At 63.9% G+C, this 57,671-nt stretch carries 47 protein-coding genes (2 of these 47 running past the window's edge); 15 read left to right on the top strand and 32 right to left on the bottom strand.

Annotation, left to right across the window (positions count from 1 at the left end; translation table 11 throughout):
- The 5 genes in view from IAG25_RS14620 to IAG25_RS14600 are tightly spaced (at most 46 nt apart) and all read right to left on the bottom strand, a layout consistent with a single transcriptional unit that may run on beyond the window.
- On the bottom strand, positions 1–24 hold the 5' end (the start) of the coding sequence (locus IAG25_RS14620; protein WP_187605474.1) for a sugar phosphate isomerase/epimerase family protein. It extends 1,062 nt beyond the left edge of the window; 24 of the gene's 1,086 nt are visible here — the first part of the coding sequence; its start codon is at positions 22–24; the stop codon falls past the left edge of the window.
- A gap of 46 nt (positions 25–70) precedes the next feature.
- Positions 71–1,036 carry a substrate-binding domain-containing protein gene (locus tag IAG25_RS14615; protein WP_187605473.1) on the bottom strand — a complete coding sequence of 322 codons (966 nt, stop codon included), beginning with the start codon at positions 1,034–1,036 and terminating at the stop codon, positions 71–73.
- Between the two features lie 25 nt (positions 1,037–1,061).
- Positions 1,062–2,078 carry an ABC transporter permease gene (locus IAG25_RS14610; RefSeq protein WP_035506926.1) on the bottom strand — a complete coding sequence of 339 codons (1,017 nt, stop codon included), beginning with the start codon at positions 2,076–2,078 and terminating at the stop codon, positions 1,062–1,064.
- Positions 2,059–3,546: a sugar ABC transporter ATP-binding protein gene (locus IAG25_RS14605; RefSeq protein ID WP_187605472.1), complete on the bottom strand. Its 1,488-nt coding sequence runs from the start codon at positions 3,544–3,546 to the stop codon at positions 2,059–2,061. The genes IAG25_RS14610 and IAG25_RS14605 overlap by 20 nt, the downstream gene beginning before the upstream one ends.
- Positions 3,547–3,548: 2 nt before the next feature.
- Complete coding sequence (locus tag IAG25_RS14600) at positions 3,549–4,568, bottom strand: LacI family DNA-binding transcriptional regulator (protein WP_035506932.1); 1,020 nt, start codon at positions 4,566–4,568, stop codon at positions 3,549–3,551.
- A 205-nt stretch (positions 4,569–4,773) separates the two neighbouring features.
- On the opposite strand from IAG25_RS14600, the gene IAG25_RS14595 reads away from it, so the two are divergent.
- Positions 4,774–5,190: a YciI family protein gene (locus IAG25_RS14595; RefSeq protein ID WP_187605471.1), complete on the top strand. Its 417-nt coding sequence runs from the start codon at positions 4,774–4,776 to the stop codon at positions 5,188–5,190.
- Positions 5,191–5,196: 6 nt separating this feature from the next.
- Here IAG25_RS14595 and IAG25_RS14590 read toward each other — a convergent pair whose 3' ends face one another.
- The 3 genes from IAG25_RS14590 to IAG25_RS14580 all read right to left on the bottom strand — a co-directional run bounded on the left by IAG25_RS14590 (position 5,197) and on the right by IAG25_RS14580 (position 7,620).
- On the bottom strand, positions 5,197–6,390 hold the full coding sequence (locus tag IAG25_RS14590; protein ID WP_187605470.1) for a thiolase family protein: 1,194 nt from the start codon (positions 6,388–6,390) through the stop codon (positions 5,197–5,199).
- A gap of 13 nt (positions 6,391–6,403) precedes the next feature.
- Positions 6,404–7,111, bottom strand: coding sequence for an SDR family oxidoreductase (locus IAG25_RS14585; RefSeq protein WP_187605469.1), 708 nt, complete (start codon positions 7,109–7,111; stop codon positions 6,404–6,406).
- 80 nt (positions 7,112–7,191) lie between these two features.
- On the bottom strand, positions 7,192–7,620 hold the full coding sequence (locus tag IAG25_RS14580; RefSeq protein ID WP_187605468.1) for a MarR family winged helix-turn-helix transcriptional regulator: 429 nt from the start codon (positions 7,618–7,620) through the stop codon (positions 7,192–7,194).
- Positions 7,621–7,987: 367 nt separating this feature from the next.
- On the opposite strand from IAG25_RS14580, the gene IAG25_RS14575 reads away from it, so the two are divergent.
- Complete coding sequence (locus IAG25_RS14575) at positions 7,988–9,142, top strand: branched-chain amino acid ABC transporter substrate-binding protein (RefSeq protein WP_187605467.1); 1,155 nt, start codon at positions 7,988–7,990, stop codon at positions 9,140–9,142.
- A gap of 7 nt (positions 9,143–9,149) precedes the next feature.
- Here the strand turns inward: IAG25_RS14575 and IAG25_RS14570 are convergent, their stop codons facing one another.
- Entirely contained in the window at positions 9,150–10,076 is a 927-nt protein-coding gene (locus IAG25_RS14570; protein ID WP_187605466.1) for a LysR substrate-binding domain-containing protein, read from the bottom strand.
- A gap of 138 nt (positions 10,077–10,214) precedes the next feature.
- Here IAG25_RS14570 and IAG25_RS14565 point away from each other — a divergent pair, with 138 nt between their 5' ends.
- Together IAG25_RS14565 and IAG25_RS14560 are read left to right on the top strand one after the other, a co-directional pair.
- The gene (locus tag IAG25_RS14565) at positions 10,215–11,369 is read left to right on the top strand and encodes a methionine aminotransferase (protein ID WP_187605465.1); all 1,155 of its coding nucleotides are present in this window, start codon (positions 10,215–10,217) and stop codon (positions 11,367–11,369) included.
- A gap of 23 nt (positions 11,370–11,392) precedes the next feature.
- The gene (locus tag IAG25_RS14560) at positions 11,393–12,175 is read left to right on the top strand and encodes an ABC transporter substrate-binding protein (RefSeq protein ID WP_035506999.1); all 783 of its coding nucleotides are present in this window, start codon (positions 11,393–11,395) and stop codon (positions 12,173–12,175) included.
- A 41-nt stretch (positions 12,176–12,216) separates the two neighbouring features.
- On the opposite strand, the gene IAG25_RS14555 is transcribed toward IAG25_RS14560, so the two are convergent.
- Positions 12,217–12,555 carry a type II toxin-antitoxin system PemK/MazF family toxin gene (locus IAG25_RS14555; RefSeq protein WP_187605464.1) on the bottom strand — a complete coding sequence of 113 codons (339 nt, stop codon included), beginning with the start codon at positions 12,553–12,555 and terminating at the stop codon, positions 12,217–12,219.
- Entirely contained in the window at positions 12,552–12,839 is a 288-nt protein-coding gene (locus IAG25_RS14550; RefSeq protein ID WP_187605463.1) for an AbrB/MazE/SpoVT family DNA-binding domain-containing protein, read from the bottom strand. The genes IAG25_RS14555 and IAG25_RS14550 overlap by 4 nt, the downstream gene beginning before the upstream one ends.
- 181 nt (positions 12,840–13,020) lie before the next feature.
- On the opposite strand from IAG25_RS14550, the gene IAG25_RS14545 reads away from it, so the two are divergent.
- Positions 13,021–14,589, top strand: coding sequence for a DHA2 family efflux MFS transporter permease subunit (locus tag IAG25_RS14545; RefSeq protein WP_187605462.1), 1,569 nt, complete (start codon positions 13,021–13,023; stop codon positions 14,587–14,589).
- A gap of 21 nt (positions 14,590–14,610) precedes the next feature.
- Here the strand turns inward: IAG25_RS14545 and IAG25_RS14540 are convergent, their stop codons facing one another.
- The 3 genes from IAG25_RS14540 to IAG25_RS14530 form a co-directional block, all read right to left on the bottom strand.
- Entirely contained in the window at positions 14,611–15,048 is a 438-nt protein-coding gene (locus tag IAG25_RS14540; protein ID WP_187605630.1) for a DUF29 domain-containing protein, read from the bottom strand.
- Between the two features lie 93 nt (positions 15,049–15,141).
- The gene (locus tag IAG25_RS14535) at positions 15,142–18,867 is read right to left on the bottom strand and encodes a DUF748 domain-containing protein (RefSeq protein ID WP_187605461.1); all 3,726 of its coding nucleotides are present in this window, start codon (positions 18,865–18,867) and stop codon (positions 15,142–15,144) included.
- 182 nt (positions 18,868–19,049) lie between these two features.
- Positions 19,050–20,522 (bottom strand): DUF1254 domain-containing protein, encoded by a 1,473-nt coding sequence (locus IAG25_RS14530; RefSeq protein ID WP_187605460.1) that lies wholly within the window; start codon positions 20,520–20,522, stop codon positions 19,050–19,052.
- 390 nt (positions 20,523–20,912) lie between these two features.
- Between IAG25_RS14530 and IAG25_RS14525 the strand changes: the two genes are divergently transcribed.
- Positions 20,913–23,156, top strand: coding sequence for a heavy metal translocating P-type ATPase (locus tag IAG25_RS14525; protein WP_255503696.1), 2,244 nt, complete (start codon positions 20,913–20,915; stop codon positions 23,154–23,156).
- Here the strand turns inward: IAG25_RS14525 and IAG25_RS14520 are convergent.
- The 4 genes from IAG25_RS14520 to IAG25_RS14505 form a co-directional block, all read right to left on the bottom strand.
- The gene (locus IAG25_RS14520) at positions 23,096–23,578 is read right to left on the bottom strand and encodes a thioesterase family protein (RefSeq protein ID WP_187605459.1); all 483 of its coding nucleotides are present in this window, start codon (positions 23,576–23,578) and stop codon (positions 23,096–23,098) included. The genes IAG25_RS14525 and IAG25_RS14520 overlap by 61 nt on opposite strands.
- Before the next feature lie 10 nt (positions 23,579–23,588).
- On the bottom strand, positions 23,589–24,536 hold the full coding sequence (locus IAG25_RS14515) for an L-carnitine dehydrogenase (RefSeq protein ID WP_187605458.1): 948 nt from the start codon (positions 24,534–24,536) through the stop codon (positions 23,589–23,591).
- A gap of 29 nt (positions 24,537–24,565) precedes the next feature.
- Positions 24,566–25,495 carry a 3-keto-5-aminohexanoate cleavage protein gene (locus IAG25_RS14510; protein ID WP_187605457.1) on the bottom strand — a complete coding sequence of 310 codons (930 nt, stop codon included), beginning with the start codon at positions 25,493–25,495 and terminating at the stop codon, positions 24,566–24,568.
- 701 nt (positions 25,496–26,196) lie between these two features.
- Complete coding sequence (locus tag IAG25_RS14505) at positions 26,197–27,147, bottom strand: choline ABC transporter substrate-binding protein (protein WP_187605456.1); 951 nt, start codon at positions 27,145–27,147, stop codon at positions 26,197–26,199.
- Between the two features lie 480 nt (positions 27,148–27,627).
- Between IAG25_RS14505 and IAG25_RS14500 the strand changes: the two genes are divergently transcribed.
- On the top strand, positions 27,628–30,696 hold the full coding sequence (locus tag IAG25_RS14500; protein ID WP_187605455.1) for an acetoacetate--CoA ligase: 3,069 nt from the start codon (positions 27,628–27,630) through the stop codon (positions 30,694–30,696).
- Between the two features lie 120 nt (positions 30,697–30,816).
- Positions 30,817–31,794, top strand: a complete 978-nt coding sequence (locus tag IAG25_RS14495; RefSeq protein ID WP_187605454.1) for a GlxA family transcriptional regulator — start codon at positions 30,817–30,819, stop codon at positions 31,792–31,794.
- On the opposite strand, the gene IAG25_RS14490 is transcribed toward IAG25_RS14495, so the two are convergent.
- Entirely contained in the window at positions 31,791–32,939 is a 1,149-nt protein-coding gene (locus IAG25_RS14490) for a porin (protein WP_187605453.1), read from the bottom strand. The genes IAG25_RS14495 and IAG25_RS14490 overlap by 4 nt on opposite strands.
- A 346-nt stretch (positions 32,940–33,285) precedes the next feature.
- Between IAG25_RS14490 and IAG25_RS14485 the strand changes: the two genes are divergently transcribed.
- Entirely contained in the window at positions 33,286–34,392 is a 1,107-nt protein-coding gene (locus IAG25_RS14485; protein ID WP_304502662.1) for a glycosyltransferase family 2 protein, read from the top strand.
- 15 nt (positions 34,393–34,407) lie between these two features.
- On the opposite strand, the gene IAG25_RS14480 is transcribed toward IAG25_RS14485, so the two are convergent.
- Positions 34,408–35,355 (bottom strand): choline ABC transporter substrate-binding protein, encoded by a 948-nt coding sequence (locus IAG25_RS14480; protein ID WP_187605452.1) that lies wholly within the window; start codon positions 35,353–35,355, stop codon positions 34,408–34,410.
- Positions 35,356–35,410: 55 nt separating this feature from the next.
- The gene (gene betC / locus IAG25_RS14475; protein WP_187605451.1) at positions 35,411–36,946 is read right to left on the bottom strand and encodes a choline-sulfatase; all 1,536 of its coding nucleotides are present in this window, start codon (positions 36,944–36,946) and stop codon (positions 35,411–35,413) included.
- Between the two features lie 108 nt (positions 36,947–37,054).
- On the opposite strand from betC, the gene IAG25_RS14470 reads away from it, so the two are divergent.
- Both IAG25_RS14470 and purU read left to right on the top strand, forming a co-directional pair.
- On the top strand, positions 37,055–37,966 hold the full coding sequence (locus IAG25_RS14470) for a choline sulfate utilization transcriptional regulator (protein WP_187605450.1): 912 nt from the start codon (positions 37,055–37,057) through the stop codon (positions 37,964–37,966).
- A gap of 119 nt (positions 37,967–38,085) precedes the next feature.
- Positions 38,086–38,961, top strand: a complete 876-nt coding sequence (gene purU / locus IAG25_RS14465; protein ID WP_187605449.1) for a formyltetrahydrofolate deformylase — start codon at positions 38,086–38,088, stop codon at positions 38,959–38,961.
- Positions 38,962–39,670: 709 nt separating this feature from the next.
- Here the strand turns inward: purU and IAG25_RS14460 are convergent.
- From IAG25_RS14460 to IAG25_RS14420, 9 genes are all read right to left on the bottom strand, one after another.
- Positions 39,671–40,525, bottom strand: coding sequence for a glycine betaine ABC transporter substrate-binding protein (locus IAG25_RS14460; RefSeq protein ID WP_187605448.1), 855 nt, complete (start codon positions 40,523–40,525; stop codon positions 39,671–39,673).
- A 128-nt stretch (positions 40,526–40,653) separates the two neighbouring features.
- On the bottom strand, positions 40,654–41,892 hold the full coding sequence (locus tag IAG25_RS14455; RefSeq protein WP_375336518.1) for an FAD-binding oxidoreductase: 1,239 nt from the start codon (positions 41,890–41,892) through the stop codon (positions 40,654–40,656).
- Positions 41,893–41,915: 23 nt separating this feature from the next.
- Positions 41,916–43,214: an aromatic ring-hydroxylating oxygenase subunit alpha gene (locus IAG25_RS14450; protein ID WP_187605447.1), complete on the bottom strand. Its 1,299-nt coding sequence runs from the start codon at positions 43,212–43,214 to the stop codon at positions 41,916–41,918.
- 96 nt (positions 43,215–43,310) lie between these two features.
- Complete coding sequence (locus IAG25_RS14445; protein ID WP_187605446.1) at positions 43,311–44,069, bottom strand: electron transfer flavoprotein subunit beta/FixA family protein; 759 nt, start codon at positions 44,067–44,069, stop codon at positions 43,311–43,313.
- Positions 44,066–45,226 (bottom strand): electron transfer flavoprotein subunit alpha/FixB family protein, encoded by a 1,161-nt coding sequence (locus IAG25_RS14440; RefSeq protein ID WP_187605445.1) that lies wholly within the window; start codon positions 45,224–45,226, stop codon positions 44,066–44,068. The genes IAG25_RS14445 and IAG25_RS14440 overlap by 4 nt, the downstream gene beginning before the upstream one ends.
- Before the next feature lie 4 nt (positions 45,227–45,230).
- Positions 45,231–47,141, bottom strand: a complete 1,911-nt coding sequence (locus IAG25_RS14435) for a (Fe-S)-binding protein (RefSeq protein ID WP_187605444.1) — start codon at positions 47,139–47,141, stop codon at positions 45,231–45,233.
- Between the two features lie 14 nt (positions 47,142–47,155).
- Entirely contained in the window at positions 47,156–49,219 is a 2,064-nt protein-coding gene (locus IAG25_RS14430) for an NADH:flavin oxidoreductase (RefSeq protein WP_187605443.1), read from the bottom strand.
- A gap of 41 nt (positions 49,220–49,260) precedes the next feature.
- Entirely contained in the window at positions 49,261–49,791 is a 531-nt protein-coding gene (locus IAG25_RS14425; protein WP_035502857.1) for a DUF5943 domain-containing protein, read from the bottom strand.
- Between the two features lie 33 nt (positions 49,792–49,824).
- Positions 49,825–50,796: a dipeptidase gene (locus IAG25_RS14420; protein ID WP_035502855.1), complete on the bottom strand. Its 972-nt coding sequence runs from the start codon at positions 50,794–50,796 to the stop codon at positions 49,825–49,827.
- A 439-nt stretch (positions 50,797–51,235) separates the two neighbouring features.
- On the opposite strand from IAG25_RS14420, the gene IAG25_RS14415 reads away from it, so the two are divergent.
- On the top strand, positions 51,236–52,231 hold the full coding sequence (locus IAG25_RS14415; protein ID WP_187605442.1) for a GlxA family transcriptional regulator: 996 nt from the start codon (positions 51,236–51,238) through the stop codon (positions 52,229–52,231).
- 4 nt (positions 52,232–52,235) lie between these two features.
- Here the strand turns inward: IAG25_RS14415 and IAG25_RS14410 are convergent, their stop codons facing one another.
- Positions 52,236–52,766 (bottom strand): GNAT family N-acetyltransferase, encoded by a 531-nt coding sequence (locus IAG25_RS14410; protein WP_187605441.1) that lies wholly within the window; start codon positions 52,764–52,766, stop codon positions 52,236–52,238.
- Between the two features lie 779 nt (positions 52,767–53,545).
- Between IAG25_RS14410 and IAG25_RS14405 the strand changes: the two genes are divergently transcribed.
- The 3 genes from IAG25_RS14405 to IAG25_RS14395 all read left to right on the top strand — a co-directional run bounded on the left by IAG25_RS14405 (position 53,546) and on the right by IAG25_RS14395 (position 56,353).
- On the top strand, positions 53,546–54,340 hold the full coding sequence (locus tag IAG25_RS14405) for a 3-hydroxybutyrate dehydrogenase (RefSeq protein WP_187605440.1): 795 nt from the start codon (positions 53,546–53,548) through the stop codon (positions 54,338–54,340).
- A gap of 152 nt (positions 54,341–54,492) precedes the next feature.
- Positions 54,493–56,052: a methyl-accepting chemotaxis protein gene (locus IAG25_RS14400; protein WP_187605439.1), complete on the top strand. Its 1,560-nt coding sequence runs from the start codon at positions 54,493–54,495 to the stop codon at positions 56,050–56,052.
- Between the two features lie 67 nt (positions 56,053–56,119).
- Positions 56,120–56,353 carry a hypothetical protein gene (locus IAG25_RS14395; RefSeq protein WP_035502848.1) on the top strand — a complete coding sequence of 78 codons (234 nt, stop codon included), beginning with the start codon at positions 56,120–56,122 and terminating at the stop codon, positions 56,351–56,353.
- A gap of 14 nt (positions 56,354–56,367) precedes the next feature.
- Here IAG25_RS14395 and IAG25_RS14390 read toward each other — a convergent pair whose 3' ends face one another.
- Positions 56,368–57,671: the 3' portion of an AI-2E family transporter gene (locus IAG25_RS14390; RefSeq protein ID WP_187605438.1), read on the bottom strand. Its footprint extends 700 nt past the window's final position; 1,304 of the gene's 2,004 nt are visible here — the last part of the coding sequence; its start codon lies beyond the right edge, outside the window; the stop codon is at positions 56,368–56,370.

The following is a 57,671-nucleotide window of genomic DNA, read 5'->3' as shown; positions in this document are numbered from 1 at the left end:
CGCCGGCCCCTTGATGGTCTTCATCGTTCGCCTCCAAGAGAAAGAAGGCCGGGTGAACGGCCTTCGCGCATCAGAACGGCGAGTTCGGGAAGTAGAACTGCTTGGCGTTGTCCTTCGTGATGAGCACCGACGGGATGATCGTCGTCGGCGGCAGCTTGTCGCCCTTCAGGCGCGCCTCGGCGGTGAGCTTGATCGCGTCGTAGATGAATTTCGGCGAGTACGACACGTCGGCCTGCACGCGCTTGTCGCCATCCATGATGCGCTTCACGGCTTCCTTCGATCCCGCGCCGCCGAAGACGATCTTGACGTCCGTGCGCTTCGCCTGATCGATCGCCTTCAGCACGCCGACCATCATGTCGTCGTCGGCGGCCCAGACGGCGTCGATATGCTTGAAGCGCGTGAGATAGTCCTGCATCACCTTGAAGGCGTCGTCGCGGTTCCAGTTCGCGTATTTCGCATCGAGAATCTTCATGTCCGGATGCTGCTTGATCACGCCTTCGAACGCGGTCCAGCGCTCGTTGTCGAGGGTCGTCGGAATGCCGCGCAGCGCGACGATATCGCCCTTGCCGTTCATCGTCTTCGCGAGATACTCGGCGGGAATCTTGCCGAACGCGGTGTTGTCGCCGGCGACATAGGCATCCTGCGCGCTGGTATCGGTGAGACCGCGATCGACCACCGTCACATACACGCCCTTCTTCTTCATCTGCGCGACAGGCTGCGTGAGCGACGCCGATTCCTGCGGGAAGATCACGAGCGCGTTGATCTTGTTGACCGTCACGAGGTCCTGCAACTGGTTCGCCTGCTCGGGCGCGGTGCCGGCCGTCTTCACGATCACCTTCAGGTCCGGATGCGCCTTCTCCAGCTCCTTTTTCGCCTCGTTGGCCCACCACACGATGCCGCCCGTGAAGCCGTGATCCGCGGTCGGAATGGCGACGCCGAGCACGACCTTCTCGTCGGCATGAGCGGACGACGATGCAGCGGCGAACGCGCTTGCCGCAAGCGTGAGCGCGCCGAGCGCGCGAAGCATTTTATTCATGACGATGTCTCCGGATTTGTAGGCATTAACGACGACCGCGCTGCAAAACTGCTACGAGGATGATCACGGCGCCCTGCACCGCCGCATTCAGATACACGCTGATGATGCTCGTCAGGTTCAGGATGTTGTTGATGACCGAAAGCAGAATCGCGCCGATGACCGTGCCGATCACGCGCCCTTCGCCGCCTTTCAGCGCGGTGCCGCCGACCACGACGGACGCGATCGCTTCGAGTTCCCACAGGAGGCCCGTCGTCGGTGTGGCCGACCCTAAGCGCGGCACGTACAGAATCGTCGCGACGGCCACGCACAAGCCCAACAGCACGTAGGTGACGATCTTCACGCGATCCACGCGAATGGCCGCATAACGCGCGACCTGCTCGCTCGAACCGATCGCCTGTACATGACGTCCGTACACCGTGCGATTGAGCACGAGCGCGCCGCCCGCCGCCACGATCAGAAAGATCCAGATCGGCACCGGCACGCCGAACAGGCTCGCGTAATAGACCGGCCCGTAAAGATCGACGAGCGAGTTGTCGAGCGTGAGCGCGCCGCCGTCCGCGAGCCACGTGAGCAGCGCGCGAAAGATGCCGAGCGTGCCCAGCGTGACGATGAACGGCTCGATGCGCCCTTTCGTCACGAGCACGCCGTGCGCGAAGCCGAACAGCGCGCCGAGCACGAGCGCGAGCACGACGCCCAGCGCGATGATCAGAAGCGGCGGCACCGCGTGCCCATGAAAGCCCTGCATGAGCGCGTTCATCATGTAGATCATGCTGCCCGCGATCAGCGCGGCCATCGAACCGACCGACAGATCGATGCCGCCCGAGATGATCACGAAGGTCATGCCCACCGCGATGATGCCGATGAACGACGTGCGCGTAAGCACGTTCATCGCGTTGTCGAGGGTGGCGAAGTCGCCGTTGAGCAGCGTGCCGCCGATGCACAACGCGATCAGCCCGATCAGCGGCCCGACGCCGAACAGAAAGCGTGCAGCGGCGGAAAGGCGGCTCTCGCTTCCGATGTCTTCAGTGTGTGCCGGTCGCATGCGCGATCAACCTCTCTTCGGTCAAAAGATCCATGCCGAGCGTCGTGACGAGTTCGCCCGCGCGCATCACCGCGACGCGATGACACAAGCCGATCAGTTCGATCAGCTCGGATGAAATCACGATCACCGCGCGGCCCTCGGCGGCCAGCCGGTGAATCAGAAAATAGATGTCGCGTTTCGCGCCGACATCGACGCCGCGTGTCGGTTCGTCGAGCACGATCACGCGCGGATCGGGATTCAGGAACTTCGCGAGCGCGAGCTTCTGCTGATTGCCGCCCGACAGCATGCGCGCGCGAATCGATGTGTTGCCCGTGCGAATGCCGAAATCGTTCACCGCCTTTTTCAATGCGTCGCGTTCGGCGTGCATGTCGATGAACGGATGCGCATAGCGCTCCAGCGTCATCATCGTCAGGTTGTCTTTCAGCGCCATGTCGACGTGTAGCCCGCGTCCTTTTCTATCCTCGCTCAGGTACGTGAGGCCCTGTCTCATCGCTTCGCGCGGATTCTTCAGGCTGACGGTTTTTCCATCGATCACGACGCGGCCCGCGCTCAACGGCCGCAAACCGACGAGCGCCTCGAACAATTCCGTGCGTCCCGCGCCGACGAGGCCCGCGAAGCCGAACACTTCGCCCTTCTTCACCGAGAAGCCGATGCCCTCCGCCCAGCCGGGCACCGACGCACCTTCGACCTCGAATGCGACCGGCGCATCCGCGGCAAGCGAAGGCTTGTCGGGAAACATGTCGGAGACTTCGCGGCCGACCATCAGGTTCGCCATCTGCTGGCGCGTGAGTTCGTCGGTCGGCGCGCGCGCGACGAAACGGCCATCGCGCATCACGATCACTTCGTCGGTTACGCGCTCCACTTCGTCGAGCTTGTGCGAGATATAGACGATGGTCGTGCCCGCCTCTTTGAGACGCGCCATCAGGCCGAACAGACGCTGTGTTTCCGATGGCGTCAGCGTCGCGGTCGGCTCGTCCATGATGAGCAGCCGCGCCTCGCGCAGCATCGCCTTCGCGATCTCGACCAGTTGCTTCTCCGCGACGATCAGGTCGCGCACCTTCGTATCCGGATTCTTGTGCAGGCCGACGTCGCTCAGTCGTGCACGCGCGGCTTCGCGCATCGCGGGTTCGTCGAGGAAGAAGCCTTTCTTCAGCTCGTGCCCGAGGAACATGTTCTGCGTGATGCTCAAATGGTCCGCGAGATTCAGTTCCTGGTGAATCAGCACGATGCCCGCATGCTCGGCATCGCGTGAACTCGCGAAGTCGCGCTGGCGCTCATCGATATAAAGCTCGCCCGCGTTCGCGCGCTCGTAGCCCGCGAGGATCTTCATCAACGTGGATTTGCCCGCGCCGTTCTCGCCGAGCAATCCGTAGATGCGGCCCGGCGCGATATCGAAGGTGACGCCGTGCAGCACGCGCACCGGCCCGAACTGCTTTTCGATGCCCTGAAAGCGCACGGCGAGGCTCATCGTCACGCGCTCCTTCGGCGAATCAGCCGATGCGGCAGCAGCACGCCCGGCACCACGGCGCGCGGATCGCGCAGGCGCTGGAGCAGGAGATCGGCGGCGGTTTCGCCGAGCAGTTGCATCGGCTGCGAGACGGTGGTCAAAGGCGGATCGACATGCGCGGCGACGGCGATATCGTCGAAGCCGACGACGGCGACATCGTCCGGCACCGCCAGGCCCGCGCCGCGAAAGCCGTTCATCACGCCGATGGCGAGCGTGTCGGAGACGGCGAAGGCGGCGGTCGGTCTCGCATCGCCGAGTGCCGCGAGTTGCGCGGCCGCGCGTTCGCCGGCGTCGTAGTCGAGACTGTCGAGCTCGATCAACCACTCGGCGCGCGGCTCGATGCCCGCGTCGATCAGCGCATCGCGATAGCCCGCGAGCCGCTGACGCCCGTACAGATAACCCTGTCCCGAGTTGATGAGCGCGATGCGCCGATGACCCTTGGCGGTCAGATAGCGCACGACATCGCCCGCAGCCAGATGATTGTCGATGCCGACATACGGCACGCCCGCGGCAGGATCGAACTCGCAGCACGCGACCCACGGCAGCGCCGACGCTTCTTCGGCGAGCGCCTTTTGCACGGCGGCGGGATCGAGGCAGATGGCGCCATCGGCGCGGCGGCCGCGCAGGAGATCGAAATAGCTTCGCTCGCGCAGCGGGTCCGCGCCGGTGTCGCACAACAGCATGAAGTAGCCGTTCTGGCGCGCGACGCTGTCGATGCCGCGGACGATCGCCGCGTAGAACGGATTGCCGAAGTCGGGGACCATCGTGAGCAGCAGGCGGCTTTCCGCCGTGCGCAGATTGCGCGCGAGTTCGTTGATGCGATAGCCGCTCGCCGCGACCGCCTCGCGGACTTTTTCGCGCGTTGCCTCGCGAACGTTCGTATGCCCGTTGAGCACGCGCGATACCGTGGCGACCGACACGCCCGCGCGCTCGGCGACGTCGGCAATCGATACTTCCTCACGTGGACGAACCGTATCTGACATTGCGGCGTCGCTCGCGGCGATCGAGATGTAATGGATTACATTATTTGATCGGACGAGCGCGATGGCAACAGCAATCGACTAGGGACAAACGCTTAAGACAGAAATTCACACGCATGTGTCGATCCCGTGCGATGTTGCTCGTCGTTATGTGCGAGCGGGCCGATGACGCCCGACACCAATACACTCTTTTGAAGGAGCGATCCACATGCGATTCATGATGCTGATGATCCCGCGCGGCTACGAAAGCGCGCAACCGGGCACGATGCCGAGCGCGGACGCCGTCGCCGCCATGATGAAGTACAACGAGGAATTGCAGAAGGCCGGCGTGCTGCTCGCGCTCGACGGACTGCATCCGCCGTCGATGGGCGCGCGCGTCACGTTCGAAGGCGGCAAGCCGCGCGTCACCGACGGACCGTTCGCCGAAGCGAAGGAAGTGCTCGGCGGCTACTGGATGCTTCAGGTGAAGTCGCGCGAGGAAGCGATCGAATGGGCGAAGCGTTGTCCGGGATCGGACACGGAGATGATCGAAGTGCGCCAGGTGATGGAGATGGACGACTTCCCGCCGGACGTGCAGCAGGCCGCGGCGGGATTCGATGAGATGCACAAGGCGGCGAAGCCCTGATGCACGTTACGCGATCCTCTCCAGCGCGAGCGCGATGCCCTGCCCGCCGCCGATGCACAGCGTGACGATCGCGCGCTTCACGCCGTCGCGACGCATCGCGTGGGCGAGACGCGTGGTGAGCACCGCGCCGGTCGCGCCGATCGGATGCCCGTGCGCGATCGCGCCGCCCTCCACGTTGACGATGTCTTCCGGCACGCCGAGCGTCCTCGCCACCGCGATCGGCACCGCCGCGAAGGCTTCGTTGATCTCGAAGCGCTCGACATCGCCGAGCGTCCAGCCCGCGCGCTGCAATGCCTGCTGCACGGCGGGCACCGGCCCGAGCCCGAACATGCCCGGCTCGACGGCCGCCACACCGAACGCCGCGAGCCGCACGAACGGTTCGATGCCGCGCGCCTCGGCTTCCCTGCGGCTCGTCACAATCATCGCGGATGCGCCGCTGTTCAGGCCCGGCGCATTGCCCGCCGTGATCGTGCCGTCGGGACGAAACGCCGGGCGCAGCTTTGCAAGCGTCGCGAGCGTCGTGTCCGGGCGCGGCTGCTCGTCGCGCGCGAACGCGACCGTTTCGCGGCCCGCCTTCACATCTACGCCGACGATTTCCGCATCGAACAAGCCGTCCCTCTGCGCGGCCGCGAAGGACTGCTGCGAACGTTCGGCCCAGCGATCCTGCGCTTCACGCGTGATATCCAGCTTCGTCACGAGGTCTTCGGTGTGCCAGCCCGAATGCTCGCCCGAGAACGCATCGACGAGACCGTCTCGCAGCATGCTGTCGTAAATCTGCGCATTGCCCATGCGATAGCCGCGCCGCCCGCCGTCGAGCAGATACGGCGCGCGATCCATGTTCTCCATGCCGCCCGCGATCGCGAGCGTGGCGGCGCCCGCCGCGATTTCGGTCGCGGCTGTCGCGATGGCCTGCGCGCCCGAGCCGCACACGCGATTCACGGCGAGCGCGGGCACCGAAACCGGCACGCCGCCGCCGACCGACGCCTGCCGCGCCGGATTCATGCGGTTGCCAGCCTGGATCACATTGCCGAACACGACCGAATCGATCGACGTGGGATCGAGCGCCTTGCCTGCGCGCCGCAGCGTTTCAGCGATGGCCGCCGCGCCGAGATCGACGGCGGGCGTGTCCTTCAACGCGCCGTTGAACGCGCCGATCGCCGTACGCACCGGATGACACAAAACGATGTCTTGCACGAACATGTCGTTGCCTCGCTTAGCGGGGAATGCCGGTGAGATAGATGGGCGTGTCGGTCGAGAGCGATTGCTTGACCTGGCGGCCGGTTTCATCGACGAGCACTTCTTCCTGATTCTTTTCCAGCGCGGCGAGCACTTCGTTCACCACATGCTCCGGCGTGGACTTCGGCGCGGTGACCTGCGCGGTCATGTCGGTATCGATATAGCCCGGATGCGCCGCCACGACGAGCGTGCCCTGCTCGCGCAGCTCCTCGCGCAATGCGTTCGTGGCTGCCCACGCCGCCGCCTTCGAGATGTGATACGCGCCGCCCGCCGGCAACGAGACCCAGCTCAGCACCGAAAGAACGTTGACGACCGCGCCGCCGCCGTTCTTCTTCAGCGCGGGCGCGAACGCCTGCGTGAGCGCGATCGGGCCGAACGTGTTGATCTCCAGAAGATCGCGGATGCCCTGCGTCGATGCCGGATCGACGAGCAGGCCGCGCGTCGTCACGCCCGCGTTGTTGACGATCACCTGCACGTCGGTATAGGTCGCGGCCGCTTCCGCGATATCGGCGGCGTTGGTTACGTCGAGGCGGATCGCCTGGACGCCGGGAATATCGACGCTCTTCGGATCGCGTGCGGCGGCATAGACCTTCGCCGCGCCCGCTTCGACGAGCGACTTCGCGAATTGCTCGCCGAGGCCGCGATTGGCGCCGGTGACGAGAACGACTTTTCCTTTGATCTGCATGGTGTGCTCCATCAAGCTGTGCATATGCACTGATATCGATACGAAAAAGGCTCGCGCACGGCGAGCCTGCTCTATGCCACTCACTCCATCGTCGTCAGTTCGAACAGCGACTGGCGCAGCGCCTTTGCGCGCTTCTCGCCGAACTTCGCTTCGAATTCCGCCTGCGCGGCGCGCCATTGCGCCGACGCCTTCACGAGCGTATCGCGGCCCGTTGCCGTCAGTCGCAAGCCGACCGCGCGCGAACTGGCCGATTCCTGCGCCGCCTCGACGAGACCGTCACGCTGCAACGGCTTGAGCGCGCGCACGAGCGTGGTACGGTCCATCACCATCGAGTCGGCGAGCTCGGCCATCTGCACGCCGGGCCTGCGCCCGATCGCCGCGAGAATCGTGAACTGCGCCGCCGTGATGCCTACCGCGGTCAGATGCCGCTCGTACATCTGCGACACATAACGCGCCGCCTGACGGATCGCGAAGCAGTTGCAGTCGAGAGGAGAAGAGTTGGAAGTCATGTCCCGCAGAATATGAGTGCATATGCACTTTGTCAAGCGAGGGATTCTCAATCGGCGCGATAGACGCGGCTCGGAGATCGTCGGGAATCGTCGCGCGCCGCGCGGCGGCGAAACGCGCCAAGCCGCTCCGGGCGTGCGATCGGGGCGAATCGGGCCTGTGCCGAAATCCGCATCGGACGCGCGACTTAACACCAAGACGCGGCCAAATTGGTTTTCTACATTGCGCATGTCCGCTGCCTGTGCCGGGCCGCGCGCGAAGCGGCTGCTTTCATCGCCGGATTGCCGGCCTTTGAGGGCAAGTCCGTCTTGCCGGCACTGAACCGGTCGTGTTCCATTCGATTGCCAAATCAAAAAGGAGAGCAAAACCATGCGCATCCGTACCAAACCTCTGGCGTGGCTCGTGGCATGCGCCACGGCTGCATTCGCCGCCGCGCCCTTCGCCGCGAGCGCAGACGAACTGACGGTGAAAGTGGGTTTTGCCGCGCCGCTGACGGGCGCGAACGCGGGTTACGGGAAGGACCTCCAGAACGGCGTGCAGCTCGCGCTCGACGAAGCCAACGCGAAGAAGATCACGATCGGCGGCAAGACGGCGAAGTTCGAGATCCGCGCGGAAGACGATCAGGCCGACCCGCGCGTGGGCGTGCAGGCGGCGCAGAAGCTCGTCGATGACGGCGTGGTGGTCGTCGTCGGACACTTCAATTCGGGCACGACGCTGCCCGCCTCGCCGATCTACAACAGCGCCGGCATCCCGACCATCGATCCTGCCGCGACCAATCCGACCATCACGACGCGCGGCCTCGAGAACATGTTCACGGTGATTTCGAGCGACGCGCAGAACGCGGGCAACGCCGGCGTCTATGCGGTGACGACGACGAAGGCGAAGCGCATCGCGATCATCGACGACCGCACGGCCTTCGGTCAGGGCGAGGCCGACGAGTTCGAGAAGGCGGTGAAGGCGAAGGGCGGCACGATCGTCACGCGCGAGTACAGCGACAACCAGACCGTCGACTTCAGCGCGCAGCTCACGCGCATCAAGGCGGCCAACGCGGATCTGATTTTCTTCGGCGGCCTCGACCGGCAGGCGGCGGCGGTCGTCAAGCGGATGAAGCAGCTCGGCATGAACGCGCAGTTCGTGGGCGGCGGCGGCGTGATGGACGCCGATTTCCTCAAGCTCGCGGGCGATGCCGCCGAGGGCGCGCAGGCGTGGGAATACGGCAGCCCGCTCGACAAGCTGCCCGAAGGCAAGGCGTTCGCCGACAAGTTCCAGAAGCGCTTCGGCGTCGCGATTCTTTCGTATGCGCCGTTCGGCTACGACGCCGCGTGGGCCGCGATCAACGCGATGCAAAAGGCCAATTCCATCGATCCGAACGTGTACCGGCCGGTGCTGAAGTCGAACTCGTTCGAAGGCATCACCGGGCCGATCGCCTTCGACAGCAACGGCGCGCTGAAGAACGCTTCGTCGACGCTGTATCAGGTGAAGAACGGACAGTGGGCGTCGGTCGTCACCAAGCACGGCATGTGATGACGCTTCAGGCCTGGGCCGCGTGCGTCCGGGCCTCCAGCCTTTTGCGCGTGTGCGCCGCCTCGTCGCCCAGCCATTGCACGAATTGCTGCAATGCGGGCGACGGCGCGGGCCGCTCCGGATACGCGAGGTAATAGGCCGCGCCGCTCGTCACGCATAGCGGGAATGGCGCGATCACGCGCTTCGCGCGCAAGTCTTCCTCGATCAGCGAGAGATCGCCGATCGTCACGCCCAGACCCTGCATCGCCGAGGACATCGCCAGATCGAGCGTGTCGAAATGCTGCGCTTTCGTCGACGGCAGGCCCGTGTAGCCGTAAGCGCCGAGCCACAGAAGCCAGTCGCGGCGATCGCGCGTGGGATGCAGCAGCGTCTTGCCGGCGAGATCGCCGGGCGTGGGCGCGGCGTGCTTCTTCGGCTTCCACAATTCGGGCGCGCAAACCGGCGTCAGCACTTCATCGAACAGATGATCCGCCGTCACGCCCTTGAGCGACGGCGCGGCGCCGAAGACGATCGCCGCATCGAACGGCTCCGCGGCGAACTCGACGCCGTGCGACACCGATGCCGTCACCTCCACCACCAGCTCCGGCCGCTCGTTCTGCAAGCGGATGACGCGCGGCAGAATCCAGCGCATCGCGCAGGTCGGGCACTTCACGCGCAGAATGCCGGATTGCGCGCCGCCTTTCGCCAGCGCATCGTCGATATGCGTGAACGCCTGCTGGAGCGGCGCGACGAGCAGCGCGCCGTGATGCGTCAGCGCGAGCCCGCGCGCCTGCCGCGTGAAAAGCGCGTAACCGAGATGCGCCTCCAGTCCGGCGATCTGCCGGCTGACCGCGCCCTGCGTCACGTTCAGCACCTCGGCGGCGCGCGTGAAATTCAGCTTCTGGGCGACGACCAGAAAGGTTTTGAGCACGTCGAGCGAGGGCAGCGGTTTCATCGGAGGCATCGGGTTTTTGGCATGTAGCCATGATCTGCAAGCATGGCTAGTATGACAAAGTTTCGATTGTCCGCGCTTTATTGCTGCGGTTGAATCGACGGCAATCATCGCCGAACCGCAATTCCGGAGACACCTGCCGTGCATAGCGCCTGCATTCCCGAGTCGAAGCTGCCGAATGTCGGCACGACCATTTTCACCGTCATCGGCCAGTTGGCCGAGGAGCATCACGCGCTCAACCTGTCGCAGGGTGCGCCGAACTTCGCCTGCGACCCGAAGCTGATCGAAGGCGTCGAGCGAGCCATGCGGGCAGGACATAACCAGTACTCGCCGATGTCCGGCGTGCTCGCGCTGCGCGAAGCGATCGCCGTGAAGACGCACAAGCTGTATGGCGCGCAATACGATCCGGGCACGGAAGTCACCGTGGTGGCGAGCGCGAGCGAAGGCCTGTACGCGACGATCAGCGCGCTCGTGCATCCCGGCGACGAGGTCATCTACTTCGAGCCTTCCTTCGACAGCTATGCGCCGATCGTGCAGTTGCAGGGCGCCACGCCCGTCGCGATCAAGCTCTCGGCCGAGAATTTCCACATCGACTGGGACGAAGTTGCCGCTGCGATCACGCCGCGCACGCGCATGATTCTCGTCAATACGCCGCACAATCCGACGGGCAGCGCGTTCACGGACGTCGACATCGCACGGCTGACCGCACTCACGCGCGACACGAAGATCATCGTGCTGTCGGATGAAGTCTATGAACACGTCGTGTTCGATGGCGCGCCGCATCACGGCATGGCGCGCTATCCCGAGCTGGCTGAACGCAGCGTGATCGTGTCGTCGTTCGGCAAGTCGTATCACGTGACGGGCTGGCGCGTCGGCTACTGTCTCGCGCCCGCCGCGTTGACGTCCGAGATTCGCAAGATCCACCAGTTCATGACCTTTTCCGCCGATACGCCGATGCAGATGGCGTTCGCCGAAGCGCTCGCGGACGAATCGAGCTATCTGAATCTCGGGCCGTTCTACCAGCACAAGCGCGATCTGCTTGCCGAGTCGCTCAAGGGCTCGCGCTTCGAACTGTTGCCGAGCGCCGGCAGTTTCTTCATGCTGGCGCGGTACGACGCGATCTCGAACGAATCCGACAGCGACTTCGTGCTGCGCCTGATCCGCGAGGCGCGCGTCGCGACGATTCCGCTGTCCGCGTTCTACACCGACGGCACCGACCACCACCTGATCCGTCTTTCGTTCGCGAAGGACGACGACACGCTCGTCGAAGGCGCGCGCCGCCTTTGTTCGATCTGACGACTTTTCTGGAGACCAACACGATGAAACTCAAACACATCGCCAGCGCCTTGTTCTTCGCATGCACGTTCGCGAGCGGTGCGGCGCTCGCCGCCGATACGCTGCGCTTCGGACTGGAGGCGCAATATCCGCCGTTCGAATCGAAATCGTCGACGGGCGAGTTGCAAGGGCTCGACATCGACGTCGGCAACGCGGTCTGCGCCGCCGCGAAGATGCAGTGCAAGTGGGTCGAGACGTCGTTCGACGGCCTGATTCCCGCGCTGCAGGGCCGCAAGTTCGACGCGATCAACTCCGCGATGAACGCGACCGAGCAACGTCGCCAGGCGATCGATTTCACGACGGTCGTGTATCGCGTGCCGACGCAACTGATCGCGAAGAAGGGCAGCGGTCTGGAACCGACGTCGGCATCGCTGAAGGGCAAGAGCGTGGGCGTGTTGCAGGGCTCGATTCAGGAGACGTTCGCGAAGGCGCACTGGGAGAACGAAGGCGTGAAGGTCGTGCCGTATCAGGACCAGAATCAGGTGTATGCGGATCTGAAGTCCGGCCGTCTCGACGGGACCCTCGTGCTCGCGCCAGCGGGACAGAGCGGGTTCCTGTCGAAGCCGGATGGCGAAGGCTTCGCGTTCGTCGGCGCACCGGTTCGCGACGACAAGATTCTCGGCAGCGGCATCGCCTACGGCGTGCGCAAGGGCGACGATGCGCTGAAGACGAAGCTCAACGCGGCGATCGAGAAGGTCAAGGCGGACGGGACGATCGACAAGTACGCGAAGAAGTATCTGGGGAATATCGATATTTCGACGAAGTGAGGCGGCGGGCGCGCGGCGGTTTATTCGTCGCGCGCCTGCATTCATAGCTGCAGAAAGGCGCGAATCGCGTATTTCGCCGCGTCGAATTCTTCTTCGGTGACCGTCTCGCCACGGAACGCGAGTTCCCTGTGGAGATGGCTCCAACTGCGAAGCTGATCGACGAGCGCGACGCCCGGGCGCTTGAGACTCGCGATGGGCACTTCGGTTTCCCAGCCGCGAATCGTCGACGTGATCGGCAGTCCCGTGAAGCGGCCCGTGATATCGTTCATCACGATATCGGAGATCACGAGCACCGCGCGGTAGCCGTCCTGCTTATGGCCTCTCGCCGGGCCGACGTGCAATCTCACCACGTCGCCCGCATCCGGAATTCCATCTTTCATTCGAGACCCTCGCGCGTCGGGTCTCCCGGACCACCCCACTCGTCGCCGACGGGATCGCCGAAGTCGATCTCCTCGTGCCGCTCGAGCGTGCCCTCGCGAAATTGCTGAATCAGCCGTTCGCGCGAAAAACGCCGAATCGCCCGATGCGGCCGCACCGCAACGTATCCATCCTCAACGTCCACATGCACTTCCTGTCCCTCCTCCAATGAAAGTTCGCTGGCAATGTTGGCAGGAATGCGCACCGCAAGACTATTGCCCCAACGTTTTAGGATCTGCTTTGGCATGACGTCCTCAAGAGACGTAGATACTTGTCGATACATTCATGCTATTCGGACGGTGCATAAGGTGTCAACACGTCGATACACGTTTCGGAACGATCCATTTGCCGGGCATCGGCCATTCGGATAAGCAGCCTTTTTGCAACGCAGGCACACTGGCGTCTCGAACCCATCGATCACGAGCTGCATGAGCACACCGCCGACGTCCACTGCGCCAGCACCGCCTCCGCCGCTCCAGGGCGGCAAGCTCGTCCTCGCCACCTTCGCGGTGGCGCTCGCGACCTTCATGAACGTGCTGGATTCGTCGATCGCCAACGTCGCGATCCCGACGATCTCCGGCAATCTCGGCGTGTCCGTCAACGAGGGCACGTGGGTCATCACCGTGTTCGCGGCGTCGAACGCCGTCTCCATTCCGCTGACCGGCTGGCTCACGCAGCGGCTCGGCCAGGTGCATCTGTTCGTCGGCGCGATTCTGATGTTCGTGCTGTCGTCGTGGCTGTGCGGCCTCGCGCCGAATCTGCCGGTGCTGCTGTTCGCGCGCGTGTTGCAGGGCGCGGTCGCCGGGCCGCTGATTCCGCTGTCGCAGGCGATCCTGCTCGGCTCGTATCCGAAAGAGAAGTCGTCGATGGCGCTCTCGCTCTGGGCGATGACCGCGACCGTCGGCCCGATCGCCGGTCCCGCGCTCGGCGGCTGGATCACCGACAGCTATTCGTGGTCGTGGATCTTCTACATCAACATTCCGGTGGGCATCTTCGCGGCGGGCGTGACGTGGCTCATCTACCGCGATCGCGAATCGCCGACGCGCAAGGCGCCGATCGACGTGATCGGCCTTCTGCTGCTCGTCTCGTGGGTCGCGTCGCTGCAGATCATGCTCGACAAGGGACGCGATCTCGACTGGTTCTCGTCGCCGCTGATCGTCGTGCTGGCGATCGTCGCCGTTATCGCGTTCGCGTTCTTCGTCGTGTGGGAGCTGACGGACCCGAATCCGGTCGTTGATCTGCGGCTTTTCGCCGGGCGCAATTTCTTCGGCGGGACGGTGGCGATATCCGTCGCGTACGGCGTGTTCTTCGGCAATCTCGTGCTGCTGCCGCAATGGATGCAGCAGTATCTGAACTACCGCTCCGTCGATGCGGGGCTGGTCACCGCGCCGCTCGGCATCTTCGCCGTGATCCTCGCGCCGGTGATGGGCAAGGTCTTGCCGCGCAGCGACGCGCGCATCATCGCGACGATGGCGTTCGTCGGCTTCGCGTTCGTGTTCTGGCTGCGCTCGAAGTACGTGATCGAGATCGACACGTGGCACCTCGTGCTACCAACGCTCCTGCAAGGCATCCCGATGGCGATGTTCTTCGTGCCGCTCACGGCGATCGTGCTGTCGGGATTGCCGCCGTCGAAGATTCCGGCGGCGGCGGGGCTATCGAATTTCGCGCGGGTGTTTTGCGGCGCGGTGGGCACATCGCTCGCGGGCAACGAGTGGGATAACCGCATCGCGCTGCATCACGAGCGGCTCACCGAGCAGGCGAATGTCTACAATCCGGCGTTCCTGCAATCGCTCGGGCTATCGCGATCGACACTCGATGTCAGTGAGGCGCAAGCACGCGGCATGTTCAATTTCACCGTCAACACGCAAGCCGCGATGATGGGGCTCAACGATATCTTTCTGATCTCGGCGTTGATCTTCATTCTGATCATTCCGCTGATCTGGATTACGAAGGTGGCGAAGGGGGGTGGCGGCGGGGCGGCTTCGGGGGCGCATTGAGGATGGCGCGCGCGTCACGTGCTACTCGGGCAAAAATCCCTGCTCCAGTACGGACGACATCGTCCACGGACAGCTTTCCGGGAAATCGGCGAATCCGATACGCGTTTCATTCGCCGCCTGTTCGCGCGCATCGCCCCACATATCGGCAATCCAATCCTCGTCGATGAGCATAGGCTTCAGACTCGGTGTTTTCCTGAGCCGTCGCTCGATTGCCCCGCGCTGAGCCAGGATGGTGTTCGTCCAGCTATTGGTTCGCCGCTCAGGCTGAAACTGCCACTTGAGTAAATGCGCCAGCAAAATCGCCATCCTGCTCGCGAATTCTCTTTGTTCACTCTTGCCCACGTCCTCGATTTCCTCAGCGATATGCTCGATATCGATGGACGCAAGCTTCCCTGCACGCAGCAGCGCGGCCTGTTCATAGGCCCACGCCACTACGTCCTTCTCATAAGGTGTTCCCATCGGCTGATTCCCGTTTTCATTCGAATTTTCGGTATCGCCCATGCTAGTTTGCATTCCTTTGTTCATCCAGATCGTCCAGACGGCTAACGCCGCTCACTTCAACCCGAGTTCCACGCGCGAACCCGCGCCCTTGTCCTTGATATCGTCCGCCGACATCTTCGGCGCGACGACAAAAATCCGCTGGCTGTCGATCTTCCCGTCGAAATACTCCTGCACCGCCTGCGCGCGACGCTGCGCCAGATCGCGCAACGCGCCCTCGTCCACCGGCGCGTTCTTCGTCAGCGCCGCCTTCATGTCGCCATCGGGCACGGACTTCGTCATGCCGATGAAGTTGGTCGGCTTCTTGAAATCCGCCGACTTGTACACCTTCGTCAGATACTTGTCGTAGTCGGCATCGGATATCTTGATCGTGTTCCAGTCCACGTTCTCGCCGTTGCCCGACATATCGCGCACCTTCGCACGCTTGACCTGGTTGTCGAGCCACGCAGCGCGCAACGCCGGCTCGTCCGTCTTCGGATCGACGCGGCCCGTCACATCCACCCGCACCGACGGCTTGTCCACCAGCGCCTTCGCAATCGTATCGAGCTTCTTCTGCGCGGCGTCGTTCAACGTGGCCGAACCCGCATCGAACTCGATGTAGTTCAGATCCTCGCCGCTGCCGCCGCCGAACGCGTGCGCGAGCAGCGTGAACGGCGCGGTCACCGCCTTCTGCACGAGATTCACGATCGCCTGCCACACGAGCCCGCCGATCGAAAACTCCGGATTGTCCAGCGATCCGGATATCGGAATATTCACGTCGATCTCGCCGCGCGAGTTCTTCAACAGCGACACAGCTAGCCGAACCGGCAGCTTGGTCGCCGTCGGATTGTCGATGTGATCGCCGAACGTCAACTGATCAATGAACAAGTGGTTGTTCGCCGTGAGCTTGTTGTCGGCCAGCATGTAGTGCAGATCGACGTTGAGCTTGCCCTTCGTGATCGGATAGCCCGCGTACTTCGACGAATACGGCGTGAGGTTCGTCAGCTCGACGCCGTGCGCGCTCGCCGTCAGATCCAGCGCGGGCTTGTCGATCAGCGGATTGATTTGCCCCTTGATCGACACCGGCCCGTTCGCCGCCAGTTTCGCGGAAACATCGACGGGCGCGGGCGTCGTCGAATGCGTGCCGAACGCGCCGATCGTGCCGTTGATCGCGACGAGATTCGCCGTGTAGTTCGGCTTGATGAAGTTGTCGGTATAGGTCACGCGGCCGTCCTGCAACACCAACTGGCCGAAGCGCATATTGACCGGCGGCCCGGAATTCGACGCGGTTTTCACCGGCACCGTTGTGGCTGCGCTCGCCGCCGCCGGCGCGGACGCGCCCTGCTCCTTCGTGCTGCCGCGCGTCACCGATTGCGGTCCGCCCTCGCCCGCCACCACGCTCTTCAGGTTCAGCTTGCCCTGCGCGTCGAGCAGCACGCGGCCGTAGAACTTCGCGAAGGTCACGCGCGCCGCGTCGACATCGGTGCCGCGCTCGCTGTAGTTCACCTTCACGTTGGTCAGGCCGAGCAGCTTCCAGCCGGCGAAGCGATCGGACGTCGCCTTGTCGAGCATGCGCACGTCCGACAGCGACACATCGCCCTTGTACGACGCCGCGAGCGTCTTGCCGCTGCCCGACATCGCGACATCGCCGTTCGCGCTCAGATACGCGCTCGCCACTTCGATGTTGAGCTTGTCGCCGAAATACGGCTCGAACGTGGAGGCATCGACCTGATCGCCCTTCACATGCAGCGCGAGCTTGAGCGGCGTGACCGTGACATTGCCGCCGATCGCGAGCGTGCCCTTTCCGTTCAGCGTGAGCTTGCCATCGACGGCGAGCGGTTTCGTCAGATCGTCGCTGAACTGCTTCACGTTCACCGCGAGCGGCGCGACGCGCAGCTTGACCGGCTGCGGCGTGGTTTCGTCCGTGATATTCGCCGATGTATCGGCGAGCGAGATTTCGCCGATGCGATAGCGCCACGCCGGGCCGGCCGCCTGCGCCTTCTGGATCTTGTGCGTCGCCGTCTGCTCGGGCGCGGCCTCGTGCGGCCCCGCGAGCGCGGCGAGATCGATGGTGCCGTCCTTGCGGCGCGTCGCATCGAGCGCGAGACCGCTCAGTTGCACGCTGTCGAGCGCCGCGTTGCGCGCGGATACGTCGACCTTAGCGATCTTCGCCACCGCCGACGCGAGCTTGATCGGCGCGCCGCCACCCGCATTGGGCACGAGCGTGAGCGCGTCGAGCTTCACGTCGCCCGCGCCGACCTGCACGCCGCCATCCGGCTTACCCCAATCGACCGACACCGGCAGGTTCGCGCCGAGCGTGCCGCTCGTCACCCGCGCGGCCAGCACGTTCGCGAGATATGGCTGCAGCGGCGGCAGCGCGAACGCGTTCAGCGCGAGCTTCGCGTCCGCCGTCTTCGCGGCGAGCGTCACCTTGCCCGACGCATCGAGCGCGCCGCCGTGGTCGAACGCGGTCTTGAGCGTGTATTTCGCGGGCGTCTTAGCGAGCGTCGAGAAATCGTCGAGCGTCACGGCGAGGCCGGTCAGCGCGCCCTGCACGTGTTCCTTCAGCAACTGGTCGTCGAGCGCGATCTTGCCGCCGTCGATCGCGAGATGACGGATCGTCAGATCGAGCGGCGGCGCTTCCTTCTGCGCTTCCTTCTGCGCTTCTTGTTGCGCTTCCGTGCGCGCCGGTTCCGCGGATGCCTTCGGCGCGGGACCGGCCAGTTTCTGCACATTCAACTGCCCCGACGAATCGCGCGCGAGATGCACGTCGGGATTGCTCAGCGTCACTTCGTCGAGGCGATAGATATCGCGCAACGGCTCCGCGTTCGCGATCTTCACATGCAGCGCGCGGGCCGCGACGAGCGGCGCGTTCGACTTGTCGGTGACGGCGAGATCGGCGAGATCGGCGGTGCCTTCGATGCGGATCGTCGGGGTATCGCCCGAGATCGCGAAGTTCACGTTCAGGTCCGTCGACAGCTTGCCGCTCTTCACGGCGACCGGCACGGATGCCGGCGCGTAAGACGCCATCTGCGGCACGTCGAGACCATCGAGCGTGAGCGCGATCTCCGATTCGCGCGACTCCGAGAACGGCTTGGTGCGGCCTTTCACGACGAGCGGCGAACCATCGATGCGCGCCTGTAACAGCGGCGTCACGAAGATATCGGTGGCGGAGGGCAAGGTCGCGATAAACGGAATGCCGAGCGCGAAGCGGTCGATCACGTGCTTCGCCTTCAGCAGCCTGTCATCGAATGTGATCTGGCCGTTTTCGAGCCGGATGTTCGACACCGAGAAGCGCGCGGGCTTGTCCGAAGGCGGCGAAGAAGGCTTCGAGAATTTCGCGATCAGATCGGAGAAATTGAAATGCTCGCCGTCGAAGCGCACGACATTGATGCGCGGCGAATCGATTTTCAGTTCGTTGACGACCGGCGCGAGCTTCAACACCGACGCCCACGAGGTGCGCACGACAAGCCGCGACACGTCGACGAAATCGGGCGACGCGCCCGGCGTCTTCGCGAGATTCGCGGGCGCTTCGCCGATATGCACACCATCGGCTTCGAAATCGAGCGTGTAGGGATTGAGCGAAATGCGCCGGATGCTGACCGGGCGATCGAGCTGCTTCGCGAGTTGCTGCTCGGCGATATGCCGGATGACCGGCGGCGCGACGAAGAAGCCGAGCGCGCCGATCACGAGTAGCGCGATCAGCAAGCCGATGAAAATGCGCCGCGTGCGCCGCGCGTGCACGACGCCGCGCAGGGTTTGGCCGGCGGAAGCAAGAGAAGACTTGGTGATGCTTGACATTCGATGCGCGGCGACGAGCTGCCCGTGTGAGCACCGCCCGAGCTTCGCCGTCCCGGAAAGATGATGTTCGAGTATACGACGAGGCGGCCCGCAAACGTTCGCCAAACCGTGCATCAAAAGATAAAGGCCGCGAAAAAATCGCGGCCTTTATGTTTCGGTCCGGTTGCTTTCGCGCGGCAGACTCACCGGCGCTCGACGCGCGGCGGCGCCCACGAGCCGTCGCTCGCTTGCGGCCTCGGCGCATAGAGACGCATCGCGAGCTGGAACTCGCCATCGGGCGCGGGCAGCCAGTTCGCGTCGCGTGCGCGTCCCGGCGACTTCGCCGACACGATCACGTCGATGGAGCCATCGCGATTCTTCTTCAGCCGGTCGCGGTCGGAGAGCGAGAGGCGCGGCAGCTTTTCGTCCGAGAGTGCGCCGTCCTTCGTATAGGCGGTGATGGTCCAGAAGCCGCGCACCGGCGGCAACTGGTCGGGCGTGAAGTGCAGCGTGTACGCGTTCGCGCCATTGAGCGCATGGCCCTCGCTGTCCACGCGCGTCACCGGCTTCACTTCGCCTTCCTTCGTGCTCGTCGCGGTCTGGCGGCGTGCGAGATACGCGCGCAGCGTGTAGTCCGTGCCGTAGATGCCGACGCCATCGCCGAACCAGGTCCAGCCGTTCTTCGTGATCGCGTTCGGCGGCACCGTCGCGAGCCGCTCGCGCGCATCGGCGAGGCCGGAATCGAGCAGCGGCGCATCGGTCTTCTTGAACTGCACCGGCTCGCCGGGCTTCACGCCGAGATCGGCGAGCTGGCTCATCGCGTGCGCATCGTCGGTGGCGGCGGGATTGTCGTCGAGCGAGCGGGCCAGGCGCGCGAAGAACGCGTTCGCGTCGAGCGCCTCCGCCTGCGCGCCCGGCGCGACGGTCGCCAGCGCGGACGGCAACGGCGGCACCGCAGGCTGCCGCGCGCCGTTCGCGGGCCACGCGCCGGCCACCGCCGGCGTCGGATCGGCCGCCGAGCCTTTCGCGGGCGTCTGCGTGTCGATGTGCATCGACGTCTGCAGCTTGCGCGCCTCGGGCACATCGCGCGGACCGTTCACGCGCACGCGCACCGAGAGCCACACGTAACGCGTGCGCGTCTCGACGCGCGTCGCGTTGGCAGGCAGCGTGCCGGTCCAGCCCGCGGGCACGAACGCGATCAGCTGCATCTTCGGATACGGCGTCGTGTCGGCGCTGGAGTAGAGCGCGTTGGTCCACGCATCGAATGCGCGGGCATCCAGATAGCGGCCGCGCGGCGCGGCGGGCAGCGAGACGATCACCGGATCGGCGGAGACATCGAGCCAGGCGGTCGATTCGAGCGTGTCGACGCTCGGCCAGCCAGCCGCGCCGGCGGACGGCAACGCGCTCGCATGACGGAACGTGTTGAGCGGCGTCTGGCCGGGCTGACCGGGCTGACCGGCGCGGCCGCTCGCACGTTCGCGGGCGATATCGGAGGCGACGAGCGGAAAGCCGAACGTATAGGAGTCGGCGACCTGATTCTTCACCCAGCCCGTGGTGGTCGGTTTCACCTCCGGCTGCCTGGTCGCGCAGCCAGCCAGGACCGCCATGCCGGCGAGACTCACGCTCATCCAGATCGCGGGGTTGAGCGGAAAAGTCCAGCGTCGGTTGTTCTTCATTCGAATGGAAATCCGGTTCTTCTTTCGATTTGGGTTCTCGCGCGACTCGATCCGGGATCGATTCACGGCACGCTCGCGAACGGCTCGACGCCGCCTCGAATCCCCGCGCGGCGCACCGCGAGCATTATCTCGAAATTCGGGTTTTAACTTATCCGCTGACTATAGGCAAGACGAAGCGTATAAAAGCGCTCCGGCAAATCGAAGAATGCACTAGATGCTGCCTAAAAGCACTGAATGACGCGCGTTTCGTCCTTCGAATACGATTATTTCCGATGCGTTCCGCGATCGCACGACGCCGTTCATTCCGCCCTTGACCTTCCAATCATTGGAAGGTCGATACTCGTCTCGTGAGGGATCTTCGCGATCCCAGCCAGACCGGAGCGTTTCACCATGTCCACAGCAACATCCGAGAAACCGAGAACCGCGGAATTGGCCGTCAGCGGCATGACGTGCGCGTCGTGCGTCGCGCGCGTCGAGAAAGTGCTCAGGCGCGTGCCGGGCGTCGAGAGCGTGGCGGTCAATCTCGCCACCGAGAAGGCGACCGTGCACGCGAACGGCGCCGTGACCGACGACCAGCTCGTCGCCGCCGTCGCGAAAGCCGGCTACGACGCCGCGCCGATTTTGCCCGAAGCCGCGCCCGCCGCCGCTGCGCCGCCCGCATTCGATCGCGAGCTCGCCGCGGTCTTCGCCGCAGCCCTGCTCACCGTGCCGCTGCTCGCGCCGATGTTCGGTCTCGCGCTGAACCCGTGGCTGCAACTCGTGCTCGCGAGCGTCGTGCAGTTCGGCTTCGGCGCGCGTTTCTATGTCGGCGGCTATCGCGCGGTGCGGGCTTTCGCGGGCAACATGGATCTGCTCGTCGCGCTCGGCACGTCGGCGGCCTGGGGCTTGTCCGTCTATCAGATGTTCGCGCACGGCGGCATGACGGAGCATCTGTTCTTCGAGGCGTCGGCGGTGGTCATCACGCTGGTGCGCTTCGGCAAGTGGCTGGAAGCGCGCGCGAAACGGCAGACCACCGACGCGATCCGCGCGCTCAATGCGCTGCGTCCCGACAAGGCACGCGTGCGCGACCGCGACGACCCGGCGCGCGAACGGGAAGTCGCGCTCGCCGATGTGCGCGTCGGCGATATCGCCATCGTGCGGCCGGGCGAGCGTGTGCCGGTCGACGGCATCGTGCGCGAGGGCCGCACGCATATCGACGAATCGCTGATCACGGGCGAAAGCCTGCCCGTCGCGAAGGAACCGGGCGCACGCGCGACCGGCGGCTCGATCAACGGCGAAGGTGTGATTGCGATCGAAACCACGGCGATCGGCGCGGAAACGACGCTTGCGCGCATCATCCGGCTCGTCGAATCGGCGCAAGCGGAGAAGGCGCCGATCCAGCGGCTCGTCGATCGCGTGTCGGCGGTCTTCGTGCCGGCGATTCTGGCGATCGCGCTCGTCACGCTCGCCGGCTGGCTGCTGCACGGCGCGAGCGCGGAAACTGCGCTGCTCGACGCGGTCGCAGTGCTCGTGATCGCCTGCCCGTGCGCGCTCGGCCTCGCGACGCCGACCGCGATCATGGCCGGCACCGGCGTCGCGGCGCGCCAAGGCATTCTCATCAAGGACGCGCAGGCGCTCGAACAGGCGCATGCGATCCGCATTGTCGCGTTCGACAAGACGGGCACGCTGACCGCCGGCCGCCCGAGCCTCGTCGCGTTCGATGCGGCGCACGGGCAGGATCGGACCGAAGCGCTCGGGCTCGCCGCCGCCGTGCAGCGCATGAGCGAGCATCCGCTGGCGAAGGCTGTCGTCGCCGCCGCTAACGACGCGCCGCGTTTCGATGCGAGCGCGGCGCGCGCGGTCGCCGGGCGCGGCGTGGAGGCGAAAGTCGGCGCGCGGCGCATCGCGATCGGCAGCGCGCGCTGGGTCGCGGAACTGAAGCTCGACGTTCCGCGGACGCTCGCCGAACGCGCGCGCGAACTCGAAGCGCAGGGCAATACGATTTCCTGGCTCATCGATCTCGATGGCGGCGTGCTCGCATTGATGGCGTTCGGCGACACGATCAAGCCGACCGCGCGCGCCGCGATCGAACGCCTCGCGCGCATGGGCGTGCAAAGCGCGCTCGTCACCGGCGACAACGAAGGCAGCGCGCACAGCGTCGCGCGCGCGCTGGGCATTCCATCGGATCTCGTGTTCGCGCAGACGCTGCCCGAGGACAAGGCGCGTGTTGTCGCGCAACTGAAGGCGTCGGGCAAGGGCATCGTGGCGATGGCCGGCGACGGCATCAACGACGCGCCCGCACTCGCCGCCGCCGACATCGGCATCGCGATGGCGAGCGGCACCGATGTGGCGATCGAAGCGGCCGGCCTCACGCTGATGCGCGGCGATCCGGCGCTCGTCGCCGATGCGATCGACATCTCGCGGCGCACCTACCGCAAGATCCAGCAGAACCTCTTCTGGGCGTTCGTCTACAACCTGATCGGCATTCCGCTCGCGGCATTCGGCTTGCTCGATCCAATGTTCGCGGGCGCGGCGATGGCGTTCTCCAGCGTGAGCGTGGTGACCAACGCGCTCCTGCTGAGAACGTGGCGCGCTCAGGCCGGCGCGGCGGCCGACGAAGCGCGCGCCGGCAAACCGATCACGCGGCCGGCGTAACGCGCGTCCTTCAGCGCGACGGCCGGCTCGGCGGCGATGCGCGCGGCGATGTCTTCATCGAACGATGCGGACTTCGGCGCGCCGCTCGAATCGATGTGCATCATCATCTGCTCGCACGCCGACACCGGCTCGGCGGCATCGCCCTCGAACATCTCCATATAGAGATGCACGCGCTTCCTGTCATGCGCGACCACCCGCGCTTCCACGCGCACCGCCGCGCCTTCCTTGATCTCGCGCAGATAGCTGATGTGCGCTTCGAGCGTGTACAGCGTGCGCTGCCTCGCGGTGCGGCCCGCGTCGTCGAGACCGATGCGGTCCATGAACGCGTCGGTCGCGAGGCTGTAGATCAGCATGTAGAACGCGTCGCGCAGATGGCCGTTGTAGTCGACCCATTCGGGCTTGACCGTGTCGCGATAGATCATCGTGGTTCCTCTAGTCTTCGATGCCGTGACGCGCTTTCGCCTGCGCAATCGCCTCGATCACGCTCGCGATGCAGTCGTCGCGATAACGCTCCAGTTCCTTGATGCCGCGTCCGTTCGTCTGCCGCGACGTGCCGTCCACCACGCGGTCGATGAGCTCGTCGGTCAGCTTCGGCGCGACGAGCTTCGTCCACGGCAATTCGAGCGCGGGGCCGAACTGCTGCATGAAGTGTCGCATGCCGGCCTCGCCGCCCGCCAGCGTGTAGGTGAGGAACGTGCCCATGAACGACCAGCGGATGCCCGCGCCGTAGCGGATGGCGTCATCGATTTCGCCGGTCGTCGCGACGCCGTCGTTCACGAGATGCAGCGCCTCGCGCCAGAGCGCTTCGAGCAAGCGATCCGCGATGAAGCCCGGCACTTCCTTGCGCACCCGCAAGGGCCGCATACCGATGGATACGTAGAAGCTCATCGCCGCATCGATCGCCTCGCCCGAGGTCGCTTCGCCACCGAGCACTTCGACGAGCGGCAGCAGATACACCGGATTGAACGGATGGCCGACCACGCAGCGTTCCGGATTGACGGCGCGCGCATAGAACTCGCTCGGCAGGAGCCCGGATGTGGACGACGCGATGATCGCATCGGGCTTGGCCGCGCGGCTCACGCGCTCGTGCAGCGCGAGCTTCAGTTCCTCGCGCTCGGGCGCGCTTTCCTGGATGAAGTCCGCATCGGCCACGCATTCCTCGACCGTCGATACGACACGCAGCCGCTCCGGCGACGCGCCCTTGGCCAGCCCGGCGCGTTCGAGCGCCGGCCACGCATTCGCGACGTTCGCGCGAAGCTGCGCCTCGGCGCCGGGCGCCGGGTCCCACGCGGTGACGTCGAGCCCTGCTCCGAGCGCGCGCGCTACCCAGCCGCTGCCGATCACACCCGCGCCGAGCGCGGCGAATTGCTTCACTTGCATGTCGATGTGTCCTTTGGGTTCTCTTGGATTCAGGCGAATTGTTCGGCGCTGCGCTTGTCCAGAGGACGTTCGCCGCGCGGGGGAAGGCCGAGCTTCCTGCGTCCTTCGGCGGGCGTGAGCGCGCGTGCGCCCAGACGTTCGATGATTTCGACGGCGCGCTGTACGAGCGAGCCGTTGGTCGCGTGAACGCCGCGATCGAGCCACAGGTTGTCTTCGAGACCGACGCGCACGTGGCCGCCGAGCAGCATCGCCTGCGCGACCATCGGCATCTGCATGCGGCCGATGCCGAAGCCAGCCCAGTGCGCGCCGGGCGGCAGGTTATCGACCATCGCTTTCATCGTGCCGGTGTCGGGCGGCGCGCCCCACGGAATGCCCATGCACAGTTGAAAGAGCGGCGGGTCATCGAGCAGGCCTTCTTTCAGTAGCTGGTTCGCGAACCATAGATGACCCGTGTCGAAGATTTCCAGTTCGGGCTTCACGCCGAGTTCCTGAATGCGCTTTGCGCCGGCGCGCAATTGCGCGGGCGTCGATACGTAGATGTAGTCGCCGTCGCCGAAGTTGAGCGTGCCGCAGTCGAGCGTGCAGATTTCGGGCAGCAGCTCTTCGACATGCGCGAGGCGCGTCAGGCCGCCGACGAGATCCGTGCCCTTGCCGAAGCGCATCGGGTCTTCGCCCGGGCCGATTTCGAGGTCGCCGCCCATGCCTGCCGTCAGGTTGATGATGACGTCGGTTTCCGACGAACGGATGCGGTCTACTACTTCTCTGTATAGCGCGGGGTCGCGGCTGCCTCGGCCGGTTTTGGGATCGCGGACGTGGCAGTGGGCGACGGTTGCGCCCGCGCGGGCCGCTTCGATTGCTGCCTCGGCGATTTGCTTCGGTGTTACCGGGACTGACGGGTGTTTGGCCGTCGTGTCGCCGGCGCCGGTCACTGCGCATGTCACTATCACTTCGTAGTTCACGGTTTTCGCTCCTTTTGTGATTTGATTAGTTTTCCTGTTCTTTCTTTGTGAAATCCTGATTTCGTGTCGGTCTATTAGCTCTGCCCCTATGCGGGGCGGCAGTCACTTTCTTTGCTGCTGCAAAGAAAGTAACCAAAGAAACAGCTCTCCCCAGCCTAAGCACTTCACACCGGCCGCGGCACAGGCGATTGGCCTAATGGCCCGGCAGTAGCGAGTGCCCTCGTAGGTCTCACGCGGCTTGGACCGCGCACGGTCTGACTCATCGCACCACACAACAAACTGGTTCAGCACCAAATAGCTCCAGCCCGCTTCGCGGCCGACCGGTCAATCGGGTTTGCGTGTGCTTCGTTGCTAACGCCGCCATCTCAATCCACTGCATACGCGCACCGACAGTTTCCCTTGCATACCCAACGGCAGCGCGTAGCGCTGTGCCGAAGCTCTTTGGTGCTGAACCAGCGCGCTAAAACGTCTAGCTCGTCAGACCGTGCGCGAGCCAAGCCCGATTGGGCCTTTGGGGGCGACACTTAGGCGAGGGCCACCGCGGGCTGGCAAGCATGGCCAAACTGCGTGTGACCGCGGGCTTAAACGAGCTGCTTTCTTTGGTTACTTTCTTTGCAGCAGCAAAGAAAGTGACCCCCGCCCCGGGGAGGGGCAGTGCTAATAGACCACCACGAATACGGGATCCGGCGAAAACAAAATCCTCAAAGCCCCAAATACTGCCGAACCGCCGGCAACCCATCCTTCCCATCAACGGTCTTGACGCCTGCAAGCCAGGCATTCAACACCTGCGGGTTCTTCTTGAGATAAGCCTTCGCCGCTTCAGCAGGCCGTTCCTTATTCATGACAGGCTGCATCAGCCGATTCTCCAGATCCGTCGTAAAGCGCAGATTGGAAACGAACTTCCCCGCATTGGGACATCGCGTCAGGAAATCCGTATTAGTCAGCGTATAGACCCGCGCCTCGCCATAATTCGGCCCGAACACCTCATCGCCGCCAGCGAGATAGTTGATCTTCATCTGAATGTTCATCGGATGCGGCTCCCAGCCGAGAAACACAACAGGTTTCTTCTCGCGGATCGCGCGCTCGACCGTCACCAGCATCCCCGCCTCGCTCGATTGCACCAGCTTGAATCCGCCAAGCCCGAACTGGTTGGTGTCGATCATCTTCTGGATCTTCGCGTTCGCGCTGCTGCCAGGCTCGATGCCGAAGATCGTCCCGCCCAGCTCGTCGCGATGTTTCGCGATATCCGCAAACGTCTTGATGCCCGCGTCATACGCATACGACGGCACCGCGAGCGTCGCCTTCGCGCCCGACAGATTCGGCGGTTCGAGCTTCTCGATGCTCTTCGCTTCGAGGAACGGCTCGACCGCCTTCTGCTGCACCGGCCACCAGTAGCCAAGCGACACGTCGATCTGCTTGCTCTTCAGGCCCGCGAGCGAAATCGGCACCGACGCCACCGTGGTCCGCGGCGCATAGCCGAGTCCCTCGAAGACGACCGATGCGAGCGCCGTGGTCGACGTGATGTCGGTCCAGCCGATATCGACGAAGCGCACCGTGCGGCAACTCGCATCCTCCGCGTGCGCACCCGGCGCGACGGCGAACGCGGCGCCCGCGGCGGCGACCAGCAAAGTGGAAATCAGGCGTTGTGTCATGACGAGCCTTCCGTTGAGGGTTGAATCGATGCGCCGGTTCGAGTGCCGGCGTGCATCAAAAGTACCGCCGCATAAAGGCGCCCGAACGCCCGCCTGCGACCGTGACTTGACCGCTTGCGACCTCCCCGCACATTGCCGTTGTGGATGCTCTTTCGCGCGACGCGCTTGCTCATATCCGGCGATTTCGCACCATAGTGTTAACGCGCATTGAAACGATGAGTCTGGAACGAATACGCGCTCATTCCCGCCCTTCAGCATCGGAAAACACGTCCGACCCGCTTGTGCAAGGGCAATCTTTTCCGAAACGCCACGGTCTCTGTGGTTGGTCGCACATAGCAAGGATTTCTAACCGGGTAATGTGCCGGCAAAGGGCTATGCTCGGCTCGGCGATGGCTCGGCCATAGGAAATGGAGAGGTTTCCTGCGACGCCGTCGAGCACAGCTGTTTACTACACGCTTCCAAATCAAAGGTGCCTGGAAAATGGACCGTCAAGACGCCATCCGAGAGAGCGCGCGGCTGTACGCACGCGAACCGCTGTTCTCGCCTTCCGCCGACCAGATTTCCGCATCGCGCATGACGGCCTTTACGGAGGCCTTCCAGAAAGCGACCGGCCAGCACTTCGCTGACTATTCGGCATTGCATGTCTATTCAGCCCGTGAATATCGGCAATTCTGGAAATGCTTTCTCGAATCGGCGCACGGACTCGAATGGTCGGGATCGGATGAACCGGTCTGCATCGGCAATCAATGCGAAACCGCACGGTTTTTCCCCAACGTCGAACTGAATTACGCAGAAAATCTGCTCGGCAAACGCATTGCGCCCGATGACGCCCCCGCCATCACATCGTGCTTCGCCGATGGCCGCCGCGTCACGTACACGCGCGGCGAGTTGCGCGAGCGCGTCGTGCGCCTCGCGCAGGCGCTCTCCGAACTCGGCCTCAAGCCCGGCGACCGCGTGGTCGCGATCATGCGCAACGACTGCGAAGCGATCACCGCCGCGCTCGCCGTGACCGCGCTCGGCGCAACGCTTTCTACAGCCGCGCCGGAAAACGGCGTGCAGGCGATTCTCGATCGCTTCGCGCCGCTCGACCCGACGATGATGTTCGCACACACGATGCAGCGCCCGTTCGACACCGGCGGCTCGCTCTCGGGGCACGTCGCCGCGGTGGCCGCGCAACTCCCGACGCTCACGGACATCGTCTGCCTCGACGACACGGAACTGCCGAGCACGGTGACCCAGCGTCATCATGATTTGAACGCGCTGATCGTGAGCGGCGACGCGATGCGTTTCGCATGGACGCGCTTCCCGTTCAATCATCCGCTCTTCATCATGTTTTCGTCGGGCACGACGGGCAAGCCCAAATGCATCGTGCACGGCGCGGGCGGCACGCTGCTCGAACACGTGAAGGAGCATCGCCTGCACAGCGACTTCGGTCCCGGCGACAAGCTCTTCTTCCACACGAGCTGCTCGTGGATGATGTGGAACTGGCAGATGTCGGTGCTCGCGTCGGGCGTCGAGATCGTTACCTACGACGGTCCCGTCGCCGCCGTCGACACGCTCTGGCGCCTCGTCGCCCGCGAGCGCGCGACCGTCTTCGGCACGAGTCCCGCCTATCTGAAGATGAGCGAGGATGCGGGCATCGAGCCCGCCGCGCAGTTCGATCTGTCCGCGCTGCGCGGCATGATGTCGACCGGCGCCGTGCTCTACGACTCGCAGTTCCAGTGGGTCTACGACCATGTGAAGCAGTTGCAGTTGCAATCGATTTCGGGCGGCACGGACATCATCGGCTGCTTCGTGCTCGGCAATCCGAATCTGCCCGTCTATGCGGGCGAAGCGCAGTGCAAGAGCCTCGGCCTCGACGTGCAGGCGTTCGATCAGGGCGCGAGCACGATCATGCCGGGCGAGCTCGTCTGCACGAATCCGTTTCCGTCGCGGCCGCTCGGTTTCTTCGGCGACGACGACGGCTCGCGCTTTCACAAGGCGTATTTCGCCGCCAACGAAGGCGTGTGGACGCACGGCGACGTGATCGAGTTCTCGCCGGAAGGCTCCGCGCGCCTGCACGGCCGCAGCGACGGCGTGCTCAACGTGCGCGGCATCAACGTGAGCCCGGGCGAGATCTATCGCATCCTGAGCGAGATTCACGAAATCCGTCATGCGATGGTAGTCGCCCAGACCGGCGCCAACGCGGGCGATGCAGGCCAGCGCATCGTGCTTCTGCTCGTGTTGCGGCCGGGCGAGCAACTGAATGCGGCGCTCGCCGCGCGCGTGCGCCGCGAACTCACGCGCCAGGGCTCCGCCGCGCTCGTGCCCGACGTGATCGTGAAGGTCGAGGGCCTCCCCGTCACACACAACAACAAGCCTTCGGAAGCCGCCGCGCGCGATGCGGTCAACGGCCTGCCCGCGCGCAACGTGTCGTCGCTGGCCAATCCGGAGTGTCTCGATCAGATTCGCGAACATCCGTCGCTCACGCGCATGAAACGCGATCTGCCCGCGCCGGGCGACTCGGCCGAGGCGATCGAAGCGTATCTGTGCGCGCTCTGGGAGCAGCATTTCAGCTTTTCGCCGATCGGCCGCGACGACAATTTCTTCGAACTGGGCGGCCATTCGCTGCTCGCCGCGCGCATGCTCGCCGACGTGCAGCGCGCGACCGGCCGCACGCTGCCGCTTTCGACGATGATCGTCGCGCCGACCATCGCGCGCCTCGCTTCCGTTCTCGCCGCCGATCCGGACACGCGCGCGGGAGACTCGACCCTCGTACAGATGCGCGCGGGCAGCGGCCGGCCGCTCTTCATGCTGCACAGCATCACCGGTTCGGTGATGGAGTGCCTGACGCTCGCCGGCATGCTGCAAAACGAACGGCCCGTCTACGGCCTTCAGGCGCTCGGCCTCGACGGCGATGAAGCCCCGCAGCACAGCGTCGAGGCGATGGCGCGCGGCTACGTGCTGCGCATGCGCGAAGTGCAGCCGAGCGGGCCGTATGCGCTCGTCGGCTATTCGTTCGGCGGCCTGGTGGCGTTCGAGATCGCGCAGCAGCTCGTCGCGGCGGGCGAGAAGATCGAGATGCTCTGTCTGCTCGACACGTACGTTCATACGCGCTGCCTGCCCTTCTCGCAATGGACGCGCTATCAGGCGGCCGTGGTCGTGGACCGGCTGCGCGAATTGCGCGCGCTCGAAGCCGGCGAGCGTCTCGGCTACATGCGCGGCAAGGCGGCGGTGATCACCGACCGCGTGCGCATGCGCATGGGCAAGCAGGCGCACAAGCCCGCACCCGAAGCGGCCGGCCTGCCGCCCGTGCTCCAGCGCGTGCGCGAATCGATGCGCGTCGCGATGTCGACCTACAAGCCGCGCCGCTACGAAGGCGGCCCGATCGTCTACGTGCGCGCGAGCCTGCTCGACAACTCGCGCAGCGATCCGCTGCCGGTCTGGCAGCGCGTCGCGAAGCACGGCCTGCAAGTCATGCAGATCGACGGCAGGCACACCGATCTCGTCGTCGAGCCGCAACTCGCGAACGTCGCGCGGACGCTCACGAACGCGCTCTCGAGCGCCTGACCCCGCTTCGATGTCAGTATGCAATCCGGCCGCCCTACGGGGCGCGCCGGATTGCGCGCGCTTTTTGCGCTTGATAATGTGGACGGCTTGCTCATCGACCCGGCCTTATCGATCGATCCGATGTCCGCTCCCAACGATTTCCATTTCCTTCTGCTGCCCGAATTCTCGTCGATCGGATTCATGTCCGCGATCGAGCCGCTGCGAGTCGCCAATCGCTTCGCGGGCGACCTGTATCGCTGGCATATCCTCACCGTCGATGGCGGGCCCGTCGCCGCGAGCAACGGCATCACGCTCAATGCCGAATGCGCGTTCGACCAGGTCAGCGACGCGCGCACCGTGTTCGTCGTGTCGGGATTCGAGCCGCTCTCGGGCTACACGCGCGCGATCGGCGACTGGCTGAAGCGGCTCGACCGTGCGGGCGCGACGCTCGGCGGTATCGATACCGGCAGCTTCATCCTCGCCGAAGCGGGGCTGCTCGCGGGCAAGCGCGCGACACTTCATTGGGAAGCGGCGGCGGCGTTCAGCGAACGCTATCCGGCCATCGAGACGAGTCAGGAGCTTTTTGAAATCGACACGCGGCGGATCACATGCGCGGGCGGCACGGCCTCGATCGACCTGATGCTCGACGTGATCGCGCGCGAGCACGGCGCGAGCCTCGCCGCGAAAGTGTCGGAGCAGTTCGTGCTGGGGCGCATCAGGCAGCGCTCGGATCACCAGCGTCTGCAGATCGCCGCGCGCTACGGCATCCACAACCGCAAGCTGATCCAGGTGATCGAACTGATGGAGCAGCATATGGAAGAGCCGCTGTCGCCCGATGCGCTCGCCGAATCCATCGGCGTGACGCGGCGTCAGCTCGAACGGCTCTTCTGCTCGTCATTGAAAGACACGCCGACGCATTTCTATCTCGGCCTGCGCCTTACACGCGCGCGCGAACTGCTTCAGCAGACCGACATGTCGATTCTTGCCGTCTGCGTCGCGTGCGGCTTCGAATCGCCGTCGCACTTTTCGCGCACGTATCGCGCGCGCTTTCACACGAGCCCGAGGCAGGACCGCAGCGCATTGCGCGCCGTCCTGCCCGCGCGGCTAGCCGCGGCCTAGAAGGAGTGCCGCATGCCGACACGCACATCGGCCTGCGTATTCGATGACGACGGCGTGAAGCTGTAGCCGATCACCGCATCGATCGGACCGGACGCGCGCAGATAGTCGCCGGACACGTAGAGGTCGGTGCGCTTCGAGAGCAGATAGTGCAGGCCGAGCGAGCCCTGATTCCAGTGATTGCCTTCGAAGCGCGTGTGCTGATAGCCGCCGTAGAGACTCAGGTCGGGCATGAAGCTATATGACGCGCCACCTTCGTACACCTGCATGTGCGAGGTCTGACCGAGACCCTTGATGGTCGTGTACGTGAAGTTGCCCGACAGCATCAGATTGCCGATGGTCCACGCCGCGCCCACCGCGAACGCGCCTTGTTTATCGACGGGGAACGGATTCGCGCTGTAGAGATCGGTGACCGCGCCCGTCGTCGGATCGACGGAGACGGTCGGCTGGCCGAGGAAGGTGCGCGCGCCGATCATCGCGTAGGGATCGAACGCATAGATGCCGTTCGGATTGTTGAGCTGGGTGTACGCCGCGCCGACATTGAAGGTGTTCGCCGCATAGTGCGCGCCCACGCTCCACGCGCTGTTGCGATGGAAGTTGCCCGCCTGATTGCCGAACGAATACATGCCGCCGAACGTAAAGCCGCCGAAGTCGTTCGACAGGAACTTGATCGAGTTCGGCAGGCGGTCGCCGTTCATGCGGTCGAAGTCGCCCTGGTGAATCGCGTAGCCGCTCGCCCACGCCGAGATGTTGTAGAGATAGACGAACTCCTCGGTCATGTCGAGCTGGTTGCCGAGCGACACCGTGCCCCAATGGTTCTTCAGGCCCACATAAGCCTGCCGGCCGAACTCGGCGCCGCCGAATCCGAGCTGGCCATTGCCGAGATGAAAGCCCGACTCCAGCACGAAGACCGCCTGCAAGCCGCCGCCCAGATCCTCCGTGCCGCGAAAGCCGATGCGGTTGCCGTAGGAGATGCCGTCGTCGAACTTGACGACGTGCGAGCCGCCGGTGTTGCTCACCCAGGTGACGCCCGCATCGAGAATGCCATAGAGCGTCACGCTGCTTTGTGCATGCGCGGCCATCGGCGCGCTCGCCGTGCCCGCTGCGAACGCGAGGCCTGCAATCTTCGCGGCATGTCCTTTTCTCATGTGCTGGTCCTTTGCTCGTCTTGATCGATATTGCGTTGGAAAAAGCGATGCCCTGCCTCGCGCGCGCGGCGAGAGGACAATGCGCCAGGCTGACGTTGCCGGAAACTGCGGAAGACTGCCTTCGAGCCGCTATCGGACGCGAAGAAACACGCTTGCGTCGACGTTGTTAAAAATAAGGCCCCATATAAGTCGCGGCTCGACCCGTTGCGACGCAAATCTGTCCCGTTGCGACCAACGATGCAAGGTTTCGCGTCGATAGAACTACTTCGATTTCGGACATGCCCGATATGCGTGGCGGGCCTTGGCTTCCATACTTCCGAATCTGTAAAAAAGCTGCATCTCGTTCATGTCGCTTCAGCAATCGATTCCGCCGAAAGCCGACAACATCATCTTTATTTCGTTCGTAGACCTGTCTGTCCTCGCAAGCACCATGACGCATAAAACCGCCTCGCCCTCTTCACCTCTCGTCACCGTCGTCATTCCCGCGTTCAATTCGGAAGCCTTCATCGGCGAAGCAATCGCCTCCATCCAGCATCAGACTCTCGAAGACTGGGAACTCATCGTCGTGGACGATGGCTCCGCCGATCAAACCTTGTCCGCTGCACGTCAGGCCGCCGGCGACGACCCGCGCATTCGCCTCATCCGCTTCGACCGGAACCAGGGCATCAGCACCGCGTCGAACGCCGGCTTCGACGCGGCTCGCGGCCACTTCATCGCTCGCCTGGATTCGGACGATAGAGCGCTCCCGCACAGGCTGGCCACTCAGGTCGCTGCCTTCAGGGAAAACGATCGTCTCGCGGCGGCAGGGTCGCACGTCCGCATATTCGGCGATGTCCCGGACGGCATCGCGCATTGCTTTTTGGAGGACAGCAACATCAAGGCGCGCCTCCTCGACGGCCTGAACACCATCAGCGGGGGCACGCTCATGGTGCGGCGCGCCTTCGTTCGGGAACATGGCATCCGTTTCGATGAGGGCGCCCCCAGCTCCGAAGACCTGGACTATCTCACTTCGATCATGGCGGCCGGCGGCGAGCTCGCCAATGTCGACCAGGTTCTCACCGAGCACCGGTCCCATCGCGGCAGCTTCACCAACAGCCGGACGGAAATAGCAGGGCCGTGGCTTCAAACGGCCCGGCGTCGGCTCGTGTCGCTTTGGTATCCCGATCTCGATGCGCGCGATGTCGAAAACATCGTCATCCCGTTGCTCGAGGTCTATCCGGGCTCCACCGACGCCTTCTGCACCATCGTGCGTGCAATCGACAAGCTCATGGTCGCGAAGCCTCGTGACTTCGGGCAGGACACGTCCGTGGTCCACGCAATGCTTATCGATCGCCTGGGCAAAATGGCCGACATCTATCGCGACAACAACCTCGTCGACGCGTCGCATGTGCGGTTGATCCGCCACTTCGTTTCCCCCACGACCAGCGCGGCGTTCGACCGTTTCGACATCTAGTCAGGCATTGCACCTTCACTTCACGCCGAGCGCGGTCTGAACGGCTGCAAGGCCGTTCCCGCCGCTCGCCGTGGTCACCCCGTCGAGCCACGACTTCAGCAGTTCCGGATGACGCTTCAGCGCATCCGTCGCGGCTGCATCGACATTCGTCTTCTTCTCCAGCACCTCGGTGATCACCCCGTTTTCCAGATCGACGTTGAACGCCATCTGCCTGAACAGCCGGCCCACGTTGGGGCATTGCTGCTCGTAACCGCTGCGTGCAACGGTATTGACCGTCGCGCCGCCGTAGTTCGGGCCGAAGTATTTGTCGCCGCCATCGAGATAGGCCAGCTTGAACTTCGTGTTCATCAGATGCGGTTCCCACGCGAGAAACACGATCCACTTCTTGTCGCGCACGGCCCGCTCCACTTGCGTGAGCATCGCGGTCTCGCTCGACTCGACCAGCTTCCAGTCACCTAGGCCGAAGGCCTTGTCATCGACCATGTGCTTGATGTTCTGATTCGCGGGCGCGCCCGGCTCGATGCCGTAGATGCGGTTATCGAACTTGTCGGCGTTCTTCGCGAGGTCCGCGAACGAGTGCACGCCGGCCGCCGCCACATAGTCCGGCACCGCGAGCGTGAACTTCGCGTTGGATAGATTCGGGCGCACCACGTCGATCGATTTCTCCTCGAAGAACGGCTTCACGAGCGGCGCCTGAGCGGGCATCCAGTTGCCGAGAAAGACATCGATCTGCCCTTTCTTCATGCCCTGATACGTGATCGGCACCGACAGGTTCGCGACGTTCTGCCGGTAGCCCAGCGCCTTGAGCACGATGCCGCTCATCGCGTTGGTCGCGTCGATGTCGGTCCAGCCGGGCCCCGCCATGCGCACCTGCGCGCAGGCCTGCGGCTCGGCGGCGAATGCATGAGAAGCCACGCACGCCAGCGCGGCGGCGAAGAGCGCATGAATGAAGCCCTTTTTCATGGTGCGTTCCTGTCGGATATGGGGATGATGAAAGTGGGAATCGCGTCTCGCGTCGTCAGTGCTCGACGGCGGGAAAGCGCGCCATCGCTTCGAGATCGTCGAGATCGATGTGATTGCGCATATAGCGCTGGCTCGCATCGACATGCGGCTGCCAGTCCCATGACTGAATCGTGCCGCGCGTCGTCGCCGCGAAATGAAAATGACGACGACGCTGACTCTTCAGTACGTCCTGATGCAACGCATCGAGATTCCAGCGGCGCGCGATTTCCGCGCGGAATTCGGCCACTTGCGCGGCGTGCCGTTTATCGTTCGCGAGATTTTCGCGTTCGAACGGGTCCGCTTTCACATCGAAAAGCTGGTCGGGATCGACGCTCGTGTGGATGAACTTGAAGCGTCCGCGCCGGATCATCACGATGGGCGCGATGGCGCCTTCCGCGAGATATTCGCCGATCGCTTCGTCGTGGCCGCCTGTCGCGCGCAGATGCGGCACGAGGCTCCGACCGTCGATGCTGTCGGGCCATGATTGCGGCGCTTCTCCGCGCGCGAATTCGACGAGCGTCGGCAGCACGTCGAGATGCGAGACCGAGTCCGGCACGCGACGCGCGCTGAACTGCTTCGGCGCATGCACGATCAGCGGCACGCGGCAGCCGCCTTCGAAGAACGTCATCTTGTACCAGAGGCCGCGCTCGCCGAGCATCTCGCCGTGATCCGACGTGACGACGATGATCGTATCGTCGGCGAGGCCAGCCTGCTCCAGCGATTCGAGAATCGACGCAAATTGATCGTCGACGTAGGACACTGCGCCGTAATACGCGCGACGCGCGTTGCGGATCTGCCGGTCGGTCGGCGGCGTGCGGTCCGCTTCGTACACGTGACGCAGGCGCTTCGAATGCGGATCGCATGCATCGAGCGAATCGCGATACGAAGGCGTGTCGATATCTTCGTCGGCGTACATGTCCCAGTACTTGCGCGGAATGGCGTACGGATCATGCGGATGCGTGAGCGACGCGACAATCATGAAAGGCCGCGCGTCCCTGCCCGCATTGCGCTCGCGTGCGATATCGAAGAGCTTCTGACGCGTGGTGAACGTCACTTCATCGTCGAAGTCGAGCTGATTGGTCCGCACGCACGGCCCCGCATCGATGACGGAGCTCATGTTGTGATACCACGTCGGGCGCGCATCGGGATTTTGCCAGTCGGGTGTCCAGCCGAAATCGGCGGGATAGATATCGGTCGTGAGACGCTCCTCGAAGCCGTGCAACTGATCAGCACCGCAGAAATGCATCTTGCCCGAGAGAATCGTGCGATAGCCTTCGGCGCGCAGATAGTGCGCGAAGGTCAGCGTTTCGGAGGGAAACTCGGCGGCGTTGTCGTATGCGCCGATATTCGATGGCAGCTTGCCCGCGAGCAGGGAGAAGCGCGACGGCGCGCACAGCGGGCTCGCGCAATACGCGGATTCGAACACGACGCCTTCTCGCGCGAGCGCGTCGATGCGCGGCGTCTTCGTCACACGGTTGCCGTATGCGGAGAGCGCGAAGGGCGTGAGTTGATCGGCCATCAGCACAAGGATATTTTGTTTCGTCTCAAGCATGAATGCGTGCCTCGAATAGAATCTTTGATTGAGCGTTCAGCGTCACTATTGCCGTTCAGATTGCAACTGTGAAGACGGCATTTCGTTATGCGCATATAAGGAGCACTTATGCCGCGGCCGGACCGCCTGCCACCGATGCAGGCGCTATCGATGTTCGAATCCGCCGCGCGCCTCGCGAGCTTCACGGCCGCGGCGCGCGAACTGGGCTCGACGCAACCCGCCGTGAGCCAGCGCGTCGTGCAGCTCGAAGAATCGCTCGGCGCGCCGCTCTTCGAGCGCGGGCATCGCGGCGTCACACTCACGGAAGATGGCGCGCGTCTCTTCGATGCCGTGCGTCAGGGCCTCGATCTCATTCGCGCGGCCACGTCGGATATCCGTTCACGTCACGCGCAGCGCACGCTTACGCTCTCGACGGACTTCGGCTTCGCCACTTACTGGCTGATGCCGCGCCTGCCGCAATTCAAGGCGCTGATGCCCGATGTCGATGTGAAGATCATTACGTCGCAGAGCCTGCCGAGCGCATCGGGCGATCATGCGGATGTGGTCATCGTATTCGGCGATACGCAGGCCGATTGGGGCACGAAAAGCGCCGTCAAGCTCTTTGCGGAGCGCGTGATGCCGGTGTGCAGCCCCGCGCTGATCGCAGGCAGAAGCGAGCCTGTTTCGCCCGCCGATCTGCTCGGACTGCCGCTGCTGCATCTCGAACCGACCTTCCCCGAGCGCTGGCTATCGTGGAGCGCCTGGTTCGAGGCACAGGGCCTCGCCGCGCCGCCGACGCACGGCGGCTTCACGTTCAACAGCTATGCGCTCGTCGCGCACGCGGCGGTGATGGGCCAGGGCGTCGCGCTCGGCTGGGCGCCGCTCATCGATGAACTCATCGCGACGGGCCAGCTCGTCGCGCTCTGCGATGCGCCGCTCGTCACCGATCGCGGCTACGTGCTCGTCACGCCGCGCGAACCGGCTGCGGCTGTGCGCGCGTTCAGCGAGTGGCTGCTCGACGAATGCGACGTGGCCGGCTGACGCTTTCGTACTATCTGCGCGGCGGTTCGCTTCTATCCCGGATGTGCTCGCGTTTGCTCTACTAGCGCGTACGCTCGCCGCATTTCGTGGCGCTGCAACCATTCGAATGTGGAGCACGCATGGCAGCCGATTCCCGCTTTGATCAACTGGTGCTTACCGTTTCGTGCCCGAGCGCGGCGGGGCAGGTGGCCGCCATCGTCGGTTTTCTGGAGCGGCATCACGGCTATATCGATGAATTCACGGTCTTCGACGACGATCTGTCGGAACGCTTTTTCGTGCGTTGCGTGTTTCATGGCGCGCGACCCGAAGAGACGCTCGATCTCGCGATGCTGAAGCAGGAATTCGAGCCGATCGCCGGGCGCTTCTCGATGACCTGGGCGATGCACGATCTCGCCGTGCGGCCGAAGGTGCTGCTCATGGTGTCGAAGCTGGAGCACTGTCTTGCCGATTTGCTGTTCCGCTGGCGCATGGGCGAGCTGAAGATGGATATCGTCGGCATTGGGTCGAATCATACCGATCTCGCTCATCTGGCCGAGCAGCATGGCTTGCCGTTTCATCATCTGCCGATCACCGCCGATACCAAGGCGCAGCAGGAAGCGCGTTTGCTCGATCTGTTCGAGACTTCAGGCGCCGAGTTGATGGTGCTTGCGCGTTATATGCAGATTCTTTCTGGTGAGACGAGTCGCAAGCTCGCTGGGCGTGCGATCAATATCCATCATTCGTTTTTGCCGGGGTTCAAGGGTGCGAAGCCTTATCATCAGGCGCATACGCGTGGGGTCAAGTTGATTGGCGCGACCGCGCACTTCGTCACCGATGATCTCGATGAAGGACCGATCATCGAGCAGGAAGTCGAGCGGGTCGATCACTCTTATGGGCCGGAGCGGTTGTTGGCTACTGGGCGTGATGTGGAGTGTATTACGCTGGCGCGGGCCGTTAAGGCGTTTATCGAGCGGCGCGTGTTTATCAATGGGGAACGGACTGTGGTTTTGCGGTAGGTTTTGTGGGTTGCTTGCCTGCTTGCTTGCGTGTTTGTGGAATCCTGTTTTCGTGTCGGTCCATTAGCTCTGCCCCTCCCCGGGGCGGGGGTCACTTTCTTTGCTGCTGCAAAGAAAGTAACCAAAGAAACAGCTATCCCCAGCCTAAGCACTTCACACCGGCCGCGGCACAGGCGATTGGCCTAATGGCCCGGCTGTAGCGAGTGCCCTCGTAGGTCTCACGCGGCTTGGACCGCGCACGGTCTGACGAGCCAAAACCTTCAGCGCGCTGGTTCAGCACCAAATAGCTCCGGCCCGCTACGCGGCCGACCGGTCAATCGGGTGTGCGCGCGCTCCTTCTTCGATGGTTTCCCTCGCACACCCAACGGCAGCGCGCAGCGCTGTGCCGAAGCTCTTTCGTGCTGAACCAGCGCTCCAAACAATTTGGGGCGGCAGACCGTGCGCGAGCCAAGCCCGGTTAGTCCTGCGAGGGCGACACTTAGGCGAGGGCCACCGCGGGCTGGCAAGCATGGCCAACGTGCGTGTGACCGCGGGCTTAAACGAGCTGCTTTCTTTGGTTACTTTCTTTGCAGCAGCAAAGAAAGTGACTGCCGCCCCGCACAGGGGCAGTGCTAATAAACCAAAAAGAAAACGGGATCCGGCGACAAAAAAAAGCGCCGCGAGTATAAAACCCCCACGGCGCTTAGCGTTGCCCAACGCTCAAACCCAATCACTTGGTCCAGCTATCCACCCGATCCCCATGCGCGCTGATCCACGCATCCGCAGCCGCCTGCGGCTTCTCTCCATTCTGCGTCGCAAGCATCACGCTATCGATCTCACCCGGCTTCCACTGAAACTTCTTCAAGAACGCAACCACCTGCGGCGCCTTCTTCTCGAGCTCCGGATTGATCACGTTATCCACGTGCTCCGACTCGCCGAAAACCTTCTTCGGATCTTCGAGGAACTTCAGCTTGTACTTCGCGAACATCCAGTGCGGCTTCCAGCCCGTCACGATGATCGGCTTTTTGGCCGCCTCCGAACGCGCCAGTTCCGCCGTCATCGCCGAACCCGAACTCGGCAGCAGCTTGTAGTCGAGGTTGTAGGCCTTGATCGCCTCGCTCGTCTTCTGCATCACGCCCGCGCCCGCGTCGATGCCGACGATGCGCGAATCGAATTCCGTCTTCTTCGCTTCGAGATCCGACAGGCTGTTGACGTCGACATTCTCCGGCACGATCAGGCCGATCTTCGCGTCCTGAAAGTTCGGACCGAGATTGACGACCTTCGCCTTGAAGTTGTTCCAGTACGCGCCATGCGTGACCGGCAGCCACGCCGAGAGCGTCGCATCCAGATCGCCGCGCGCCACGCCCTGCCACATCACGCCAGCCGCAACCGGTACGAGCTGCACCGGATAACCCAGCTTCTTCTCGATGACACGTGCAGCGACATTCGACGTCGCCACGCTATCGTCCCAGCCCTCGACGTAACCGATTTTGATCGTCGGCTTATCTGCGGCGCTTGCCATAAAGCTCGCGGCGAGGGCGGCAGTCATCGCTCCAAGCACAAGCATTCTTCTCATCGGTTTCATTTGGTTTCCCCTTAGCGGCCCCACGCCGTCTAGCGAACAGAATCACCAGCCAGAATTAGCCCGTAACGCACTTTTCCGACACTCAGTTGTCAAGAAACGACTCATCCCATCCGGGTCGCCCGAGGACCTTATTTGTCGACGACGAGATCGCTCAAAGGCTTGCTGCAGCACAGCAGCACCATGCCCTGATCGATCTCGCGCTGACGAATGCCTCCCGCATGCTTCATGCTCACTTCGCCCGACACGAGCTTCACCTTGCAGGTGCCGCACATGCCCTGCGTGCACGACGAAGGCAGACGCACGCCCGCCTTCTTCGCGGCATCGAGAACGTGCTCGCCGCTGCCGCATTCGATGTCGCGCCGGCTCTTCGCGAAGTTCACCTTGAACTTCGTTTCGATCAACGGTTCCGCCGCCGGCTCTACGATCGGCTCGATCGTTTCGATCGGCGCCGGTTCGAAGCCGACCGCTTCCTCACGCGCTTCGACGAAATCCGTCTGCGTCGCGAGCGCATCGGCGACATGCGCAGTCGTCAGTTCCGCCGCGACTTCTTCGACGACGCCGAACGAAAAGCTTTCCTCGTGATAATGCTTGCGATCGAAACCACCTTCGTCCAGCAGATCGCGCACCGCCTTCATGTACGGCGCCGGGCCGCACGTGAAGATTTCGCGGTCGAGAAAGTCCGGCGCGATCAGCTTCAGCAACGGCAGGCTCAGAAAGCCCGTCACGCCCGGCCAGCTCGTGCGCGCGCCGATGCGCTCGCACACGAACGACGTACGGAAGTTCTTGTGATTCGACGCGATCAGATCGAGCTCGCGCGCGAAGATGATGTCGTCGGGCGTGCGCGCGCTGTGCACGAACACGATGTCGGCATCGTCGCCGAGTTCGTGATGCGCGCGGCTCATCGACATGAGCGGCGTCACGCCCGAGCCCGCCGACAAGAAGAGGTACTTGCGCGCCGGATGCCGCGCGCACGTGAATTCGCCCGACGGTCCGAGCACGCGCACGGTAGTGCCCGCGACGACGTTATCGTGCAGCCAGTTCGACACCTTGCCGCCCGGCACGCGCTTCACCGTGATGGAGATCGTGTGCGGACGCGTCGGCGCGGACGAGATCGTGTAGCAGCGGTTGATCTGCTCGCCGTCTATATCGAGTTCCAGCGTGATGAATTGCCCCGGCTCGAACACGAACGTGCGTTCGCCGGGCGCCTTGAAGAAAAAGCTTTTGACGTCGTGCGTTTCCTGCCGGACGTGACAGCAGACGAGCGTCTCGTCCGTGTCGCAGTCCCAGCGCATGGGCAGCGTTCCCCAGAATTTCGGCTGGGTCACGCGGCTTTGGGTCGGCTCGAACGTAGCCTGATCGCGCATCATGTTCTGCTCCTGCTACGACTGCTTTAGCGCATGAAGGAAACGACTTTCTCGCCGTGCGACGCATCGACGCCGTGCTCCGGCGTGTCGGCGTAATCGGCAAGACGTCCGATGTACCACTCACAAAACTTCTCGACGAGTCCTTCCGTGAAGGGCGAATACGGACCCGGCTCGTATGCGTTGCTCGCGACGCCGAGTTGCGAATACTCGACGAGCGTGCGGTCCTGATCGTTCGTCGCGCGCCACACGGCGGTGAGGTTGTCGGCGTCGTAATCGATGCCCTCGCGCGCATCCTTGTGCACGAGCCATTTCGTGCGCACGAGCGTTTCGCCCGAAGCAAGCGGAAGCACGCAGAACGTCACGATGTGATCGCTCATGAAGTGATGCCATGAGTTCGGCTGCGTCCAGAACGACAGCCCGCCAAGGTCCGCGCGCTCGAAACCGCCGAGCAGCTTCTTCGATGCGACCTTCGCGTCGAGCGTCTGCGATTCGCCTTCACGGTCGAGCGGCAGACGTTGCGTGCGAAAGCCCGTCACGAGATCGGCGAGGCGTTCGATTTCGGCGGATGGCAGGCACATCGCTTCCCATTGCTTCGTGCGCTCTTCGACGGTCTTCTCGAACGCGGCCATGCCTTCTTCATTGGCCGGCGAGCGCTGATAGCCGAAGCCATATTCATAGAGCGAAATGGTCAGTTCCGGATGGTTCGCGACGCAGTGATAGCACTCGCGATTGTTCTCCATCGTGAGCTTCCAGTTGCCCTTCTCGACGATATCGATGCTCGCCGCGATCTTGCAGTCCTTCAGGCCGTGCGGCGCGAGATACGGTTCCATCGCTTCGCGCATCACCGCGAAGTCGGCGGGCGGCTCGTCGGCGAGGCAGATGAAAATGAGGCCGGCCAGATTCTGCACGTGCACTTTCTTCAGGCTGTGCTTGCAGCGGTCGAACTGGTCGCCCATGTGCTCGGCAAACATCAGATCGCCGGAGAGGTTGTACGTCCAGCTGTGATACGGGCACACGATATTGCCGAGCGAACCCTTCTCCTGATTGCACAGGCGCGCGCCGCGATGACGGCACACGTTATAGAAGGCGCGGATTTCCATGTCGTCGTCGCGCACGATCAGGATCGAATCGTTGCCGATCTCGACCGTGGTGTAATCGCCCGGTTCGGGAATGTCCGGTTCGATGGCGACCTGAATCCAGGTCTTGCGGAAAATGGCGTCGAGGTCGAGCGCGTGAATCTCGTCGCTCGTGTAGAACGGCGCCTCGAGCGTGTGGCCCTTTTTGCGGCGTTCGATCAAAGCGCGAACGTCTGCCGAAACTTTCATCGTGTGCTCCGTTTTGCGTCACGTCTGGTGCCCCGCCAAACACCTTTGAACGCGGGCTGCTGCTTTCGTATGTGGGTCGCCCGGTCGGGCCGAAAATCAATAATCGACGAGTTGATGCTCGCGCAAATACGCCAGAATCACTTGTGCTTTTTCGACGGAACTCCCTTCAATTACGACGCTGCCGCCGCGGCTTTCCGTCGTCGTCGCGCCGAGCATCCGCGCGTGGCCCGAGCGCTTCTCGGGCGCGGCCAGTTTCTTCGGCTTCGCCGTGATCGGGCCGATGTTCCACGCCGTGCTTTCCCGGTCGACAGGCGCGCTCGCCGCGACCGGCGCGACGTGGCCTTCACGCATGCGCGCATACGCATAGCGCGGCGCCGCATTGGCGAGCGGATGCACCGCGACGAGCGCGGGCAGCGGCGCACGCACGCGGCGGCGCAAGCCCTTCGGCATGAACTGCCGCACTTCGACACCATCTTTCGTCACGCTGACATCGACGGCCGCGCCGACGAGCGAAACGTTCAGCGCGTCCGCGAGCTTGTAGGGCAGCGTGCCGCTGTCGAATGCGCCTTCGGCGCGCGTGCCGGTGAACACGAGGTCGTAACCCGCGAGCCTTGCTGCAAGCGCCGCGCACGCGTCGCCCTGCGTATTGAGCACTTCGACTTTCGGCGCGCCGAGCGCGAGATATTCGGCGAGCGCGGGATTCGCGGGATCGCCCGCGTGCAGCACGTCGAGCTGCGCGCGCTGCGCTTTCGCGATGTCGATAGCGATCGCAAGCGCCGCTGCATCGTTGCGGCTATAGCGCGCCGTGCCGCTCACGGGATGGCGGCCGGTGGAAACCAGAACGGCGATCTTCATGCTGCGACTCCTTCGGCAACGTGCGCGGTCTCGACGATCGATGTGCCGTTGGCACGCGCGGCGCGTGCGGCGGCGGCGGCATCGCTCAGCGCCTTGATCGTTTCCTGCGTGTCCGCGACGATCGTGAGATTCGCGCGCTTGGCAATCGGCGCGCTCGCATCGAGATTCACGGCGATCACGTGACGGCAATCCTTGATGCCCTGCAAATGCTGCACGGCGCCCGAGATGCCGAACGCGATATACACGCTCGCCTCGACGGTCTTGCCGGTTGCGCCGATCTGCTTGTCGCGCGTGAACTTGCCATCGTCGACGGCCACACGGCTCGCGCCGATCGCCGCGCCCAGCGTGCCCGCGAGCGCCTCGAACGCGGCGATGTCGGACACGCCGTTGCCCGCCGACACGATGAAATCCGCTTCTTCCAGCGCGACCTGCGCGGCGTCCATTTCCTCGATGCCGAGATCGACATAAGCGCTTACTTTCGATGCCGGCACGATGCCTTCCGGACTCACCGCCTCGCCCGCGCCGACGAACGGCAGCTTCGCATCGACGGCATTGGCGGCGAGCAAAACCACGTCGGGCAAGGCCCGCGATGCGAGCGCGCGGCCCGCATGCGCATACGATGCGACATGCGCCGCATCGAGCTCGACGACCTGCGTCGCAATCGACGCATCGGCGCGCGCGGCGTAGCGGCGGCCGAGATCGCCGTCGCCGGTTGCGTTGTCGGGCATGAAGATATGCGCCGGCGCGAAAGCCGCGACGCATGCCGTCAACGCGCGCACTTCTTCATCGGGCGCGTAATTGCGCCGGTCGAACGCGGGCAGCGCGACATGACGATCCGCGCCCAGCGCCGCGGCATCGTCCTTGAATTCGCCGAACGCGATCAGCACGACTTCGGTCTGATCGTCGGCGAGCAGGGCGGCGGCGGCCAGCGCCTGGCGTGCGTGATCGTCGAGCGCGCCGCGATCCGTATGCGCCGCGACGAGCAGCGAGCGCGTAGCGGGCTTTGTCGTCCGGCGTGGCTTCGCCGCTTCCCTGTGACCGCCGTGCGCGAAATCCAGCACGATGCCGTTGCCGACTTCGCCGAGCGTGATGCGCTTCAGCCCGGCCGCCGTGACGATGAAAGGCCGGCGCGGATCGATTCTTTTGATGTCGTTCATGGCTTCACTCCAGCGCTGCGGCGACGAGTTCCGCCACGTCGAGCACTTCGGGACGAGGACCGACCACGCCTTCCAGCATTGCGGTGCATTGCGGGCAACCGACCGCGACTACTTCAGCGCCGACCGATCGTGCATCGGCGATGCGGATATCGGGAATACGCTGCTTGCCGGGGATATCCGTCAGCGGCGCGCCGCCGCCACCGCCGCAGCAGCGCGCGCGCATACCGTGACGTTCCATCTCGACGACCTTGATGCCGATGGTCTTCAACAGCTTGCGCGGCGCTTCCGTTTCGCCGTTGTAGCGGCCGAGATAGCACGGATCGTGATACGTGATCTTCTTGTCCGCAAGCACGGCGGCGGCCTTCGGCGACAGCTTGCCGCTCTCGACGAGTTCGGCCATGAACGCGGTGTGATGCTGCACTTCGTAATAGCCGCCGAGCGCGCGATATTCGTTGCGCAGGCTGTGCAGCACGTGCGGATCGGCGGTGACGATGCGACGGAATTGATACTGCGAAAGCGTGTTCATCAGCTTCGATGCGCATTGCTGGAAGGTCGCTTCGTCGCCGAGACGCCGCGCCGTATCGCCGGTATCCGTTTCGACGCCGCCGAGCACCGCGTAATCGACGCCCGCCTTGTTCATCACCTTAGCCAATGCGCGCAGCGTGCGTTGATAGCGCATGTCGAACGCGCCTTCGCCGGCGATCAGCAGCACATCCACGGGACGGCCCGGTTGCGCGACCTGCACTTGCAGATCCACCGACCAGTCGTAACGCGCGCCGATGTCGTAGCCGTTCTGGCTGCCCGTCTCGCGCAGATTCGAGAGCGTGATGGGACCCTTGCCCGGGACGATGCCCTCGACCAGCGTCTGATTGCGGCGCATATCGACGATCGCATCGACGTGCTCGATCAGCATCGGGCACTCCTGCACGCAGGCGCGGCATGTCGTGCAGGACCAGATCGTGTCCGCTTCGATCATCTGCGAGATGAGCGGCTTGGCGGGACCGCCGGTGTGCCTGCCGACGGGAATGCCCGGCGTCGGGCTGCCCGCATATTGCGAGTCCGAACCGCCGACCATGCCGACGACCAGATCCTGAATCAGCTTCTTCGGATTGAGCGGCTGACCCGATGCGAACGCGGGACACGCGGCTTCGCACTTGCCGCATTGCACGCAGGCATCGAAGCTCAACAACTGATTCCAGCGAAACTCGACCGGCTTGCCGACGCCGTATTCTTTCGCATCGAGCACGGGCTTTTTCAGGGCGGTCGGCGGCACGACTTCATGCTCGGTCTTCGTCCTGAAACGTTCCTGACGCGGATGGAACGCGAGATGCAGCAGACCCGCCATCGCGTGCTTCATCGGGCCGCCTTGCGCCGCGCCGAAGGTCATCGTGTAGGCGCCCGCCGCGATCAGCAACGCGACGATGATCGCGAGCGATCCCGACATCCACGAAGCGGGCAACAGCATGAACAACGCGAGGCCCACGGCGAACGAGCCGAGCAGCAGCGGCAGGCTGTCCCACGGTCCACGCGACAGACGCGCGGGCACGTCCTTCGCACGACGACGCCGGTACACGAACACCGCGCCGACCAGCATGATGATCGCCGCGATGAAGATCGCGCGGTCGAGCCAGACGGAGTAGATCGCGAGACCATAGTTGATGAAGACGAGCGCCATCGCGAGGATCGCGCCGCCGGCGGTCGCGACGTGCGTCTTCGCGATATACGGGTCACGCGCCACGACATGATGCAGATCGACGAAATAGCGCTTCGGGATGGTGAGCAGATTCGCCCATCCGTATGCGCCGGCCGTCGTCGCGCGGCCTTCGCGCCAGTAGGCTGCGCGCTTGAGCAGGGCGAACGCGAGGCCCGCCATCGAAAGCCACAGCAGCGCGGTGATGACAAACACGGGGTTCATCGTCGAATACCTCGTCAGAAGTCTTTGCAGAGGCGCAGCGAATCGTAGATCGCGCTGTGGATGTTGTGCATCGAGATGCAGTCGCCGACGCGGAACAACAGGAAGCGTCCGTTGCCGAGCTCTTCGCTCAACGACGGCTGCGGTTGCGATGCGAAGAGCGTGTGCACATCGATCTGCCCGCGATTGAGCGACTCGGGCTTGAGCTTCCAGTAGAGCGCGTCGTTCGGCGTGATGCCGTTCTCGATCACGACCTGATCCACCGCGCGCTCTTCCTGCTCTTCCGTGTACTCGTTGCGGATCACGGCGATCTTCTTGCCGTCTTCCTCGTACACCTTGTCGAGCCAGTAGTTCGGCGTGTGAATCACGCCTTGCGCATAGAGACGCCGATAGAAGATCGGGAACGTGGTGCCGCCGGTGTCGTCGGCGACCTTCACGTCCGGCGTGACGATCTCGACGTTATTGCCCTTCGACGCGATGAAGTCCGCGACGCCCGCGCCCGCATGCGTCGATACGCCGTCGTACACGAGCACGTTCTTGCCCGGCTCGACCTTGCCCGAAAGAATGTCCCACGAGCTGACCGCGAGGCCCTGCTCGACGCCCCACGCTGGCACCTGACTCGTGAACGACGAGCCGCCCGTCGCGAGCACGACGATGTCCGGCTTCTCGGCCATGATCATCTTGTCGTCGGCCGCGACACCGAGACGGCGATCGACGCCCAGACGCTTCGTCTCCATGTCGAACCAGCGCACGATGCCGGCCATCTGCTCACGCTGCGGCGCCTTGGCGGCGAGCATGATCTGGCCGCCGACGTAATCGTTCTTCTCGAACAGCACGACATCGTGGCCACGCGAACGCGCGACGCGCGCCGCTTCCAGACCCGCGGGCCCCGCGCCGACCACGACGACCTTGCGCTTCGGACCGCGCGTCTTTTCGATGACATGCGGCATCGTCTCTTCACGCGAGGTCGCCGCGTTCTGCACGCACAACACGTCGAGCCCGTTGTACTGACGGTCGATGCAATAGTTCGCGCCGACGCACTGCTTGATTTCATCTTCGCGGCCGTCGCGAATCTTGATGACCATGTGCGGATCGGCGATCTGCGCGCGCGTCATGCCGACGAGATCGACCATGCCGTTCGCGAGCAGACGCTCGGCCTGACCGGCATCGCGAATGCTTTGCGCATGCATGATCGGCAGCTTCACGACCGACTTGATGCCCGCCGCGAGATGGACGAACGGCTCGGGCGGCAATGCCATCGGCGGCATGCAGTTGGCGAGCGTGTTGTGCGTATCCGCGCCGGAGCCGATCACGCCGACGTAATCGATGAGGCCGCTTTCGGACATCGCCTGAGCGATCTCCTTCAGGTTCTCGTGCGAGAGGCCGTCTTCATGGAACTCGTCGCCGCACATGCGCAGGCCGACGCAGAAGTCCGCGCCCACTGCTTCACGCACGGCGTTCAGCACTTCCTTACCGAAGCGCAGACGGTTCTCGAGCGAGCCGCCCCATTCGTCCGTGCGGAAGTTCGTGCGCGGGCTCCAGAACTGATCGATCAGATGCTGGTGCGCGGCCGAGATTTCGATGCCGTCCATGCCCGCATCCTTCACGCGCTTCGCGGCCGCCGCGAAGTCCTGGATGATGCGCTTGATCTCTTCCACTTCGATGATCTTCGCGTTGCCGCGATGCACCGGCTCGCGCACGCCCGACGGCGACATCAGATGCGGCCAGTGCTCGCCGTGCCATGCGGAACGGCGGCCCATGTGCGTCGCCTGGATCATGATGAACGCGCCATGACGATGCATCGCTTCGGCGAGACGCGAGAGCGGATCGATGACCTTGTCGGTCGCGAGATTCACCGACTTCCACCAGCCTTGCGGGCTGTCGATCGAAACCGGACTCGAACCGCCGCACACGGCGAGGCCGACGCCGCCCTTCGCCTTCTCCTCGTAGTAACGGATATAGCGGTCGCCGGGCAGGCCGCCCGGTTCGGCATAGACCTCGGCGTGCGCGGTGCTGACGATGCGATTGCGCAGGGTCAGCTTGTTCAGCTGGAGAGGCTTGAAAAGGTTCGGGTAACGCATTGCGATCGACCTCGGAATGAATTTGCTTCGGTGCGTGGCGCTTACAGCGGCGACACTTCGAACACGCAGTGATCGTGTCCTTCGGCGGCGCATTGCGTCTCGATCGACTTCGAGCGCGGTCCTTTCTTCGCGCTGTCCGGCGCGGTGTCGTTGACCCAGTCCATCGCGCCGGCGAACCAGCCCGCGAACATGTAGCAGAGCTTGCCCTCTTTGCCCGGCTGCTGGAGCACGAACGACGAGTGACGCAGATGGATGCGCGCATGCGACGTCGCCGGATCGGCTTCGACGATATCGAACAGGCCCCAGCCGCGCTGCGACAGACGCTTCAGGTAATGCTCGAATACGGCCATGCCGCTGATACCGTGCTTTTCCGCTTCTTTATCGCACCAGTGATACGCCGACTTGTAGCCGGCCTTGTAGAGAATCTCGGCATACGCTTCGCGGCCGAGCGCTTCCTCGACGGCGACATGATTGTTCGTGAAGAAATGGCGCGGCACGTAGAGCATCGGCAGCGCGTCGGTGGTCCAGACGCCGGTTTGCGCATCGACGTCGATAGGCAGTTGAGGTTGCATCGCAGGGTTCCTTTGTATTTGTCGTGAGAGTGATCAGACGTTCCAGACTTCGCCGAAGAAGCGCATCCAGTTCTCGCCCATCACTTTCTTGATGCGGGACTCGCTCCAGCCCGCCTTTTCCATCGCGGCGGTGAGATTCGGGAATTCGCCGATCGTGCGGATGCCTTCCGGATTCACGACCTTGCCGAAGTTCGTCAGGCGGCGATAGCGGCCCTTGTCGTGCGTGATCCAGTCGAAGAACTCGGTGCTGTAGCCTTGCGTGAAATCGGTGCCGATGCCGACCTTGTCTTCGCCGATCACATCAATCGTGTACTCGATCGCTTCGAGATAATCCTCGACGGTCGCATCCGGGCCTTTCTTGAGGAACGGCGAGAACATCGTCACGCCGACGAAGCCGTTCGCATCGGCAATCTCTCTCAACTGCTCGTCGGTCTTGTTGCGCGGATGATCCTTGAGCCCCGACGGGCAGCAGTGCGAGTACGTGACGGGCTTCTTCGAGCAGGCGATCGCATCGGAAGAAGTCTTCGCGCCGACGTGCGAAAGATCCACCATGATGCCCACGCGATTCATCTCATGAATCACTTCCTTGCCATAACCCGACAAGCCGCCGTCCGGCTCATAGCAACCCGTGCCGACGAGGTTCTGCGTGTTGTAGCAAAGCTGAACCACGTTGACGCCGAGTTCCTTGAATACTTCGATATAACCAAGGTTGTCCTCGAACGCATACGAGTTCTGAAAGCCGAAGATGATGCCGGTCTTGTTCTCCTTCTTCGCGCGCAGGATGTCGTCGGTCGTGCGCACGAGCGTGAGAATCTCGCTGTACTCGCGGATCTGCTGCTTCATTTCCGCGATGTTGTCGATGGTCTTCTGAAAGTCTTCCCACACCGACACGGTGCAGTTCACGGCGGTGACGCCGCCCTTCCTCATATCCTCGAACACGGAGCGCTCGAACTTCGAAATGTTCAGTCCGTCGATGATGATGCTGTCGTTGTGGAGGGTGCTCATCTGGGTGTGCTCCGCGTTGCCGGGGTAGAGGGGGAAAGACGCAGGTCTGACGGGCTTTGCAGCGCCTGATCGATGCCTTCGTCGTTGCGTCTATTCTTGACTTTTGCCCTGCCGGTCAATTTATGAATTTAGACGTGTTCTTTACCTTTTCCGACATCGGCGTCTGTTTTCGACAAGTGGCGAATTGCGATTCGGTGTAGCGCATTTACGTAGGTGATTTGCTGCACTGCGTCGGAACGATCGTGCGCTATCGCAGTGCGCGGCTTGTGGCGCTTGGCCCCGCGCCGGTGCGCGCCCGCAGCGAAGCATGCGCTGCGCCATACATTGCTCAGGGTTTAGCCTGATGGCATGGTAGTTGCAATAACAACCAAAATTAAAAAAGTGGCGAAGCGCCGCACTGACGGCGCCAACAAATAGATTCCAAGGAATCAGTTCTCACATGTCCTCCGATCGCACGGCGTCGCTGTCACACTTCGCGTTCATGCCGCTTCCCAACTTCACGATGATCGCTTTCACCAATGCGATCGAAGTCCTGCGCATGGCGAACTATCTGACAGGGCAGCCGCTCTATCGATGGTCGATCGTGAGTCCGGAGGGCGGCCCCGTGACGGCGAGCAACGGACTCTCCGTCGATACCGGTCCGGTGGATTGCGTGGGACAGCCCGACATCGTGTTCGTGGTCGGCGGCATCGACGTGCAGCGCGCGACGACGCCCGCGCATCTTTCGGCCTTGCGCCGCTTTGCGCGCACGGGCAGCGTGCTCGGCTCGCTCTGCACCGGCACGTTTGCACTGGCGCGCGCGGGCTTGCTCGCCGGTTATGCGTGCGCGATCCACTGGGAGAACATGTCGGCGCTCAAGGAAGAGTTTCCCGACACGCGCTTTCTCAAGGAGCTGTTCGTGATCGATCGCGATCGCGTGACGTGCACGGGCGGCGTCGCGCCGCTCGACATGATGCTCAATCTGATCGCCGCGCGCGTCGGCACGGCGCGGGTCACGCAGATTGCCGAGCAGTTCATCGTCGAGCATGTGCGGGATACGAGCGCGCAGCAGCGCATGCCTTTGGTGGCGCGGCTGGGGTCGGCGAACAAGTCGCTCTTCGAAGTGATCTCGCTGATGGAGAACAATATCGAAGAGCCTTTATCGCGCGAAGAACTGGCGCGGCTCGCGAGGATGTCGCAACGGCAATTGCAGCGGCTATTTCGCGAGCATCTCGGCATGACGCCGACGCATTACTACCTGACATTGCGTTTGCGGCGCGCGCGTGAATTGCTGCTGCAGACCGACATGTCGATCATGCATATCACGATGGCGTGCGGCTTCCAGTCGGCGTGTCATTTTTCGAAAAGCTATCGCGATGCTTTCGGCACGGCGCCGACGCGCGAACGGCGCAAGCAATTGCCTTCGCTATCTGCCGTCCCTGCGATGGTGGCGTGAGCGCTCAGATCGACATGTGAAGGCGCGTTTCGCAGACTTCACAGCCGCCGACTCTTTCCGTCCGGAACACGCCGTCCAGTGCGAAGCCGAGCGCTTTATAAAAGCGCAGACCGTGCGCGTTTTCTTCCAGCGCCCAGAGCGTCATTTCCCGATAACCTTCGCTCGCTGCGGCGTTGATTGCTTCGTCGATCAACATCCGGCCCGCGCCTTTGCGCCAATGCGCCGGATCGATATAGACGGCTTCGATTTCGGCGTCCGTTTTGCCTTTGTCGTGGTCGCGCGATGGTCCCCATGCTATCCAGCCCAGCATCACGTCGTCGCGTTCGGCGAGCATCACGCGGGGCGTGCCGCGGGCGATAAGATCGGTCCATAGCGCTCGACGCTTTGCGACGGAAAGGGAATCGAGAAATTCGGCGGGAAAGATCGAACGGTAGGCGGCCTGCCAGGCCTTGACGTGGATGCGCGCGATCTCCGCAGCGTCGGCGGGGCGCGCGAGGCGGAAGGAAAGCGCTGTGCGGAGATAATCGGCCTTCATGCGTCAAGTATGACGCTGAATTTCTGTTCGTGGTTGCTTGGGTTTCGATGGAATCCTGTTTTCGTGTCGGTCTATTGGCTCTGCCCCTCCCCGGGGCGGGGGTCACTTTCTTTGCTGCTGCAAAGAAAGTAACCAAAGAAAGCAGCTTCTCACCGCCCGCAGTCACACGCAGTTTGGCCACGCTTGCCAGCCGCAAATGGCACTCGCCTAAGTGTCGCCCTCAGAGGCCCAATCGGGCTTGGCTCGCGCACGGTCTGACGCGCTAGAAGTTTTAGCGCGCTGGTTCAGCACAAAAGAGCTTCGGCACAGCGCTACGCGCTGCCGTTGGGTATGCGAGGGAAACCATCTATAAGAGAGGCATCAGCAAAGAAGCACGCTCAGACCCGATTGACCCATCGGCCGCGTAGCGGGCCGGAGCCATTTGGTGCTGAACCAGTGAAGCAAGCGGTACGAGGCGACAGATCGTGCGCGAGCCAAGCCCGGTAAGTCCTTCGAGGGCGACACTTAGGCGAGGGCCACCGCGGGCTGGCAAGCATGGCCAAACTGCGTGTGACCGCGGGCTTAAACGAGCTGCTTTCTTTGGTTACTTTCTTTGCAGCAGCAAAGAAAGTGACTGCCGCCCCGCACAGGGGCAGTGCTAATAGACCGACACGAATACGGGACACCCACAAAAAACCAAATCAATCGCCCGAAAACCCCAATTTACTCAGAAGCAACGGCCGCTCCAAACTCCACAAGCACCCAGCACCCAATCAAACCCGAAGGAAAACAACCCTCGTATGACTCAAACCGCATCGAACAAATCGCTCGCCGGCAAAACGGCTCTCGTCACCGGCTCGACGAGCGGCATCGGCCTCGCCATCGCCACGGCGCTCGCGCAAGCCGGCGCGAACCTCGTGCTCAACGGCTTCGGCGATATCGACGGCGCCCTGAAGCAAATCGAAGCGACCGGCGTGAAAGCCGTGCATCATCCGGCCGACATGACGAAGCCCGATGAAATCGAAGCGATGATCGCGTTCGCGAACGAAACCTTCGGCGCTGTCGATGTCCTCGTGAACAATGCCGGCATCCAGCATGTCGCGACCATCGACGAATTCCCGACCGACCGCTGGGACGCGATCATCGCCATCAATCTGAGCTCGGCGTTCCACACGATGCGCGTCGCGTTGCCGCAAATGCGCGCGCGCAACTGGGGCCGCGTGATCAACATCGCGTCGGTGCATGGGCTCGTCGGCTCGGCAGGCAAGTCCGCCTATGTCGCCGCCAAGCACGGCATTCTCGGGCTGACCAAAGTCGCCGCGCTCGAAAACGCCCGCACCGGCGTCACCGTCAACGCGATCTGCCCCGGCTTCGTGCTCACGCCGCTCGTGCAAAAGCAGATCGACGATCTCGCCGCCCGCGACTCGCTCACGCCCGATGCGGCCCGCGCGAAGCTGCTCGGCGACAAGCAGCCGTCCGCGCAGTTCGTGACCGCGCAGCAGATCGGCGAAATGACCGTGTTCCTCTGCTCCGACGCCGCAAGCGAGATGCGCGGCTCGGCGCTGCAAATCGATGGGGGATGGAGCGCGCAGTAAGCGGCGTACGCCTATCGGCGTCATTCCGCCGCACTTGAGCGTTTTACTCGGAATCCCCTAAAGAACGTGGGGCCTTTAGCCGTTATGTCCTTGTAATCAGACGCGCGCCGCCTCCCGAAGGCGGCGCGTGAATCGGAAGAAGCAAGGACATCATGCGCAATAACCAGCCCGTCACCCAGCAAGCGTTCGAATTTCCCGCCTCGGAGATGCTCGTCTCCGCCACCGATCTCTCCGGCAACATCCAGTACTGCAATCCGGCGTTCGTGTCGGTATCCGGCTTCTCGCGCGAGGAGCTGATCGGCCAGCCGCACAACATCATCCGTCATCCCGACATGCCGCGCGAAGCCTTCGCCGATCTGTGGGCGACCGTCCGCGCCGGCCGTTCGTGGACCGCGCTCGTCAAGAATCGCCGCAAGAACGGCGATCACTATTGGGTGCGCGCGAACGTCACGCCGGTGATGGAGCACGGCAAGGTCGTCGGTTATCTCTCCGTGCGCGTGAAGCCGACGCGCGAGGAAGTGCGCGACGCCACCGCGCTCTATGCGCAAATGAAAGCCGGCAACGCGTCGCACAGGCTCGTGCGGGGCGCGCTCGTGAAGCACGGCATCGCCGGCAAGCTCGCCGCGATCGCGAACATGCCCGTCAGCGCGCGTCTGGGCACCGCGTTCGCCGCCGTGCCCGTCGCCACGTCGATCGCGGCGCTGGCCGGCTGGCGCGGCGCGCCGCCACTGCCCTTCTGGATCGCGCTGGGCGTGGGTTCGGTGGCGAGCTTCGCGGGCTGGCTCGCGCTTTCGCGTCAGGTCGATGCCCCCGTGCGCACGATGTCCGGCTTCGCCGCGCGCATGGCAGCAGGCGATCTGACCGCCGACATGCCCGATGCGCGCCACGACGATCTCGGCGACGTGCAGCGCGCGCTCGGCCAGCTGAAGGCGAATCTCGCGGCGATCGTCTTCGATGTGCGCGGCCAGATCGGCGGCATGCTCGACGCGGCCAACGAGATTTCCAGCGGCAACACGGACCTGTCGCGCCGCACGGAAATGCAGGCGGCGTCGCTCGAACAGACCGCCGCGACGATGGATCAACTCACCACCACCGTGCAAGGCAACGCCGACGCCACCGTGCGCGCCCTGGAACTCGTCAAGGAAGCGCAGGCCGCGGCGGACGACGGCGGGCGCATCGCGAGCCAGGTCGAGCAGACGATGGCGGGCATCACGGCGGCCTCGCGGCGCATCGCGGACATCACCGATGTCATCGACGGCATCGCGTTCCAGACCAACATCCTCGCACTGAATGCGGCCGTCGAGGCGGCGCGCGCGGGCGAGGCGGGCCGCTCGTTCGCGGTCGTCGCGACCGAAGTGCGCAATCTGGCGCAGCGCTGCGCGGCATCGGCGAAGGAAATCGAAGGCGTGGTGGCGACGAGCGTCGCGCAGATCGAGGAAGGCACGAGCCTCGTCACACACACGACGAGCCAGATGCGCGCCATCGACGAAGCGGTCAACCGCGTATCGACGATCATCATGGAAGTGGCGAAGGCGAGCAGCGAGCAGGCCGAGGGCATCGCGCAGGTGAATCAGGCGGTCGCGCATCTCGACGACTCGACCCAGCAGAACGCCGCGCTCGTCGAACAGGCGGCGGCCACCGCGCAGCGCCTCGCGGAACGCGCCGTGGTGCTCGACGAAGCCGTGCGGCTCTTCACGGTCGCGAAAGCTTGAGATCGGGCAGCGTCGAAAAGCGCATCGCTTGGTACTATCGGGACATTGCCAACGAGGAGTGTGTCCGATGACCGCTGAGAACAATCGCGCGGAAGAAGCGCGAGCGATGGAACGTATCGTCAACGCGACGCGTCAGGTTCAGTCCGCTTTCCTGTCGCTGCAAAAGCACTTTCCGCCCGAAGGCGACGCCCGTCCGTCGCAGATGGCGCTGCAGACTTTCGATGCCGCGCTTCAGGAACTCGAAGACGCGCAAGCCGCCTTCGACACCATGCTCAACGATCTGTTCGACGGCAACCGCTAGGCGCGTCGTCACGGTCAGGCATTACGCAATTCCGGCACGTCCTCGCTCGGGCCGCTCAGCGCGGCCTCGCCGGTCGTGTCGCTGAGTCCTGCCCACGGCACGCCGTCGCCGGACTGGCGGCGGGCGGCCGCCACGCACGCCTCGACCAGCTCCCTGAACGACACCGCCGCCGAGCTCGTGCGCACGAGCACTTCGCCTTGCAGCGGGCTTTCGGGAAACACCAGCCCGACGATCAGCTCGGCCGATGACGCCCGCTGATGCAGGCGTCGCAGCAGGTTGCGCAGATACGGCGGCGACTCGGCCGCATCGAACGACACCACGCAAATGATCGTCACGCCCGCGAGATCGACTTCGCCAAAGCGTCCACGCGAGAAGCGCTCGTAGCCCGCCAGATCCGCGTACAGGCCGTGCTTGCGAAAAAGCTGCACGGCGATGGTCGCGGCGAGATCGTCGAGTTCGCTTCTCCCCGCGATGCACAGCACCGACGCCGTGTGGCCTTCCTTCTGCGCGTCGAAGCGCGCGGGCGGCGTTTCGTGCGCCACGTTCGGCGCGTCGTCGGGCGAATCGAGGCTCGCGGGCGGACCTTCCTTGCGCTCGACGGTCACGGCGATATCCTCGGCGTCTTCCAGTCCTTCGATGATGTCGAGCGCGGATTCGTTGATGCGCCTCAACTGTTCCGCCGTCACGACGCCGCGCAGCACGTCGTTGTGGGCGTAACGCAGGCCTTCCAGCGCGACTTCGTCGTAATACGCAATCAGCGAACGCTCCTTGAGCAGCGTCTCGGCCTGCACGAGCGCTTCGTCGGGATCGTTCGCGAGCAGGCGCTGATAGAAATTCTCGGCGGGCGTGAGCGCGGGCCGGTCGCCGAACAGCACGTCGAGAAACTCGAGGCGATCGACATGACGGCCCAGAATCACGAGGCACAAGGTGAGCGGCGTCGAGAGCACGAGGCCGATCGGCCCCCAGATCCAGCTCCAGAAGATCGCCGCGACGATCACGGCGAACGGCGAAAGCCCCGTGCTGTGTCCGTAAAGCAGCGGCTCGACGACCTGACCCGCGAGGATATCGGTGACGCCGAAGAGGATGACGGTCCACACGAGCATCGCCCAGCCCGGACCGACCGCCGCCGCGAACACGACCGCGACGATCGCCGCGATCCACGTCCCGACGTAGGGCACGAAGCGCAGCAGCGCGGTCATCACGCCGAACAGGAGCGCGCCCGGCACGCCGATGATCGCAAGCCCGATCGCGATGATGATGCCCACGCTTGCATTGATGCCGAGTTGCGCGAGGAAGTAGCGCGACAGACGCCGGGCGG

Origin of the sequence: Caballeronia sp. EK (assembly GCF_014384845.1) — a bacterium.
Lineage (GTDB): Bacteria > Pseudomonadota > Gammaproteobacteria > Burkholderiales > Burkholderiaceae > Caballeronia > Caballeronia jiangsuensis.
Note: the sequence above shows the minus strand (reverse complement) of the source record. Positions and strands in the feature narration are given on the sequence as shown.

Coding starts and splice junctions, on each gene's coding strand:
- IAG25_RS14615 (WP_187605473.1), bottom strand. CDS start 1,036: ATGAATAAAATGCTTCGCGCGCTCGGCGCGCTCACGCTTGCGGCAAGC.
- IAG25_RS14610 (WP_035506926.1), bottom strand. CDS start 2,078: ATGCGACCGGCACACACTGAAGACATCGGAAGCGAGAGCCGCCTTTCC.
- IAG25_RS14605 (WP_187605472.1), bottom strand. CDS start 3,546: ATGAGCCTCGCCGTGCGCTTTCAGGGCATCGAAAAGCAGTTCGGGCCG.
- IAG25_RS14600 (WP_035506932.1), bottom strand. CDS start 4,568: ATGTCAGATACGGTTCGTCCACGTGAGGAAGTATCGATTGCCGACGTC.
- IAG25_RS14595 (WP_187605471.1), top strand. CDS start 4,774: ATGCGATTCATGATGCTGATGATCCCGCGCGGCTACGAAAGCGCGCAA.
- IAG25_RS14590 (WP_187605470.1), bottom strand. CDS start 6,390: ATGTTCGTGCAAGACATCGTTTTGTGTCATCCGGTGCGTACGGCGATC.
- IAG25_RS14585 (WP_187605469.1), bottom strand. CDS start 7,111: ATGCAGATCAAAGGAAAAGTCGTTCTCGTCACCGGCGCCAATCGCGGC.
- IAG25_RS14580 (WP_187605468.1), bottom strand. CDS start 7,620: ATGACTTCCAACTCTTCTCCTCTCGACTGCAACTGCTTCGCGATCCGT.
- IAG25_RS14575 (WP_187605467.1), top strand. CDS start 7,988: ATGCGCATCCGTACCAAACCTCTGGCGTGGCTCGTGGCATGCGCCACG.
- IAG25_RS14570 (WP_187605466.1), bottom strand. CDS start 10,076: ATGAAACCGCTGCCCTCGCTCGACGTGCTCAAAACCTTTCTGGTCGTC.
- IAG25_RS14560 (WP_035506999.1), top strand. CDS start 11,393: ATGAAACTCAAACACATCGCCAGCGCCTTGTTCTTCGCATGCACGTTC.
- IAG25_RS14555 (WP_187605464.1), bottom strand. CDS start 12,555: ATGAAAGATGGAATTCCGGATGCGGGCGACGTGGTGAGATTGCACGTC.
- IAG25_RS14550 (WP_187605463.1), bottom strand. CDS start 12,839: ATGCCAAAGCAGATCCTAAAACGTTGGGGCAATAGTCTTGCGGTGCGC.
- IAG25_RS14545 (WP_187605462.1), top strand. CDS start 13,021: ATGAGCACACCGCCGACGTCCACTGCGCCAGCACCGCCTCCGCCGCTC.
- IAG25_RS14540 (WP_187605630.1), bottom strand. CDS start 15,048: ATGGGAACACCTTATGAGAAGGACGTAGTGGCGTGGGCCTATGAACAG.
- IAG25_RS14535 (WP_187605461.1), bottom strand. CDS start 18,867: ATGTCAAGCATCACCAAGTCTTCTCTTGCTTCCGCCGGCCAAACCCTG.
- IAG25_RS14530 (WP_187605460.1), bottom strand. CDS start 20,522: ATGAAGAACAACCGACGCTGGACTTTTCCGCTCAACCCCGCGATCTGG.
- IAG25_RS14525 (WP_255503696.1), top strand. CDS start 20,913: ATGTCCACAGCAACATCCGAGAAACCGAGAACCGCGGAATTGGCCGTC.
- IAG25_RS14520 (WP_187605459.1), bottom strand. CDS start 23,578: ATGATCTATCGCGACACGGTCAAGCCCGAATGGGTCGACTACAACGGC.
- IAG25_RS14515 (WP_187605458.1), bottom strand. CDS start 24,536: ATGCAAGTGAAGCAATTCGCCGCGCTCGGCGCGGGTGTGATCGGCAGC.
- IAG25_RS14505 (WP_187605456.1), bottom strand. CDS start 27,147: ATGACACAACGCCTGATTTCCACTTTGCTGGTCGCCGCCGCGGGCGCC.
- IAG25_RS14500 (WP_187605455.1), top strand. CDS start 27,628: ATGGACCGTCAAGACGCCATCCGAGAGAGCGCGCGGCTGTACGCACGC.
- IAG25_RS14495 (WP_187605454.1), top strand. CDS start 30,817: ATGTCCGCTCCCAACGATTTCCATTTCCTTCTGCTGCCCGAATTCTCG.
- IAG25_RS14490 (WP_187605453.1), bottom strand. CDS start 32,939: ATGAGAAAAGGACATGCCGCGAAGATTGCAGGCCTCGCGTTCGCAGCG.
- IAG25_RS14485 (WP_304502662.1), top strand. CDS start 33,286: ATGTCGCTTCAGCAATCGATTCCGCCGAAAGCCGACAACATCATCTTT.
- IAG25_RS14480 (WP_187605452.1), bottom strand. CDS start 35,355: ATGAAAAAGGGCTTCATTCATGCGCTCTTCGCCGCCGCGCTGGCGTGC.
- betC (WP_187605451.1), bottom strand. CDS start 36,946: ATGCTTGAGACGAAACAAAATATCCTTGTGCTGATGGCCGATCAACTC.
- IAG25_RS14470 (WP_187605450.1), top strand. CDS start 37,055: ATGCCGCGGCCGGACCGCCTGCCACCGATGCAGGCGCTATCGATGTTC.
- purU (WP_187605449.1), top strand. CDS start 38,086: ATGGCAGCCGATTCCCGCTTTGATCAACTGGTGCTTACCGTTTCGTGC.
- IAG25_RS14460 (WP_187605448.1), bottom strand. CDS start 40,525: ATGAAACCGATGAGAAGAATGCTTGTGCTTGGAGCGATGACTGCCGCC.
- IAG25_RS14455 (WP_375336518.1), bottom strand. CDS start 41,892: ATGATGCGCGATCAGGCTACGTTCGAGCCGACCCAAAGCCGCGTGACC.
- IAG25_RS14450 (WP_187605447.1), bottom strand. CDS start 43,214: ATGAAAGTTTCGGCAGACGTTCGCGCTTTGATCGAACGCCGCAAAAAG.
- IAG25_RS14445 (WP_187605446.1), bottom strand. CDS start 44,069: ATGAAGATCGCCGTTCTGGTTTCCACCGGCCGCCATCCCGTGAGCGGC.
- IAG25_RS14440 (WP_187605445.1), bottom strand. CDS start 45,226: ATGAACGACATCAAAAGAATCGATCCGCGCCGGCCTTTCATCGTCACG.
- IAG25_RS14435 (WP_187605444.1), bottom strand. CDS start 47,141: ATGAACCCCGTGTTTGTCATCACCGCGCTGCTGTGGCTTTCGATGGCG.
- IAG25_RS14430 (WP_187605443.1), bottom strand. CDS start 49,219: ATGCGTTACCCGAACCTTTTCAAGCCTCTCCAGCTGAACAAGCTGACC.
- IAG25_RS14425 (WP_035502857.1), bottom strand. CDS start 49,791: ATGCAACCTCAACTGCCTATCGACGTCGATGCGCAAACCGGCGTCTGG.
- IAG25_RS14420 (WP_035502855.1), bottom strand. CDS start 50,796: ATGAGCACCCTCCACAACGACAGCATCATCATCGACGGACTGAACATT.
- IAG25_RS14415 (WP_187605442.1), top strand. CDS start 51,236: ATGTCCTCCGATCGCACGGCGTCGCTGTCACACTTCGCGTTCATGCCG.
- IAG25_RS14410 (WP_187605441.1), bottom strand. CDS start 52,766: ATGAAGGCCGATTATCTCCGCACAGCGCTTTCCTTCCGCCTCGCGCGC.
- IAG25_RS14405 (WP_187605440.1), top strand. CDS start 53,546: ATGACTCAAACCGCATCGAACAAATCGCTCGCCGGCAAAACGGCTCTC.
- IAG25_RS14400 (WP_187605439.1), top strand. CDS start 54,493: ATGCGCAATAACCAGCCCGTCACCCAGCAAGCGTTCGAATTTCCCGCC.
- IAG25_RS14395 (WP_035502848.1), top strand. CDS start 56,120: ATGACCGCTGAGAACAATCGCGCGGAAGAAGCGCGAGCGATGGAACGT.